At 41.4% G+C, this 57,671-nt stretch carries 49 protein-coding genes, 1 other RNA gene, 1 pseudogene, 1 riboswitch and 1 other annotated feature (2 of these 53 cut by a window edge); of the genes and pseudogenes, 47 read left to right on the top strand and 4 right to left on the bottom strand.

Features of this window, described 5'->3' with window-relative positions:
• Both FXF36_RS14300 and FXF36_RS14295 read left to right on the top strand, forming a co-directional pair.
• Window positions 1-1,654, top strand: partial view of a S8 family serine peptidase gene (locus FXF36_RS14300; RefSeq protein ID WP_151625238.1) — the end only. It extends 2,717 nt beyond the left edge of the window; 1,654 of the gene's 4,371 nt are visible here — the last part of the coding sequence; the start codon falls outside the window, past its left edge; the stop codon is at window positions 1,652-1,654.
• Window positions 1,644-2,447 carry a hypothetical protein gene (locus FXF36_RS14295; RefSeq protein ID WP_151625236.1) on the top strand — a complete coding sequence of 268 codons (804 nt, stop codon included), beginning with the start codon at window positions 1,644-1,646 and terminating at the stop codon, window positions 2,445-2,447. Before FXF36_RS14300 ends, FXF36_RS14295 begins: the two co-directional genes overlap by 11 nt.
• Before the next feature lie 139 nt (window positions 2,448-2,586).
• Here the strand turns inward: FXF36_RS14295 and FXF36_RS14290 are convergent, their stop codons facing one another.
• Window positions 2,587-2,967 (bottom strand): thioesterase family protein, encoded by a 381-nt coding sequence (locus FXF36_RS14290; RefSeq protein WP_151625235.1) that lies wholly within the window; start codon window positions 2,965-2,967, stop codon window positions 2,587-2,589.
• Window positions 2,968-3,091: 124 nt separating this feature from the next.
• Between FXF36_RS14290 and FXF36_RS14285 the strand changes: the two genes are divergently transcribed.
• The 21 genes from FXF36_RS14285 to FXF36_RS14185 all read left to right on the top strand — a co-directional run bounded on the left by FXF36_RS14285 (window position 3,092) and on the right by FXF36_RS14185 (window position 28,963).
• Window positions 3,092-3,469, top strand: a complete 378-nt coding sequence (locus FXF36_RS14285; protein WP_151625233.1) for a hypothetical protein — start codon at window positions 3,092-3,094, stop codon at window positions 3,467-3,469.
• 284 nt (window positions 3,470-3,753) lie between these two features.
• Window positions 3,754-5,514: an arginine--tRNA ligase gene (gene argS, locus FXF36_RS14280; protein ID WP_151625231.1), complete on the top strand. Its 1,761-nt coding sequence runs from the start codon at window positions 3,754-3,756 to the stop codon at window positions 5,512-5,514.
• Entirely contained in the window at window positions 5,515-6,870 is a 1,356-nt protein-coding gene (locus FXF36_RS14275; RefSeq protein WP_151625229.1) for an RsmB/NOP family class I SAM-dependent RNA methyltransferase, read from the top strand. It abuts the gene before it with no gap.
• A gap of 154 nt (window positions 6,871-7,024) precedes the next feature.
• A complete protein-coding gene (locus FXF36_RS14270; RefSeq protein ID WP_243143522.1) occupies window positions 7,025-7,873 on the top strand; it encodes a YitT family protein in 849 nt (282 codons plus the stop codon).
• A 58-nt stretch (window positions 7,874-7,931) separates the two neighbouring features.
• On the top strand, window positions 7,932-10,481 hold the full coding sequence (locus FXF36_RS14265) for a translation factor GTPase family protein (protein WP_151625225.1): 2,550 nt from the start codon (window positions 7,932-7,934) through the stop codon (window positions 10,479-10,481).
• Between the two features lie 156 nt (window positions 10,482-10,637).
• Window positions 10,638-12,797, top strand: coding sequence for an EAL domain-containing protein (locus FXF36_RS14260; RefSeq protein ID WP_151625222.1), 2,160 nt, complete (start codon window positions 10,638-10,640; stop codon window positions 12,795-12,797).
• A gap of 49 nt (window positions 12,798-12,846) precedes the next feature.
• Window positions 12,847-13,041, top strand: a riboswitch (cobalamin riboswitch).
• Window positions 13,042-13,148: 107 nt separating this feature from the next.
• A complete protein-coding gene (locus tag FXF36_RS14255; protein ID WP_151625220.1) occupies window positions 13,149-14,750 on the top strand; it encodes a sirohydrochlorin cobaltochelatase in 1,602 nt (533 codons plus the stop codon).
• Entirely contained in the window at window positions 14,751-16,229 is a 1,479-nt protein-coding gene (locus FXF36_RS14250) for an ABC transporter substrate-binding protein (protein WP_151625218.1), read from the top strand.
• A gap of 42 nt (window positions 16,230-16,271) precedes the next feature.
• The gene (locus tag FXF36_RS14245; RefSeq protein ID WP_151625216.1) at window positions 16,272-17,237 is read left to right on the top strand and encodes a FecCD family ABC transporter permease; all 966 of its coding nucleotides are present in this window, start codon (window positions 16,272-16,274) and stop codon (window positions 17,235-17,237) included.
• Between the two features lie 27 nt (window positions 17,238-17,264).
• Window positions 17,265-18,068 (top strand): ABC transporter ATP-binding protein, encoded by an 804-nt coding sequence (locus FXF36_RS14240; RefSeq protein ID WP_151625214.1) that lies wholly within the window; start codon window positions 17,265-17,267, stop codon window positions 18,066-18,068.
• An 89-nt stretch (window positions 18,069-18,157) separates the two neighbouring features.
• The gene (locus tag FXF36_RS14235) at window positions 18,158-19,666 is read left to right on the top strand and encodes a cobyric acid synthase (protein ID WP_151625212.1); all 1,509 of its coding nucleotides are present in this window, start codon (window positions 18,158-18,160) and stop codon (window positions 19,664-19,666) included.
• Entirely contained in the window at window positions 19,663-20,292 is a 630-nt protein-coding gene (locus FXF36_RS14230; protein ID WP_151625210.1) for a precorrin-8X methylmutase, read from the top strand. Before FXF36_RS14235 ends, FXF36_RS14230 begins: the two co-directional genes overlap by 4 nt.
• Window positions 20,293-20,306: 14 nt before the next feature.
• Window positions 20,307-21,413: a cobalt-precorrin-5B (C(1))-methyltransferase CbiD gene (gene cbiD / locus FXF36_RS14225; protein ID WP_174819754.1), complete on the top strand. Its 1,107-nt coding sequence runs from the start codon at window positions 20,307-20,309 to the stop codon at window positions 21,411-21,413.
• Window positions 21,401-22,180, top strand: coding sequence for a precorrin-4 C(11)-methyltransferase (gene cobM / locus FXF36_RS14220; protein ID WP_151625206.1), 780 nt, complete (start codon window positions 21,401-21,403; stop codon window positions 22,178-22,180). Before cbiD ends, cobM begins: the two co-directional genes overlap by 13 nt.
• Before the next feature lie 24 nt (window positions 22,181-22,204).
• Window positions 22,205-23,116, top strand: coding sequence for a cobalt-precorrin 5A hydrolase (locus tag FXF36_RS14215; RefSeq protein ID WP_167511398.1), 912 nt, complete (start codon window positions 22,205-22,207; stop codon window positions 23,114-23,116).
• An 8-nt stretch (window positions 23,117-23,124) separates the two neighbouring features.
• Window positions 23,125-23,880: a precorrin-3B C(17)-methyltransferase gene (cobJ, locus tag FXF36_RS14210; RefSeq protein ID WP_151625202.1), complete on the top strand. Its 756-nt coding sequence runs from the start codon at window positions 23,125-23,127 to the stop codon at window positions 23,878-23,880.
• Window positions 23,877-25,916 carry a precorrin-6A reductase gene (cobK, locus tag FXF36_RS14205; RefSeq protein WP_151625200.1) on the top strand — a complete coding sequence of 680 codons (2,040 nt, stop codon included), beginning with the start codon at window positions 23,877-23,879 and terminating at the stop codon, window positions 25,914-25,916. The genes cobJ and cobK overlap by 4 nt, the downstream gene beginning before the upstream one ends.
• A 164-nt stretch (window positions 25,917-26,080) precedes the next feature.
• Window positions 26,081-27,226 (top strand): MFS transporter, encoded by a 1,146-nt coding sequence (locus tag FXF36_RS14200; protein WP_151625198.1) that lies wholly within the window; start codon window positions 26,081-26,083, stop codon window positions 27,224-27,226.
• The gene (locus FXF36_RS14195) at window positions 27,223-27,951 is read left to right on the top strand and encodes a hypothetical protein (RefSeq protein ID WP_151625196.1); all 729 of its coding nucleotides are present in this window, start codon (window positions 27,223-27,225) and stop codon (window positions 27,949-27,951) included. Before FXF36_RS14200 ends, FXF36_RS14195 begins: the two co-directional genes overlap by 4 nt.
• Window positions 27,952-28,005: 54 nt before the next feature.
• Window positions 28,006-28,629: a M15 family metallopeptidase gene (locus FXF36_RS14190; protein WP_243143521.1), complete on the top strand. Its 624-nt coding sequence runs from the start codon at window positions 28,006-28,008 to the stop codon at window positions 28,627-28,629.
• A 154-nt stretch (window positions 28,630-28,783) separates the two neighbouring features.
• Complete coding sequence (locus FXF36_RS14185; protein WP_151625194.1) at window positions 28,784-28,963, top strand: hypothetical protein; 180 nt, start codon at window positions 28,784-28,786, stop codon at window positions 28,961-28,963.
• Window positions 28,964-29,628: 665 nt separating this feature from the next.
• Here the strand turns inward: FXF36_RS14185 and FXF36_RS14180 are convergent.
• On the bottom strand, window positions 29,629-31,002 hold the full coding sequence (locus tag FXF36_RS14180) for a citrate/2-methylcitrate synthase (protein ID WP_151625192.1): 1,374 nt from the start codon (window positions 31,000-31,002) through the stop codon (window positions 29,629-29,631).
• Between the two features lie 235 nt (window positions 31,003-31,237).
• On the opposite strand from FXF36_RS14180, the gene pckA reads away from it, so the two are divergent.
• The 23 genes and pseudogenes from pckA (at window position 31,238) to FXF36_RS14070 (ending at window position 56,269) form a co-directional block, all read left to right on the top strand.
• A complete protein-coding gene (gene pckA / locus FXF36_RS14175) occupies window positions 31,238-32,851 on the top strand; it encodes a phosphoenolpyruvate carboxykinase (ATP) (protein ID WP_151625191.1) in 1,614 nt (537 codons plus the stop codon).
• A 298-nt stretch (window positions 32,852-33,149) separates the two neighbouring features.
• A non-coding RNA gene (gene ssrS, locus FXF36_RS14170) (6S RNA) lies at window positions 33,150-33,332 on the top strand.
• A gap of 226 nt (window positions 33,333-33,558) precedes the next feature.
• The gene (locus tag FXF36_RS14165) at window positions 33,559-34,431 is read left to right on the top strand and encodes a YihY/virulence factor BrkB family protein (protein ID WP_151625189.1); all 873 of its coding nucleotides are present in this window, start codon (window positions 33,559-33,561) and stop codon (window positions 34,429-34,431) included.
• Between the two features lie 56 nt (window positions 34,432-34,487).
• A complete protein-coding gene (queA, locus tag FXF36_RS14160; protein WP_151625187.1) occupies window positions 34,488-35,540 on the top strand; it encodes a tRNA preQ1(34) S-adenosylmethionine ribosyltransferase-isomerase QueA in 1,053 nt (350 codons plus the stop codon).
• 197 nt (window positions 35,541-35,737) lie between these two features.
• On the top strand, window positions 35,738-36,793 hold the full coding sequence (gene pheS / locus FXF36_RS14155) for a phenylalanine--tRNA ligase subunit alpha (protein WP_151625185.1): 1,056 nt from the start codon (window positions 35,738-35,740) through the stop codon (window positions 36,791-36,793).
• Between the two features lie 14 nt (window positions 36,794-36,807).
• Window positions 36,808-39,168 carry a phenylalanine--tRNA ligase subunit beta gene (gene pheT / locus FXF36_RS14150; protein ID WP_151625183.1) on the top strand — a complete coding sequence of 787 codons (2,361 nt, stop codon included), beginning with the start codon at window positions 36,808-36,810 and terminating at the stop codon, window positions 39,166-39,168.
• A 38-nt stretch (window positions 39,169-39,206) separates the two neighbouring features.
• A complete protein-coding gene (locus tag FXF36_RS14145; RefSeq protein ID WP_151625181.1) occupies window positions 39,207-39,554 on the top strand; it encodes a PilZ domain-containing protein in 348 nt (115 codons plus the stop codon).
• 22 nt (window positions 39,555-39,576) lie between these two features.
• Window positions 39,577-40,428, top strand: a complete 852-nt coding sequence (gene lgt, locus FXF36_RS14140) for a prolipoprotein diacylglyceryl transferase (protein WP_151625179.1) — start codon at window positions 39,577-39,579, stop codon at window positions 40,426-40,428.
• Between the two features lie 413 nt (window positions 40,429-40,841).
• Entirely contained in the window at window positions 40,842-41,273 is a 432-nt protein-coding gene (mraZ, locus tag FXF36_RS14135; protein ID WP_151625177.1) for a division/cell wall cluster transcriptional repressor MraZ, read from the top strand.
• Window positions 41,274-41,326: 53 nt separating this feature from the next.
• Window positions 41,327-42,271: a 16S rRNA (cytosine(1402)-N(4))-methyltransferase RsmH gene (rsmH, locus tag FXF36_RS14130; protein WP_151625175.1), complete on the top strand. Its 945-nt coding sequence runs from the start codon at window positions 41,327-41,329 to the stop codon at window positions 42,269-42,271.
• A 33-nt stretch (window positions 42,272-42,304) separates the two neighbouring features.
• Window positions 42,305-42,793 (top strand): hypothetical protein, encoded by a 489-nt coding sequence (locus FXF36_RS14125; protein ID WP_151625173.1) that lies wholly within the window; start codon window positions 42,305-42,307, stop codon window positions 42,791-42,793.
• An 89-nt stretch (window positions 42,794-42,882) separates the two neighbouring features.
• Entirely contained in the window at window positions 42,883-44,865 is a 1,983-nt protein-coding gene (locus tag FXF36_RS14120) for a peptidoglycan D,D-transpeptidase FtsI family protein (RefSeq protein ID WP_243143520.1), read from the top strand.
• A 91-nt stretch (window positions 44,866-44,956) separates the two neighbouring features.
• Complete coding sequence (gene mraY / locus FXF36_RS14115; RefSeq protein WP_330583197.1) at window positions 44,957-45,904, top strand: phospho-N-acetylmuramoyl-pentapeptide-transferase; 948 nt, start codon at window positions 44,957-44,959, stop codon at window positions 45,902-45,904.
• A 21-nt stretch (window positions 45,905-45,925) separates the two neighbouring features.
• Entirely contained in the window at window positions 45,926-47,083 is a 1,158-nt protein-coding gene (locus FXF36_RS14110; RefSeq protein WP_151625169.1) for an FtsW/RodA/SpoVE family cell cycle protein, read from the top strand.
• Window positions 47,076-47,837 (top strand): cell division protein FtsQ/DivIB, encoded by a 762-nt coding sequence (locus tag FXF36_RS14105; protein WP_151625167.1) that lies wholly within the window; start codon window positions 47,076-47,078, stop codon window positions 47,835-47,837. The genes FXF36_RS14110 and FXF36_RS14105 overlap by 8 nt, the downstream gene beginning before the upstream one ends.
• Window positions 47,838-47,965: 128 nt before the next feature.
• Complete coding sequence (ftsZ, locus tag FXF36_RS14100; protein WP_151625165.1) at window positions 47,966-49,201, top strand: cell division protein FtsZ; 1,236 nt, start codon at window positions 47,966-47,968, stop codon at window positions 49,199-49,201.
• A gap of 198 nt (window positions 49,202-49,399) precedes the next feature.
• Window positions 49,400-49,642 (top strand) — a binding site (T-box leader).
• Window positions 49,643-49,826: 184 nt separating this feature from the next.
• Window positions 49,827-50,891 carry an anthranilate phosphoribosyltransferase gene (trpD, locus tag FXF36_RS14095; RefSeq protein ID WP_151625163.1) on the top strand — a complete coding sequence of 355 codons (1,065 nt, stop codon included), beginning with the start codon at window positions 49,827-49,829 and terminating at the stop codon, window positions 50,889-50,891.
• A gap of 16 nt (window positions 50,892-50,907) precedes the next feature.
• Complete coding sequence (trpC, locus tag FXF36_RS14090; RefSeq protein WP_151625161.1) at window positions 50,908-51,684, top strand: indole-3-glycerol phosphate synthase TrpC; 777 nt, start codon at window positions 50,908-50,910, stop codon at window positions 51,682-51,684.
• Window positions 51,685-51,708: 24 nt separating this feature from the next.
• A pseudogene (locus tag FXF36_RS16940) lies at window positions 51,709-52,278 on the top strand (phosphoribosylanthranilate isomerase); the annotation flags it as partial.
• Window positions 52,273-53,502 (top strand): tryptophan synthase subunit beta, encoded by a 1,230-nt coding sequence (trpB, locus tag FXF36_RS14085; RefSeq protein ID WP_243143619.1) that lies wholly within the window; start codon window positions 52,273-52,275, stop codon window positions 53,500-53,502. The pseudogene FXF36_RS16940 and the gene trpB, both read left to right, overlap by 6 nt.
• Window positions 53,495-54,271, top strand: a complete 777-nt coding sequence (trpA, locus tag FXF36_RS14080) for a tryptophan synthase subunit alpha (RefSeq protein ID WP_151625157.1) — start codon at window positions 53,495-53,497, stop codon at window positions 54,269-54,271. Before trpB ends, trpA begins: the two co-directional genes overlap by 8 nt.
• A complete protein-coding gene (trpE, locus tag FXF36_RS14075) occupies window positions 54,261-55,706 on the top strand; it encodes an anthranilate synthase component I (protein ID WP_151625155.1) in 1,446 nt (481 codons plus the stop codon). The genes trpA and trpE overlap by 11 nt, the downstream gene beginning before the upstream one ends.
• Window positions 55,703-56,269 carry an anthranilate synthase component II gene (locus FXF36_RS14070; RefSeq protein WP_151625153.1) on the top strand — a complete coding sequence of 189 codons (567 nt, stop codon included), beginning with the start codon at window positions 55,703-55,705 and terminating at the stop codon, window positions 56,267-56,269. The genes trpE and FXF36_RS14070 overlap by 4 nt, the downstream gene beginning before the upstream one ends.
• A gap of 16 nt (window positions 56,270-56,285) precedes the next feature.
• Here FXF36_RS14070 and FXF36_RS14065 read toward each other — a convergent pair whose 3' ends face one another.
• Window positions 56,286-57,023, bottom strand: a complete 738-nt coding sequence (locus FXF36_RS14065) for an ion transporter (protein WP_151625151.1) — start codon at window positions 57,021-57,023, stop codon at window positions 56,286-56,288.
• Window positions 57,024-57,182: a hypothetical protein gene (locus tag FXF36_RS16400; RefSeq protein ID WP_167511397.1), complete on the bottom strand. Its 159-nt coding sequence runs from the start codon at window positions 57,180-57,182 to the stop codon at window positions 57,024-57,026. It abuts the gene before it with no gap.
• A gap of 260 nt (window positions 57,183-57,442) precedes the next feature.
• Between FXF36_RS16400 and FXF36_RS14060 the strand changes: the two genes are divergently transcribed.
• Window positions 57,443-57,671: the beginning of a methyl-accepting chemotaxis protein gene (locus FXF36_RS14060; protein ID WP_151625149.1), read on the top strand. The gene runs 1,817 nt beyond the window's last position; only the first 229 of its 2,046 coding nucleotides appear in the window; the start codon lies at window positions 57,443-57,445; its stop codon lies beyond the right edge, outside the window.

The raw sequence follows: 57,671 nt of genomic DNA, 5'->3' as shown, positions 1-57,671 counted from the left end.
TGTTGATATTGTTGAGACAAACGAGGATTACTTCGATTTCAACAAGGACGGCGTTGTTAACACAAAGGACGTTTACGTATTCTCTAAGGCACTTAAGGGAAATGCTGCAGATGTTGACCTTGGCCTTGAGGTTGTAGAGGTTAAGGACAGCACAAAGATTTCTGTTAACATCAACCTTTCAGAGGATGACAGACAGTATCTTGCTGGATTTGAAAACGGTATGTATGTAGATGGTTTCATCTATGTAAACGGTACTGTAAATCTTTCAGTTCCATTCCTTGCATTCTATGGAAGCTGGGCAGATTCACCAATGTTTGAGGATTTTGATTTCATGCAGTATGTTCATGATGCAGATTACAGAAATAATGCTGTAACATACTCAGGAATTGAAAGAACAAACTTCCTTTCAATCTATCCACTTGGAACTGATAATGAGATGTACTACACACCAAACTACTTCGTAGATGATGACAAGTACATTGCTGACAGAAATGCAATCAGCTCAGAGAACGGTACAAAGCTTGGCGCTCAGTACTATTCATTAATGAGAAATGCAAGCAGACTTATCCTTACAATCAAGGATAGAAATTCAGGCGAGAAGTACTTCGAGACTGTTTCAAATGAAAACTACGCTGAGTTCTACTATGCAGGACAGGGTAAATGGGTAGAGTCACTTGCAGCTCAGGATTTAGATTGGGCAGGTACAGATGCTGATGGAAATCCACTTCCAGACGGCACAGAGGTTGATGTTACACTTCAGGCTATTCCTGCTTACTACGATGATGTTGAGGATGTTTCAACACTTACAGCTCCTGGCATGTATCTGTCAACTCCAATTGCAATCGATAACACAGCTCCTGTTGTTTCTGATGCAGTTAAGGGTGAGGATGGCAAGTACGAGCTTACATTATATGATAATCGTTACGTAGCTTCAGTTCTTTTAATTGGAAGTGATAAGAAGACAGTAATTGGCAAGTATGCTGTAAATCAGGAGCAGCTTGGCGAGGATGTTACACTTTCTATCGATGCTCCAGAGGAAGTATTCTACGTTGACGTTATCGACTATGCTATGAACGAGTCAGTATATCGTTTCAATAATACTGGTCATGCTGATACAAAGTATGTAACAGAGGTTACTGTTGATAAGAGCGAGGTTGAGCTTAAGGTTGGCGAGACAGCACAGGTTACAGCTACAGTTGCTCCAAAGTGGTTAGCTGAGAACTATGACCGTGTTGTATGGATCAGCGACAACAGCAGCATCGCTTCAGTTTCACAGTCAGGTCTTATCACAGCTAAGAAGGCTGGCGAGACAAAGCTTACAGTTTACACAGTTGCTACTGATAAGAGAGGCAAGCATCTTACAGCCGAGGTTAAGGTTAAGGTAGTTGAGAAGGAAGAGGATGACGAAAATTCAGAGACTTCTGACGACAAGACTAAGACTGAGGACGAAAATGTAGAAGATGCCAAGGTAGAAGAGAAGTCTGAGGACAAGGACGCTGCTGAGAAGGTAGAAGAGTCTGAGGAGCAGGCTTCAGATGAGAAGGTTGCTGAGGATGAAAAATCAGAGGAAGAGTCTTCAGAAGACGAGTCAGCTGATGAGAATTCTGAGGATGAAGTAGTAGAGGACCAGTTAGGAGGAGAGAATGATGATTAAGAATTTAAAAAGAGCAGTCGTTCTCGGTATGGCTGCAATTACACTGCTTACTGGAACACCTGCTACAACAGTAAAGGCTGCTGAGGCTAAGCCAGTTCACACAGCAGTTGCTTCTACAGGCAAAGGCGATGCCCAGAAAATCACATACAAGGTTACCTTGGACAAGACAACAGTTACAGATGGTAGAGTAGCAGTTGTTTACGATCCAAAGGTACTTGAGCTCAAGAGCGATTCAGAGGGAATCAAGTTTGCTGATGCAGATGTAAATAAGAAATTTGTTGATGGTGATTCAAAGGGCGTTGCTTACGCATTCGTTTCTGATGCACCAAAGACAGCAAATGGAACTCTTATGACTGTTCAGTTCAATGTTAAGAAGGGACTTAAGAGCCAGAAGACAACAATCAGCACAAAGGTTTTCGGTATCAACAATGAGGATACTGAGGTTGTTGCTGAGACAGTATTAGATGATGCTGTAGAGGTTGGATTAAAGGATCTCAAGAAGCCAACTATTAACAAGCTTAACCAGACAATTCTTGGTGTTTACATGAGCTGGACTAAGGATGCTAATGCTGATGGATATGTAATCTATCGCAGCACATCAAAGAATGGAAACTACACAAAGATTGCTACAGTAAGCGGTCTTAACAGCTACTGGGATGTGCTTGTTGCAAACAACAAGACATACTACTACAAGGTAGTTTCATACCAGGGTAGCGGAAACAGCCGTGTGTACTCACAGGAGTCTGCACCTGTTTCAATTAAAGTCAAGAAATTCTTTGGATTATTCAGCTAATAAAATAACCCCAGTATCTTAGGCCGTCGGTTACGCCTACAAGCCTTAGGTCTCTCTGTTCGACTACATGTCTCACTGAGAGGCCTAAGAGCTTGATGGCTACCGACTCACTTAAGAACTGGGGTCTTTTTATGTACATTTAGTTCGACGATGCTTTATTCATGAACTTCTCATTATCGATAATGAAACGCTCGTGCACGCCACGACCGACAGGTCCATTTTCATCAGAGCAACTCACTTCAAAAGTTAGTTTACGCCCATCGATTTCTTTTAGTGTTGCTTCACAGGTAACTGTCTTGCCGACTGTACTTGGAGCAGTGTGGCTGACGTCGATTTTTGTTCCTACGGAGCCAAAGCCTTCTTCCAATTCAGGTTGAATCATCTTCCAGCAGGTCTCTTCCATAAGTGCAATCATTGCAGGGGTGGCGAACACATCTAAAGCTCCGCTGGTGAAAGCCTTTGCAGTGTTATCTAAGGTCACAAGGGTCTTGCCTGTGCCTTTCATTCCAATTTCTAACATTTTTCGTATGCTCCTTCCATAAAATTCACAAAATCATTATACTATTATTATACTCAAAGTGCTAAAATTATAGATTATAAACCGAGAATAGTAAACACAGCGTTATGTTTGACAGGGGGTAATTATGATTAAGGATGGAAACATTATTGACCTTTCAGATTTTGCAGAACGTGATGTAAAAGAAGAACTCGCGCATATTAAGGAAAGCATTATATCACTGGAGAAGCTGATTGATGCCAAGGAACAGGAGCCTGAGGATTCAACAGGTAATTCTCTTGCAAGAAAACTCAAGGCTACTATTCGTGAAAATATAGAGGAGCTGAACCTTCCAATAGAGGAAAAATGCGATGCTCTTGAAGCAAAGCTTAATGTCATTCAGGAGTCAATTTCTCAGATGAAGGAAAAGCAGGCTGTTAACAGCAAAATACAGATGGTGATTGCAGTGGGCATGCTTGTAGTTACGTTTATCAATTTGTATATTTTCTTTTTCATATACATGTAAACTATGGAAAATGACTAGAAATCCGGTGCTTGCTGCATCGGATTTTTGTTTGTGAAAAGCGGCTAAATATGGTATAATTTGTCACCGTGAGTTTATTTCAGGCTCATATTTATCCACTAATTATTTTAGGTTTTTGATTTTCCTCAGAAAATCAAAAACCGGACATGGACCAATATTTTCTGAAAGAAAATATTGCTTGGCAAAGCCAAGTTCTTGTGGGCTTTTTCCTTAAGTAGCCCACAAGAAGTCATGATTTAAATTTTTATAAATATACGGAGGACAAGATGAAAGAAATTCTTCAGCAGATTAAGGAAGTTGTTACTGCGGGCTTCACTGAATGTGGCTATGATGAGAAGTACGGAATGGTTTCTCTTTCAAACCGACCTGACCTTTGCCAGTTTCAGTGTAACGGAGCTATGGCAGCAGCAAAAGAATACAAGAAGGCACCTATTGCCATTGCAAACGAAGTAGTAGAAAAGCTTGCAGGCAATGCTATGTTTTCAAAGTGCGAGGCTTGCCCTCCAGGTTTCATCAACATGAATCTTTCAGATGATTTCATCGCTGATTTTGTTTCAAAGATGTCAGATGATTCTGAGCGTTTCGGCGTTGACAAGAAATCTTCACCAAAGAAGGTTATGATTGATTACGGCGGACCAAACGTTGCGAAGCCACTTCACGTTGGACATCTTCGTTCAGCAATCATTGGAGAGTCAATCAAGCGTACAGCTCGTTTCATGGGAGATGAGGTTTACGGTGATGTGCATCTTGGTGACTGGGGTCTTCAGATGGGGCTTATCATCACTGAGCTTAAGCTTCGCAAGCCAGAGCTTGTTTACTTCGATGAGAATTATGATGGAGAGTATCCATCAGAGCCACCATTTACAATTTCAGAACTCGAGGAGATTTATCCATGCGCTTCTGGAAAGTCAAAGGAGGATGCAGCATACAAGGAGGCAGCTATGACTGCAACCTTTGAGCTTCAGCACGGAAGAAAGGGCTATCAGGCACTTCTTAAGCACATCCTCAATGTTTCAGTTACAGATCTTAAGAGAAATTATGAGAAGCTCGATGTTACCTTCGATCTTTGGAAGGGAGAAAGTGATGCACAGCCATACATCCCTGATATGGTTCAGAAGATGAAGGATGATGGTTTCGCATATATTTCAGAGGGCGCTCTCGTTGTAGATGTTAAGGAAGAGACAGATACAAAGGAAGTTCCACCATGTATGATTCTTAAGTCAGATGGTGCTTCCCTTTACAATACAACAGACCTTGCTACAATGGTTTGGCGTATGAAGGATTACAATCCTGATTCTATTATCTATGTTGTTGATAAGCGTCAGGAGCTTTACTTCACACAGGTATTCCGTTGCGCAAAGAAGACAGGCATTGTTCCAGCAGAGACAGGCCTTCATTTCGTTGGTTTCGGTACAATGAATGGCAAGGATGGCAAGCCATTCAAGACACGTCAGGGTGGCGTAATGCGTCTTGAATATCTCCTCCAGGAAGTTGAGGACAAGATGCTTGAGAAGATTAAAGAGAATGGTACAATGAATGAAGAGGATGCTGTTAAGACAGCTCAGATTGTTGGTCTTTCAGCAGTTAAGTATGGTGACCTTTCAAACCAGGCATCAAAGGATTACATCTTTGATATCGACCGCTTCACTTCAGCAGAAGGAAACACAGGTCCATACATCCTTTACACAATCGTTAGATGTAAGTCAATCCTTGCGAAGTCAGGTGTTACAAGCTTTGAGGGAAGCATTCTTCCAGCTCATTCAGAGTCTGAGCGTTCACTTCAGCTTGAGCTTACAAAGTTCATGGCAGCTTTGAATTCAGCATACGAAGAGATGGCTCCTCACAAGATTTGTGCATACATCTACGATTTGGCAAATGCATTCAACAGATTTTACCACGATACAAAGATTTTGGCTGAGGAGGACGAGACAGTTAAGGCTAGTTACTTAAAGCTTTTATGGCTCACAAGAGGTGTTCTTGAGAAGTCTATCGACCTTCTTGGTTTCAACGCACCGGAGCGTATGTAAATGTCAGATACTTCTTTTTTACCAATTGATTTTGTTAATCGCATGGAGCAGGACTTAGGTCCTGACTTCCATGCGTTTTTACGTTCTTATGAGGAAAGCAAGATTTCAGCCCTGCGTTTTAATCCAATCAAGGCTGACGAGAATGCTGTTTCAAACATAAAGGAAATGCTCACTGGACAGGTGGAGTGGAGTCCAAACGGCTACTATTACGATGATGAGGCTAGCCGTCCTGGTATTCATCCATATCATCATGCTGGAGTTTATTATATTCAGGATGCTTCGGCACAGCTTCCAGTGGAGATGCTTGCACCAAAGCCTGGCGATTTCTGCCTTGATTTGTGCGCAGCTCCAGGTGGAAAGTCTACACAGATTGCAGGATATCTGAAGGGTGAGGGAATCCTTGTTTCAAATGAGCCTATGAAGAATCGTGCAAAGATTCTCTCGGAAAATGTGGAGAGACTTGGCATCAGAAATGCAATCGTTACCTCAGAGTATCCAGATAAACTGGCCGATACTTTTCCTGAGTATTTTGATAGAATAATGGTGGACGCGCCATGTTCGGGCGAGGGTATGTTCAGAAAGAATCATGATGCCTGTGACGAATGGTCACTTGAGTCGGTAGAAATGTGCGCTGAGAGACAGGCTGGAATTTTGGACTGCGCCTACGAGATGTTAATTCCTGGTGGCCGTTTGTGCTACAGCACCTGCACCTTCGCCAAGTTGGAGGATGAGGAAGCAGTAGCTGCGTTTATTGAACGTCATCCTGATATGAAGCTTATAGAGGAGCGCAGATTATGGCCTCATCAGGTCAAAGGTGAGGGACATTACGCTGCACTTCTTGAGAAGCTGGATTCTGATAACAGAGCAGAAGAGTGTAGAGAATCAAGAGCGGAGATTAAGCTTAAGAAGATAAATAAAAAAGAGATAGCAGAGTACTTGGATTTTATAAAAGGCTTCTCCTTGAGAAGAAGCTGTCAACTTCAGCTGACTGATGAGGTGGAAAAATCAGGCCTTCTATTAAACGACCTCCTTTACCTCCTTCCACCACACTGTCCAGATTTCACTGGTTTGCACGTTCTTCGCGGAGGTCTTTTCCTCGGTACACTAAAGAAGAACCGCTTCGAACCAAGTCATGCACTTGCACTTGCCTTATCCAAGGATGAAGTTACGAATACATTTAATTTGGATAAAGACTCTCCTGAGGTAGAAAACTATCTGAAGGGTCAGTCAATCTACGGAGAGGTGGATGACGGCTGGGTTCTCATTACAGTTGATGGTTATTCCCTTGGTTGGGGCAAAGCCGTTCGTGGCCAGATAAAGAACCACTATCCGAAGGGATTGCGTAACATGGGATAGAATAAATAGGTACTCATTAAGTATCGACAAATATATTGAGCCGGTAGCCATCAAGCTTATGTGTGACTTTAGTGAAACATTTAGTTGAACGGAGTCACATATGGCTTGTAGGCGTAACCGGCGGATTGGGATTCATATGATACATAAAATTTACATGCACAAACAGGATATTTATGAATATGTTATGTTTACTATTGCTTCGATTGCAATGGTAATCGGAATATATTTCTTTAAGTTCCCAAACCACTTTTCTTTTGGTGGAATCAGTGGTCTTTCTATCGTTTTGGCTGCACTCATTCCACACACACCAGGTTACATAAATTTCATTATCAATATGTGTCTGCTTTTGCTGGGATTTATTGTATTTGGCAAGGAATTTGGCGTTAAGACAACCTACATCACTATGTTGGTTTCTGTTGGCCCATCTCTCTGTGAAAAGTTTTGGCCAGTTGATGCACCACTGACAAACCAGCCAGTTCTTGAGCTGATGTTTGCAATAGCACTTCCTGCATTTGCTTCTGCAGTCTTCTTCAATCTTGGCGCATCTTCAGGTGGAACTGATATTGTGGCAATGATTTTGAAAAAATATACCAAGGTAGATATTGGAACAGCTCTTTTCATGTCGGATGTTTTGATCGTAATTTCTGCCTGCCTGGTATTTAATGTTGAGACAGGTTTGTTTTCGTTGGTTGGACTTCTTGCAAAGTCACTTGTTGTTGATGAGACTATTGAAAATATTAATCTTGCAAAGTACTTTACTATTATTTGCAGTGATCCTGAGCCTATCGTGAATTTTATTATGAAGGATTTAGGCAAGGGTGCCACTGTTTACAAGGCAGAGGGAGCTTATGGTCATCAGGAGAAGACTGTAATTCTTACCATTCTTAAGAGACAGCAGGCAGTGGAATTGAAGAATTTCATCAGAAAGAATCAGCCATCGGCTTTTATCGCAATTACGAATTCCAGTGAAATTATCGGTAAGGGATTTCGCGGGTACAATTAATAAATATGCCTTCCCCTTGAGGGGAAGGTGTCAGCTTTAGCTGACGGATGAGGTGTATATGAAAACAGTATGGGGAATAATGGCCCATGTAGATGCTGGCAAGACCACTCTATCTGAGGCGATTTTATATAATGCGGGACAATTAGCATCCATTGGTCGAGTAGACCATGGGGATGCTTTTTTAGATACAGATTCTCAGGAGAAAAACAGGGGTATTACTATTTTTTCAAAGCCAGCTGTTTTTCAGTATGAGGGGGAAAGCTTTACACTTCTTGATACTCCAGGACACGTGGATTTTGCCACTGAGGCGGAGCGTGCAATCTTTGCATTGGACTACGCAATTCTTTTGATTTCTGGAACTGATGGCGTTCAGCCTCACACCAGAACAATTTTTAGACTTCTTGAGGAGAATAATATCCCAATACTTATCTTTGTAAATAAGATGGATATGGCTACTGCAGATTTGAAGCAGTGTATGTCAGAGCTTAAAGCTGAGCTATCAGACAAGTGTGTACTCTCGTCTGATTATGAATCCATGGCTTTGGCAGACGAAGAGGTTATGGAGGAGTTTCTTGAGAATGACAGCTTATCACAGCAGACGGTAATTCAGCTCATAAATGCGAGAAAGGTGTTTCCTGTATTTTCAGGTGCTGCCCTTAAGAATCAAGGGGTGGAAGAACTTATGCAGATGATGGCAAGCCTCTCAAAGTCTGTAGAACGGCAGTCAGAGTTTGGCGGTCGAATCTACAAAATCGAAAGTCTCGGAAGAGATACAAGACTTACCTTTATGAAGGTAACTGGCGGCTCACTTGCAGTAAAAGCAATTCTTTCAAACGGTGAAAAGGTAAATGAACTTCGCATATATTCAGGTCTAAAGTATCAGCAGGTTGATGAGGTATCAGCTGGTGATGTGGTTGCCTTGGTTGGCCCAAGGGAGACCTTTGCAGGGCAGGGAATTGGCTTTGAAGAGAATAGACCTGAACTTAGCCTGACACCGGTACTTTCGTATCAGGTGAAACTTGGAGAGGAGATAGAACCAAGACTCGCATACCCTAAGCTTCTTGCACTCAACGAGGAGGATCCAAGTCTTCAGGTTAGCATGGATTCTGAGAATCAGATTACCATGCATCTTATGGGAGAGGTTCAGACTGAAATCCTTATAAACAAGATTAAAAATGAACTGGGTTATGAGGTTTCTTTTGAAGAAATCGGAGTCCTTTACAAAGAGACAATCAATGGACTCGTGGAAGGCGTAGGGCATTTTGAACCCCTTCGTCATTACGCTGAAGCCCATATTCTGATGGAGCCGCTAGACCCAGGTAGTGGAATTCAGGTGGTTAAGGACGTATCTACAGACGATTTGGCTCTTAACTGGCAACGTCTTATAGAGACTCATATTCTTGAAAGACAGCATCTTGGAACAGCAATCGGTGCACCACTTTCTGATGTGAGATTTACTATCATTGGTGGTAGAGCTCATATCAAACATACTGAAGGTGGTGATTTCAGAGAGGCTACTTATAGAGCTATCAGACAGGGATTGATGGAGGCTGGTACCACGATTCTTGAGCCATATTTCAGATTCGAGATGATACTTGATAATGATTTTGTTGGTCGAGCAATGACGGATGTTGAATCAATGGGTGGAACCTTCGAAGCTCCAACTGATATGAATGGACAGTCCAAGCTGGTGGGAGTTGCTCCAGCAGTCAATATTAGAAATTATGCTTCAAAGCTTACTGCCTACACCAAGGGGGAGGGACGTATCTCCTTGGTGCTTGATGGTTATCGCCCATGTCACAATCCTGATGAGGTTATGGAGCAGTACGGATATAATCCTGATGCAGACATAGATAATCCTGCATCAAGTGTTTTCTGTTCTCACGGTGCGGCAACAATTGTGCCTTGGGATGAGGTGAAGGATAATTGTCATGTGCCATGCCGTACGAACAGGGATACAGCTTCCGATTTTCAGGATGAACCAATCAATTCAAAGCGAATGAATCATGGTGTGGATGAATGGTTGGACCCAGATGAAATAGATAAAATTCTATCAATGGCTACTCATAGCAATCAGGGAAAGAATCCTAAAAAGGGATGGCACTATGGTGAGGGTTCCCGTCCAAGACGAGTGGATTCGGATTATGTATATACTGCGCCAAAGGCGGTAAAGCCAAGGGATAAATATCTTTTGGTGGATGGCTACAATCTGATTTATGCCTGGCCAGAGCTGAAAGAGGTTCTTGATGTAAATCTGGATGGTGCCCGTGGGAAGCTTCTTGATATTTTAAGTAATTACAAGGGGATGACCGACTACAACGTCATAGCAGTTTTTGATGCTTATCGTGTAAAGGGGCATGCAGTGACTGCTTCAGATTATTTGAATATACATCAGGTTTTCACAGCGGAGGCTCAGACTGCCGATGCCTATATCGAGCGTTTTACTCACGAGCATGGCAAAAAATATGACATAACTGTTGTGACATCAGATGGATTGGAACAGGTTATTATCCGCGGCGCCGGAGCGAAGCTTATGTCCTCGAGAGAATTTATTGAAGAGGTGGAGCGAAAGGCCAACGAATTAAGGGAAACTTTTGGGATAAAATAAGTTATTATCTACAAAAATAAATAGTTTATAAAAAATGGTGAATTGAATGTTTTTTTAACAATTAATTCACCATTCTTTTTTATACTGTGATTACTTGCTTGAGTAATGCGCTATATCGATTTTTATTAAAAATCTATTTAGGGGAGAGGCTTTGCTATGGCCAAGTACGAGTTTGATCCAATTGAAAGAGAAGCGCTTGAAAGGCTGAATATAGCTATGGCTATTTATCAGTTTCTGGATAAGAGAGTAACCACTCTCCTTGTTACGGATGGCTTGTGCCAGATGATGGCCATGCCTAGGGAGGATGTAATTACTCTCCTCAATGAGGATATGTATCGTGATACTCACCCAGATGATAAAGCCAGAGTTGCAGATGCGGCCTTAAAATTTGCCTCAGGTGGGGAGTCTTTTGATTGTGTTTATCGAACCATGTCACATCTTCTCAATGATTATGTGATTCTTCATTCTCATGGTGCCCATTTCTTTACAAAGGACGGAACGATGCTTTCATCCACAATTTATATGGTTGAGGGCTTGGGCTCAAATTCAAAAAATCCATTGACGGAGCATCTAGCTTCGAATTTCAGAGACATAATGAAAAAAGAAAGCCTGATTCGAGACAATTTCTACGATACGCTCACAGGCTTACCTAATATGTCTTACTTTTTGCAGTTGGCCGATGCTGGAAAGAAAAACATTCTGAGCGAAGGATTTACACCAGGTATTATTTTCATTGATTTAACTGGAATGAAGTTTTTCAATGAAAAATACGGCCTTAGGGAAGGGGATAACCTCCTTGTAGCTTGTGCTCAAATTTTGAAGAAATATTTTTCAAATGAAAACTGTGGACGAATGGGTTCAGACCATTTTGCAGTGTTTACAAAAATGGAGGGCGTTGAGGAAGTACTGGCAAAAATATTCGAGGAAATGAAATATGCTAATGAGGGACGTTCACTTCCGGTTCACGCCGGGATATACTCTATAGCATTCGAGGATGTTTCTGCATCCAGTGCTTTTGATCGTGCAAAAATTGCAAGCGATAAGGAAAAGGGCGCTTACATTTCAAAATATGCGTATTACGATGTTAACACTCATGCTGCAGCTTCCAATCATCAGTATGTTATTAACAACTTTGATAAGGCAATGGAGGAACGTTGGATAAAGCCTTATTATCAGCAAATCATACGTGCGGTAAATGGATATGTGTGTGATGAAGAGGCTTTGGCGCGATGGATTGATCCCGTTCGTGGAATAATACCACCTGATCATTTTATTTATGTTCTAGAGGATGTTAAGCTGATTCACAAGCTTGATTTGTATATCTTGGAACGGGTTATCGAGGATTTGGAGGATGTTTACGCGAAGGAACATCCTGTTGTACCTGTAAGTATAAATCTGTCCAAGTATGATTTTCAGCTATGCGATATTGTTGAGGAAATTGATAAGAGAGTCAAGGCGTCCAAGACGGTTACCGCTGAGGATATTACAATAGAGATAACGGAGAGCGTATCTAGTCTGGATCCTGATTTTGTAAAGGAACAAATCCGTCGTTTCCATAGTCTGGGTTATAGCGTTTGGATGGATGATTTTGGTAGCGGATATTCCTCTTTGAATATGCTTCAGACGTTTGAATTTGATGTTATCAAGTTTGACATGAGATTTATGCGTGAGTTTAATCTTTCACGTAAGAATCATATCATTTTACACCAGCTGATTCAGATGGCAAAAAAGCTTGGAATCGATACTGTTATCGAGGGCGTTGAAACTATTGAACAGGTTAAATTCTTAAGAGAAATTGGGGCTTCAAAGTTGCAGGGATATCATTTTGCCAAGCCAATTGATTTGGACGAATGGTATGCAATTTGCGGTGCAAATGTTGGAAACAGGATAGAAGATAAGCATGAGACAGAATACTTCGATAAAATTTCCAAGGTGAATGTTGTTGAGCCTGATGTTAATACTGATTATAACTGGAGGGCTAATGAGTTCTTTGGTCAGCTGCCGACGGGAATCCTAGAATTTAGAGAGGATAGCATTTATATTCTAAGGTACAATAGAACCTTTGCCGATTTCCTGCTGAAGACGGATTTTGTTGATGAGATGGACTTGGGACAGGTTATGATTCGCCAGAAGAGATTACCAGAGAATGAATTTCTTGATACCATTGCAAAGTGTGTGGATTCTGGAAAATGGGAGCTGGTGGAAGGCTTGAAGGAACAGGGGCTTACCATGGATTTGTTTATTAAATTCATTGGTCGAAATCCTGTGAATCAATATGTGGCATTTGAGGTAGTTATAATTGCAATTACATCCTAATGGCATTTGACAGACCTTTACAAGTGTGGTAAGTTCTTTACGAATTTAATATGTTTCATAAGGATTAGGTGTCCATACAATTCGTAATTACGAATTGGTATGGGTGAAAAGGGAATCTGGTGCGAATCCAGAACGAAGCCGTCACTGTGTTAGGGAGTCTGCAGTTATGTCACTGAGCATCGCTTGGGAAGAGATTGTAGATGATGATCGAAGTCAGGAGACCTGCCTACTCTTAGATTAACGATTTGCGGACCTTCAAATCTTAGTTCATGATTTTTGATTGAATTAGGGTCGCTTTAGGCGACCCTATTAAGTTTGTGGTCCGCACCAGAAAATGGAGGATTACATAATATGAAAAGAAAAGCGTTATGTGGACTTGCTCTTATTATGAGCTTATCAGTTTCTTTTGCAGCATGTGGAAACACAGCAGCTGAGACTGAGCCAGCAGAGGAGACCGCTGTAGAGGCAACACAGGAGGTATCTGATCAGGAAATGGCAGATAAATGTGCAGAGTTAATCGATGCAATTTATGTTCAGGAATGGACAGAGCAGACTGATGAGCAGTGTGCAGCAGCTAAGGCCGCATGGGATGCACTTACAGATGCACAGAAGGAGCTTGTTGAGGGCGAGGAAGCTGATCCAGATTATTTCGGAAGAGATACAGGTGACGCCAGCAAGGATGATCCTTTGAATCAGGATGATATTGGTGAGAACGAAATCCTTGTTGTAAGCTTTGGTACTTCTTTCAATGATAGCCGTGTTCAGGATATTGCTGGTGTTGAGAAAGCAATTGCTGAGGCTAATCCGGACTGGTCTGTAAGACGTGCATTTACAGCACAGATTATCATCAATCACATTCAGGCTCGTGATAATGAGAAGATTGATAATGTAAAGCAGGCACTTGATAGAGCAGTTGCAAATGGTGTTAAGAACTTAGTTGTTCAGCCTACACATCTTATGCACGGCGCTGAGTACGATGAGCTTATGGAAGATGTTAACGCATATTCAGATAAGTTTGATTCGATAGCAGTTGCTGAGCCACTTCTTGGTGAGGTTGGTGCTGATGCTACAGTAATCAATGCTGATAAGAAGGCAGTTGCTGAGGCAGTTGTTGCAGAGGCAGTTTCATGGTCTACAGATTATGACAGCCTTGAAGCAGCTGAGAAGGACGGCGTGGCATACGTATTCATGGGACATGGAACTAGCCACACAGCAAAGGTTACATATTCTCAGATGCAAACACAGATGAACAAGCTTGGTTACAAGAACGTATTCATCGGTACTGTTGAGGGTGAGCCTGAGGAGACAGCTTGCGAGAACGTTATCGAGGCTGTTAAGGAAGCTGGTTACACAAAGGTAGTTCTTCGTCCACTTATGGTTGTTGCTGGTGACCATGCAAACAACGATATGGCTGGTGATGACGAGGATTCTTGGAAGTCAATGTTTGAGGCTTCTGGAAACTTTACTTCTATTGAGTGTCAGATTGCTGGTCTTGGTGAAATAGCAGATGTTCAGAAGCTTTATGTTGCTCATACAGCAGAGGCTGTTAAGTCTTTAGGCGATGTAACAAAAACAGCAGAGGCTTCAACTGACGAGATTAAGGATGGTCAGGAGTACGAGGTAAACTTTGATACTGACAGCTCAATGTTCCATGTAAATGAAGCAATGAACGGTAAGGGAACTCTTACATCGAAGAATGGTAAGATGTCAGTTCATATTTCACTTGTTTCAAAGAAGATTGTAAACCTTTATGTTGGTACAGCAGCAGATGCTGAGAAGAACGAAGCAAACTGGCTTCAGCCAACAGAGGATGAGATTAAGTATGCAGATGGAACTACAGATGTAGTTTACGGATTTGATGTTCCTGTTGAGAAGCTTGGCAGCGAGTTTGACCTTGCTATTCTTGGCGAAAAAGGAACCTGGTATGATCATAAGGTGAGTGTATCATTCTAAATGAAGCGAATAACAATAATTGCTGCAGTGCTGGCTCTGAGCTTAACAGCCTGCAGCTTTTTTAATAACAACAGAATAGAAGAGACCGCTGCAGATATAGAGGACGGAAACTATTCCTGCCATGTGACCCTTACAGGCGGAAGTGGCAAAGCCACTGTGGAATCTCCAGCAGAGGTAGTTGTAAGTGATGAGGGAAATACGGTAAAGCTCGTCTGGTCAAGCTCACACTATGACTATATGAAGGTTGAGGATATCCGCTACGACAACGAGGCAGCTGAGGGAGAGAATTCCGTATTTACGATACCATTCTCAGAGTTTGATGAAGAGTTTACTGTCATAGGCGACACCACCGCCATGAGTGTGCCCCATGAGATAGAATACGGGCTGACGGTATATGCACCGGGCTCAAAACTTCACCCTGCGGTAAAACTGTCTCCGAAGGAGTCCGACGAGGAGATAATACTTGAGGATTTAACCTATGTAGGCTCTTTAAAATTAGACTATGCCACCCAATTTACAGTTGATTACTATAAGGATGCAGTTGGTAACATCGAAACCTTCATCAACATCGGTGAAGGAGAAAACCTTGAGCAGTATCTGTTTATGGATGAAGATAAACTTGATAAAACCTATCTGGTTTCTACTTCAGTAATGGATTTGATTAGCAAAATTGATGCGTTAGACAATATTCGTTTCTCTGGCACTGATTCCAAGGATTGGTACATCAAGGCAGCCAAAGAGAAAATGTCTTCAGGAGACATTCTTTATGCCGGAAAATATTCAGCGCCAGATTACGAACTTCTCCTTAGTGAGGGGTGTAATTTTGCCATAGAAAACACCATGATTTACCACAATCCAGAGGTTAAGGAAAAGCTGGAAGAACTAGGTATTACTGTTCTCGTGGAGCGCTCAAGCTATGAGCAAAATCCACTGGGCAGATTAGAGTGGATTAAACTTTACGGTGTTTTGTTTGACAAACTTGATGAGGCTACAGCTTTTTTCGAGGATCAGGAGAGCAGAATTAAAGAAATTTCCAAATCGGCTAATACCAAAAAGACGGTTGCTTTCTTTTCAATCTCTTCAAATGGTCAGGTGGTTGTTAGAAAACCGGGTGACTATATTACTTCCATGATTTCAATGGCGGGGGGTAATTATGTTCCTGCAGAGCTGGAGGCAGCAGAAGACAATGCCTTATCTACCCAGAAGATAACCATGGAGGATTTTTATCTTCAGGCAAAGGATGCAGACATTCTGATTTACAATAGCACTATCGAGGGCGAGCTTTCAGATGTAACTGAGCTTTTATCCAAGGCTGAAATCCTTGAAGGTTTCAAAGCAGTAAAGTCTGATAATGTTTATTGTTTAGGGAAAGACTATTTCCAAAAAAGCGCAGATGTGGCAGAATTTATAGAAGATATATACAATATTCTTAAGGGAAACGATAGCGGGCTCAAATATATTTACAAGCTTAAGGAGTAGAAATTGCGAAACAGTAGAAAATACTTATTAGATTTTTTAGGGATGGCAGTTTTACTTATAGTGGTTTTCTTTATCAGTCTTGGGCTGGGGAGCGCCCATATTTCCGTCAGGGAGATATGGCAGTCTCTCCTTGCGCCTAATGATATTTATCTGGGCAAAATTATCTTTTCAATACGACTTCCAAGGATTCTTTCGGCGATTATTCTTGGAGGAGCATTAGCCGTGTCCGGCTTCTTACTTCAAATCTTTTTTGGTAATCCAATTGCGGGTCCTTATGTACTTGGAATTTCATCGGGAGCAAAGCTTTTTGTTGCCATTGCAATGGTGCTGCTTTTAGGTCAGGGTAGATTAATCAGCGCTTTTGGAATGGTAATATGTGCCTTCGCAGGCTCACTTTTATCTATGGGATTGGTCATGCTTCTTGCAAACAAGGTGCGGAACATGTCTCTGCTGGTAGTTTGCGGTGTCATGATTGGGTACATCTGCTCCGCAATTACGGAATTCATTATCGCATTTGCGGATGACTCAAATATCGTAAATCTTCACAACTGGTCCTTGGGAAGCTTCTCTGGAACTAACTGGGATAATGTGGCTATTTCATTGATAATTGTGTTAGTCACCATCGTTTTTAGTTTTTTGATGTCAAAGCCGATAGGGGCCTATCAGCTTGGCGAAGCATATGCCAGAAACATGGGCGTGAATATCAGACAGCTTAGGATTATTTTGATTTTACTTTCCAGTATTTTATCCGCAACGGTTACAGCCTTTGCAGGTCCGATTTCTTTTGTAGGAATTGCAGTTCCACATATTATGAGAATGATTATGAAAACAGCAAAGCCAATCATTATGATTCCTGCTTGCTTCTTTGGTGGTGCCATCATTACTCTTGTCTGTGATTGTATTGCAAGAACAGCCTTCGCTCCGACGGAGCTTAGCATTAGTGCGGTAACTGCAGTGCTTTTGGCTCCGGTTGTGATAGTTCTATTAGTAAAAAAGAAGGCTTCCTAGAGCTGACTGATGAGGTGTAAAAAATAAATGAATAGACAAAGTATATCATTAGATAATCTAACAGTCGGCTACAACGTTCCCGTCATTTCCGACATCTCCCTTGCCGTCAATTCTGGCGAAGTGACAGCAATTATCGGTCCAAATGGTGCGGGTAAATCCACTGTGTTAAAGACAATCACAAGACAATTGAAGAAGTTGTCTGGTAAGGTTTACATCGGTGATGAGGATGAGATGACCCTTTCCGAGGAGGACCTTTCGAAAAAGCTTTCCATGGTAATGACTGAGCGCATCCATCCAGAGCTGATGACCTGCTTTGAGATGGTTTCAACAGGTAGATATCCTTATACAGGACGGCTTGGCATATTGTCTGATGATGACATTAAAAAGGTGAACGCGGCAATTGAACTAGTTGGAGCGACAGATGTTGCTGACCTTGATTTTATGAAAATCAGTGATGGACAACGACAGCGAGTAATGCTTGCCAGGGCAATCTGTCAGGAGCCAGAGATAATGATATTAGACGAGCCTACATCCTTTTTAGATGTGCAGTTCAAGATAGATATTCTTTCGGTTATAAAGAGGCTTGCGGTGGAGAAAAACATCGCGGTTCTTATGTCAATTCATGAGCTTGAATTCGTTCCAGCTGTGGCGGATAAGGTTATAGCAGTTGAGGGTGGTGAGGTTGCCTACGTGGGCACACCATCAGAGATTCTTACTGGTGAAAGGATAGAGAAGCTTTATCACATGCCAGGGGGCAGCGGAATAATATTCACTACAGGCTTGTTAGATTATGCAAATAGTTTAAAGAAACTGATAAAGGCTTCCCCTTGAGGGGAAGTATTATGTAAGCCTTGCTTACTAGGGCACCAAAGTTGATTACTAAAGTAATCATCCTTTGGACCCATATGATGAGGTGTATCATGTCAAAAGTAATAATGATCCAAGGCACGATGTCCAATGTGGGCAAGTCCCTTTTAGTGGGAGGGCTGTGCCGAATTTTCAAACAGGATGGCTACAAGGTAGCACCTTTTAAATCGCAGAATATGGCATTGAATTCCTTTGTTACAGTTGATGGTCTTGAGCTTGGAAGAGCTCAGGCTATGCAGGCGGAGTGCGCAGGAGTGATGCCATCGGTATATATGAATCCGATTCTTTTAAAGCCTACAAATGATGTTGGCTCCCAGGTCATTGTAAATGGTGAAGTGGTGGGGAATATGTCTGCGGTAGACTATTTTGCTTACAAGAAAAAGCTTATTCCAGATATTTTGGAGGCATATCACAAGCTTGAAGAGTGGGCTGACATCATCGTGATTGAGGGAGCGGGCTCCCCTGCGGAAATTAATCTTAAAGCAGACGATATTGTAAATATGGGAATGGCAAAGCTTGTGGATGCACCGGTTTTATTAGTCGGTGATATAGATCGAGGTGGAGTCTTTGCACAGCTTTTAGGTACTCTTGAGCTTTTGGAAGAAGATGAAAGAGCAAGAGTGAAGGGACTTATTATCAATAAGTTCAGAGGGGATAAGTCTCTTTTAGATTCAGGAATAGAGATGATAGAGGACATGGGAGGAGTGCCTGTTATTGGTACAGTTCCTTATGTTCAATTGATGATAGATGATGAGGATAGTCTGAGTGAAAGATTATCAAATGTTCACGGTGATGCCGCAGGTGAATCCGTAAATACGGTAGAGATTGCGGTAGTCAGATTGCCCCGAATTTCTAATTTTACAGATATTGCACCATTTGAAAGTCTTGCTGGCGTGAAGGTGAATTTTACTTCTAACCCAAGAGAATTAGAGAAAGCTGATTTGGTCATTATTCCTGGAAGTAAGAATACCATTGGTGATCTTCGCTGGATGCGAGAGTCAGGAATGGAAGCTGCTGTGAAAAAGTTTGCGGTGAATAAACCAGTGGTTGGAATCTGCGGCGGCTTCCAGATGATGGGAAACCTAGTATCAGACCCTGAAGCGGTGGAAGAAGGAGGCTCTATCAGAGGCCTTTCACTTTTGCCATTGAATACTATTCTTAGTGGCGAAAAATATCGCAGCCAGACTGAGGATTGCTTCGATGATTTGACTGGTATTTTCTCTAGCCTTGCAGGAGAAGAGTTTGTGGGTTATGAAATCCACAATGGAGTGTCAAATATTGAAGGAGATGCTCCGGAGCTTGATATTGTTGAGCGTGATGACGAGGGAAATATTATTCTTGTGCAAGACAAAAACATACTTGGCACCTATGTCCATGGGATTTTTGATAATGAGGATTTGGCTTATCGCCTTGTAGCTGCTGTTGCAGAGCAAAAGGGTGTGGAGCTTTCCATTGAATCAGCTGTAGATTATCAGTCCTTCAAGGATAGGGAATATGACAGGCTGGCTCAGGTGCTGAGAGAAAATTTGGACATGGATTATATATATAGGTTAATAAAATGAAAAACATAGAATATGTATTACCAAGTGAAATAGAAAAGCGAAGCTTTGAAATTATTGGCCAGGAGCTTAAGACCCTTGGCATCACTCTTGATCCAATCCAGGAGCCAGTGACAAAGCGGGTTATTCACACAAGTGCAGACTTCGAATACGCAAATACCATGTGTTATTCAGAAAATGCAATAGAGATTGCCCATAATCTAATAAAGGGCGGTGCTGATATTGTCACCGACACCAATATGGCAAAGGCTGGAATCAATAAGACAAAGCTTGCGTCCTTCGGAGGTGAGGTTCACTGCTTTATGGCAGATGATGATGTGGCTGCAGAGGCAAAGCAGCGTCAGGTTACAAGAGCAACTGTCTCAATGGAGAGGGCAGCAAAGCTTGGCAAGCCTGTTATCTTTGCAATAGGAAATGCGCCGACTGCGCTTATTTCACTTTATGAGCTTATGGAGGCAGGCTCCTTTACGCCGGAATTTGTCATCGGAGTTCCTGTTGGATTTGTAAATGTAGTTCCCGCCAAGGAGCTGTTTTTGGAGTCAAATGTGCCTTACATTATCAATAAAGGCAGAAAAGGTGGCAGTAATATTGCGGCTGCCATAGTCAATGCACTTCTGTATACACTGTGAAAAGGATGATTTCGTTGAGAAAAGGCTTTACAACTGGGAGCTGTGCTGCGGCTGCTGCGAAGGCAGCGGCGTACATGTTGCTCAGTGGGAAAGAGAAAAACAGAATAGAAATAGAGACGCCGGCAGGGGTGATGTTTGATGCTGAGATTGTGGATGTTGTGCGAGGCGTGAGTCAGGTGAGTTGTGCTGTCATAAAGGATGGGGGAGATGACCCAGATGTGACAACAGGTGCTCATGTGGTTGCTGTCGTTTCAGTGGCAAGTCAGTCAAGTGAGGCTCTTGCGGCGGAGCCTGCGGTAGAAATCGATGGAGGCTTTGGAGTTGGACGAGTTACATTGCCTGGGCTGGATCAGCCTGTGGGTAATGCTGCGATAAACAGTGTTCCAAGGTTTATGATTGAAAAGGAAGTGCTGGAGGTCTGCAGACTTTTGGACTTCAACGGAGTCTTAAAGGTAGAAATATCTGTTCCAGAGGGAGAAGAGCTGGCAGGTCACACCTTCAATCCCAGACTTGGAATCACAGGTGGTATTTCCATTCTTGGAACCACAGGGATTGTGGAGCCAATGAGCGCCAAGGCATTGATTGATACGATTTATGTGGAACTGAAGCAGAAGAAGGAGCTTGGTTATACCATAGCCATTGTTACTCCTGGAAACTATGGACTCAAGTTCATGAAGGAGACCTACGACTATGATTTGGATAAGAGTGTAAAGTGCTCCAATTTCATAGGAGAAACTGTTGATATGGCATGTCTCCTTGGCTTTGAAAAGCTTCTCATCACAGGTCATGTGGGAAAGCTTATCAAGGTTGCTGGCGGTATTATGAATACCCATAGCCATGAGGCAGACAGCCGAATGGAAATACTTGCAGCCTGTGCCTTAAAGGCTGGGGCAGATGCTAAGCTAGCCTTAAAGATTTTGGACTGCCTGAATACAGAAGAAGCTATGAAGCTTGTTGAAGAAGCAGGTTTGCTTGAGTCTACAATGAAAATTGCCCTGGAAAAGATATTGTTTTATTTGGACTTTAGAGCTCAGGGCAGAATAAAGGTTGAATGTGTACTGTATTCCAATGAGTTTGGAATATTGGCTGAATCGGAAGGAGTAAAGGAATGTCTAAAGTGACATCTCGCAATAAAGTATATTTCGTAGGGGCAGGCTGCGGAGCAGCAGACCTGATAACAGTGAGAGGAGCAAAGCTTTTAGGGCTGGCGGATGTGATAATTTATGCAGGCTCGTTGGTAAATCCTGAATTGCTTGAATATGCAAAAAAGGATTGCGAAATATATAATAGCGCAACCATGACTTTAGAAGAGGTTATGGAAATTATCGTAAATGCGAATCAGGAAGGAAAGATGGTTGTACGTCTTCATACTGGTGAACCTAGTATTTACGGAGCTGTTCAGGAACAGATGCATATTCTGGATGAAAAGGGCATAGACTATGAAAGCTGTCCTGGAGTAAGCGCTTGCTTTGGAGCGGCAGCAAGTCTTAACTTGGAGTATACTCTCCCGGATGTGAGTCAGTCATTGATTATTACAAGAATGGAAGGCAGGACTGCTGTACCTGAAGGGGAGAGCATTGAAAGCTTTGCAGCCCATGGAGCGACCATGGCAATCTATCTTTCAACTGGTATGCTTGAGGAACTTCAGGAGCGTCTGCTCAAGGGAGGCTATGATAAGAATACGCCAGCAGCGATTGTCTATAAGGCAAGCTGGCCGGAAGAGGAAAAATATATTTGCACAGTTGGAACCCTGGCAAACACTGCGAAGGCCAAGAATATCAAAAATCTGGCAGTGATTTTGGTTGGGGATGTGATAGCAAAGTCTAATTATTCTTTGAGCAAGCTGTATGATAAGGATTTTGAGACTGGATTTCGAACACCACATTAATAAATGTCCCTCTTTGGAGTAGATATGATTATATTAAGAGTAGTTTATTTTACAGATAATGGAAAAAAGGTGGCGGAAAAACTAAAAGGCCCTTTTTATATTGAAACAAAGCCAGAAGATATATCGCTTTCCGATTGGACCAGGGACTGCTTTGATATGCATTTGCCAGTAGTTTTCATTAGTTCTGTTGGGATCGCGGTGAGAACGATTGCACCTTTTATTACAAGCAAACTGAAGGACAGCCCTGTCATTGTTATAGATGAGCTTGGGAAAAATGTTATTCCAATTCTATCTGGCCATTTTGGAGGTGCAAATGAATTGGCGCGTGTTATCGCAAAAGAAATTGCTGCGACTCCAGTGATTACCACTGCCACGGATTTGAATAACGTATTTGCGGTTGATGTTTTTGCAAAGAAAAATGGACTTCGTATATGCGATAAAAGCAAAATAAAAGAAGTCTCAGGAAAGGCCCTTCGGGGAGAAGAACTAGAAATTATCCAAAAGGATGAGGAGATAATCATCGAAGGTCTAAAGCTGATTCCAAAGAGGCTTATCCTTGGTATTGGCTGCAAAAAGGGAAAGACCTTTGAAGACATAAAAGCATTCGTAAATATGTATTATTCAGATGAAGAGCTGGAGGAAAACTTATATGGGATAGCCTCTATTGATGTGAAATCAGAGGAGGTAGGACTGGTGAAGCTGGCAGAATTTTATGGTGTTCCTTTTGTAACTTTTTCTTCGGATGAATTGGAGGCAGTGGAAGGGGATTTTAATGAATCATCCTTTGTAAAAGAACAGGTTGGCGTTGGAAATGTGTGTGAGCGCTCGGCGCTTCTTTTAGCCGGAGAGGGCGGGAATTTAGCTATGAATAAAACTGCCTCAGATGGAATAACACTTGCGGCAGCAGTTAGATTTAACATTGTTTTAGTATGGTAGGAGCAGATATGGCAGGACATATTTATATAATCGGAATGGGACCAGGCGAGAAATCAGCAATGTCTGAGGAAGCATACGCCTGCATGGAAAAGTCGGATGTTATTGTGGGTTACACTGTCTACATTGATTTGGTGAAGGATTATTTCAAAGAGAAGGAATTTTTCACCACACCTATGAAGCAGGAGATTGAACGATGCAGGGCATGCTTTGAGTTTGCTCTTTCAGGCAAGGATGTTGCTTTTATTTGTAGTGGCGATGCAGGTGTTTATGGCATGGCGGCACCAATGTTTGAGCTTTTGCCAGAATACGTAAATACGAATTCGGATTTCACAGAGGATAATATTTCGGTAATCCCAGGTGTTACAGCAGCAATATCTGGCGCAGCTGTTTTAGGTGCGCCTATCAATCATGATTTTTGTGTAATTAGTTTGAGCGATTTGCTGACACCTTGGGAGGCAATTGAAAGACGTATTCGCTGCGCAATTGAGGGGGATTTTGCCATTGCTCTTTATAATCCAAGCAGTCATAAGCGGCACGATTATTTGCAGAAGGCCTGCGACATTATGCTTTCCTCAGGTGCAAAGGAAAACAGAGCCTGTGGATATGTTGAGAACATTGGTCGTGAGGGAGAGAGGGCTGTCACATGCACCCTTTTGGAACTTAGGACAACAAGTGTTAATATGTTTACAACAGTATTTATTGGAAATTCCAACACGAAGATTATCAATAACAGATTGGTTACGCCTAGAGGGTATAAACTATGAAAAAGGTTATCATTTTCGGTGGAACAACAGAGGGTAGACGACTGGCTGAGATGCTGGTTAACGCCAAGGTTTCCTGCGTGTATTGTGTGGCAACTGAGTACGGCAAGCAGCCTGTGATGGAGTCTGACTATCTCCATGTGCATCAGGGGCGAATGGATGCAGCTCAGATGGCAGATCTTTATCGTCAGCAGGAACCGGATGCAATTGTAGATGCGACCCATCCTTTTGCAGAAATAGTAAAACAGGAAATATTAGAAAGTGTCTTTGCTTACAAGGAGGTACCTTTCTTCAGGCTCGCTCGCGACGAAGAGGAGGGCTTGGATTTAAGCAATTGCTTCTTTTTTGATAATAATGAAGAATGCATTCGAGCTCTGAAAAATACTACTGGCAAAGTTTTTCTTACAACAGGTAGCAAAGAGTTAAAGGCATTTTGTAACGATGAAGAACTTAGAGAGCGCCTTGTTGCCAGGGTGATTCCTAGTGAGGAAAGCTTGAAAATCTGCTATGACAATGGATTGAAGGGCAGCCAGATTATTGCTATGCAGGGACCGTTTACTGCAGGAATGAATTTGGCCTTTTTAAAGGAATGTGATGCCAAGGTCCTGGTGATGAAAGAGGGCGGTAAGTCCAGCGGGCAGCGGGAGAGAATTGTTGCAGCTAATAGGCTTGGCGTGAAGGTCTTTCTTTTAAAACGACCAGAAGAAAATATGCAGGCCCTGGATTTCAATCAGGTGAAGTCTGCACTTTTTGATTTGTTTGATATTAAGGAAGATGGTCAGAAGATTACCCCAGATAAAAAGCTGCTTGTTACTCTGGCAGGCTTTGGAATGGGATTTGGTACAATTACCAGCGAGGTTCAGGTGGCAATCAATGAAGCGGACTATATCTTTGGAGCTTCGAGAATGCTGGTTGGAATTGACAGAGATTGCAAGAAATATCCATATTATCTTGCGAAGGATATTGTGCCTGTTTTGGAGCAGCTTGCCAGTGAGATAAAGTATGGTGTAAAGAAAGCAGTCATATTATTCTCGGGAGATACAGGCTTTTATAGCGGCTCAAAGAAGCTGATTGCGGCGGTTGAAAAGTTGGATTACTGCACTACCAAGGTGCTTCCAGGAATATCTTCTATTAGTGCACTGGCTTCAAAGCTCAATGAAAGCTGGCAGGATGCTGTAATCCTCAGCACTCACGGAGTGGAGGATTCCTATTGGAAGCCTCGTCTTGTGGAGGCTGTGACCTACAATGAGAAGGTGTTTGCCCTTACCTCTGGAAATACAGATATTAGAACCATAGGAGAGATGCTTATAAACTTGACTGAAAGTACTGGGGCAAAATTCCATATTTTTGCAGGCACAAATCTATATTCAAATGAAAAAATAGTAAGCCTCACCCCTGAAAAATGCTCTGTTTTCAATGAGGATGGACTGTGTACAATTCTCATTAAAAATACAAATGCTATATCAAAGCCATGCGCCCCAGGTTTGACTGATGACAGCTTCATTAGGGAGCAGGTCCCAATGTCAAAGGAGGAAATCAGAGAGCTTTCTATCTGTAAACTCAGACCAGGAAAGAACGCTGTGATTTACGATGTGGGCAGTGGAACAGGTTCTGTTGCGGTGGAGCTTGGTCTTTTGGATTCAAGCATATCCGTATATGCGATAGAACTTAAGCCTGAGGCTTGCACATTAATTCGTAAAAACGTATCAAAGTTTAATCTTAACAATGTTTCAGTAATCGAAGGCGCGGCACCTGATGCACTTGAAGGATTGCCTATACCGTCACATGTATTTATCGGAGGCAGTGGAGGCCGGCTTGATGAAATAATTGCAACGTTAAAAGCATTGAATTCTCCAATCCGAGTGGTTATCAACTCAGTAACTATGGAGACCAGTGCTGAGATATACAATGTTACCAAGAAACATCAGATTAAGGGTGCAGACATAGTTCAGGTTTGCGTAAGCAAGGGTAAGAAAGCTGGAGACTATACTGTGATGCAAGGACTTAATCCGGTTTATATTGCCACATTTGAATTGTAGGCTTTCTCGAAATTATTGCTTTTTGTAGCCTGTTATTGAAAAAGTTTGGAAAAAATATAAATATTTTTTCTCAGCCATTATTTCATATAACTTTCATATATGTGTGATATAAGTATAAAGAGTTTCTGAAGAGTTCAGAAGCTCTTTATTTTGGAGGTTGAGCTATGGAAAAGACTAAACGAGAGTATTTGTGGCTGGTATTTTTCTTAATCGTTTTTATTAATGGCTTTGAGGCGGGAGGATATCAGGCGAGCCTTCTGAATATTGGACAGACATATGAGCTCTCCACTGCGTCGAAAGGCATATTTGCTTCGGTGGAGTTGTTTGCTACAATGCTTGCGCCGATTTTGCTTGGAGCCTGGGCTGATAGAAACAGCAAGGTGAAATGTCTTAGGACTTTGTTATGTATTCAGCTTGGGGCTGCTCTTTTGATTTTGTTGTTTACATCTCAGGTGATGTTTGTTGGCGGTGTTTTCTTCTTAGGACTGACTACCAGTGCATTGCAGTTCATAGCAATAGCAGCACTTGCTGATTCATATCCATTGACCTGCAAAAAGAAGATTGGCTTTCTTACATCAATGTATGCACTTGGCGCATTTGTGGCGCCACTAGTTGTATCTACTTATTTGAAGCTTGGCTTTAGCTGGAGGACCTTGTTTTTGTTCCTGACAGTCACCAGTGCCATTGCAATGGCAGGATTGTTTAATGCGGGAGATGGTAAGCGTGAGCAGCTTGAAGACACTGATGAAGCAAATAGCGGGTCTGGAAAATTTATACTCGCGGCAATTCTTTTACTTTGTGTCATAATGTGTATCTATGTTGGTTATGAAAATGGTTTTGCCTTCTTCGTAGACACATTATTTGCAGAGGAACTGCAATCTGCTATAGGAAAATACGCCCTGAGCATTTTCTGGATTGTAATGATTCCATCAAGAGTTTTGGTGGGATATTTCGCAAAGTATGCTCATAAGATTTTACTTGCTGCGGTAATAGCAATTCCTGTTATTACAGTGATAATTGCTCAGCTAAACTCAGATATACCGGTACTTTTATTGTGCATCCCACTTGGCTTTGCCTGCGGAGCAATTTACCCAAGTGTTTTAAATATTGCTATGCCACTTGCTGGTGAGCACAAGGCAACTGCAACAGGAATGATTACAACTGCAACAGGAATCGGTGGAGTTGCATTCACTGCGCTTACAGGTATTTTGGGTGAGCAGTTTGGCCTTAGAAATGCAGTGATGTCGTTGGGAGCATTTTTTATAATTTCAATAATATCAGTGATTATTTTAATGAGGAGAGAAAAATGAAAAACAGAATTGTGAAAAAAATGGTAGCTATTTCATTAGTTGGAGTGATGGCACTTGGCATGGTTGCTTGTGGCAACAATGCTGATGAAGCCGTAGAGTCAGAGACAGCAGTTGAAGAGTCAGTGGAGCAGGAAGCTTCTGAGACGGAGCCAACAGAAGCCGAAACCGAGACAGAGGCTGAAAGCCAGAGCGCAAATCTTCCTGCCTACGAGTACCCAGGACCTGAGTACTTTTACACGGTTGTTTATCAGTACTTGATCGATGAGTTTGGAGCTAATTATGAGCAGGCAGATGTGTGCATCCCATGTCCAATTATTATTGCTGAGGATTATGATGACAAAGAGGATATAAAGCTTTGGGGTAATTTCTGGATTTATAATTATGAATTAAATGGTGATACTCTAGAGGCAGTTTCCGGTGGTTCTTACCCAGGTTGTCTGCACATTAAGATGGATAATGAGGCTAACTATGTAGTTTCAGAGTTTGAGGCTGTTGGTGATGGTGCAGACTATGAGCCTACTGCTAAGAAGATTTTCGGAAAGTACTATGAAGACCTTGTTAAGTCAGGAGAAAATACTGAAGAAAATGAGGCTCTTAGAGCTCAGATAATTTCCAACTACGTATTTGCGAATAATCTTTCTATCAAGGCATATAAGGACTATGGATGGGACCCAGTTTCACTTCCTGAGCAGAACATTGACAGCTTTTACAGTCAATTGGATTGAATGCACGGAGTCCCGGACTCTAAAACAGAAACAGCTATAGAAAGTAAGGGGAGTTTGGAAAAGAAAAATATGGATTTTTATTCACTTGAATTTGATAAGGACAGCGAGATTTTTGCTAGAATAAATGGCTTGTCCTATAAGGATAATTGCACGGTCCCAGTATCGGATTTACGATATTTGCATGTGCTACATTTTGGATTTGATGGCAAAAGCCATGAGGGAGAAATTATTTGCAACAAGTACATTGCAGATGATTTACTTGATATTTTTCAGAAGTTATACGAGGCCAAATATCCTATCGAAAAGATAAAACTTGTGGATGAATACGGCGCTGACGATGAAAAGTCAATGGCAGATAATAATTCCTCTAGCTTCAACTTCAGATTCATCAGCTACACCACGAAGATTTCCAAGCATGGCTACGGTCTGGCTATGGATATCAATACCCTATATAATCCATACGTGAAAACAGTGGACGGAAGGCTTTCCGTTGAGCCTGCCAACGCCACAGACTACGTTGATCGAACCAAAGACTTCCCGTACAAGATTGATGATGAAGACCTGGCGTACAAGCTATTCATTGAACATGGATTTGAGTGGGGTGGTGCATGGAAGAATAGCAAGGATTATCAGCACTTTGAAGTGCCAGATTCTGTTGTGAAGAAATTATATAACTAGATGAAAAATGTGTCACAGGGGGGACTCATTTTTTGTGAATTAGAATAAGGAATATTCTGATTTATAGCTTTTCATTTGAGCTTTAGTTATTGTATCTCAGAAAAAGCTACTATCAATGGTAAAGGTGCTAGCGCACCTGCCTCAGTAGGCACCATTGACAGTAGCTTTTTTTGAGATACATGGTAAACAAGCTCAATTGAAAATTGGGCTGTGGCAAGCCACAATCTTGATTTATCAATTGATTAACAAGGAATGGGCATTTGATGGATTACTATTGATAGATTTTTCTTGTGAAATGCTTATTTTATCAATGGGAGTGGCAGCAATCCTGTAATCACGTTGAGGTGTTTATAAATTTTGTCCAAATCAAAAGATTTTTATCAATTAGAAACGAAGAGAAGCGGCTTTACAGAAGTTCTTGTGATAAAACATTGCAAATTTAAAAACTTTTTATCAATTAGGAACTCAGGAACGCTGAATTTACGATGAGACTATGATAAAACTAGGTTCATACTTTTAGAACAGTACCTCAAGAAAATGATAAAAAGGCAAATTGGGGTATTAATTAGCTTAAATGGTACCTCAAGGAAATGGAAGTTTTTGCAGGCTTGGGGTATGATAATACACCAATATAAAAAATTGTAAGATTTGTTGTGGTACCTTAAGGAATATTTGTACCTCAATAGTAGATGGATATGTAAATATTGAGGTATTGCTATACCCCAAATCCTAATAAAAGCATATATCTTGGGGTTCACTTTATTGGAAATAATACCCCATAATAAGAAAAACTATTATTCCTGTGGCTTGCCACAGTCCCATTTTCAAGCCTGCTTGATTACCACATACCCGCCCAAAGACTGCGAGTCAATGACGCGAAGCGCCGAAGGGCATCATTGATGCGCAAGTCTGGGAGGGTATCATGTAACAAGCAGGCTGAAAATGAAAAAAGGATTCTAGCCAAGAACTAGAATCCCTTGAACATATTTATAATAATATTTAATCTACAACACGATCTTCAATTGGAATGTACTTCTTGTGCTGACATACTGTCATGTAAGCAGGACGCATAATCTTGCCCTTGTGGCAGATTTCCTCCATGCGATGAGCGCTCCAGCCAGCGATACGTGCAATGGCAAATATTGGGGTGAAGAGCTCGCCTGGAATGCCAAGCATCTGATAAACAAAGCCAGAGTAGAAATCCACGTTTGGTGAAACACCTTTGTAGATTTTGCGCTCCTCTGCGATAATCTTTGGTGCAAGCTTAGCAACCAATTCGTAAAGGTTGTATTCTTTTTCCATTCCTTTTTCAATGGCAAGATCCTGCACGAATGAATGGAAGGTGATGGCACGAGGATCTGAAACAGAGTAAATAGCGTGTCCCATACCATAGATGAGTCCCTGTCTGTCGAAAGCTTCTCCATGAAGAAGTGCGCGAAGATAATTTCCAACTTCTTCTTCATCTTCCCAGTCCTTCAAAACTGATTTCATTTCATCGAACATTTTTACAACCTTAATATTGGCGCCACCGTGCTTAGGACCCTTGAGAGAACCTAACGCTGCGGCAATAGCTGCGTATGTGTCAGTACCTGATGATGATACAAGGTGAGTAGTGAAGGTGGAGTTGTTACCACCACCATGTTCCATATGAAGGATTAGTGCAACGTCCAAAAGTTTTGCCTCAAGTGGAGTGAACTTGCTGTCTGGTCTCAGACAGTGAAGAATATTTTCAGCTGTCGAGTACTCAGGCTTTGGCTGATGGATGATAAGTGAATTTTCATTATAGTAATAATCGTAGGCAGCGTAGCTGTAAACTGAGAGCAATGGGAAATTAGCAATCAGCTGAAGACACTGTCTAAGCACGTTTGCCTCCGAAGTATCGTCTGCATAATCATCATAGGAATAAAGGGCAAGGACGGAGCGGGCAAGCGAGTTCATCATGTCCTTTGATGGGCTTTTCATAATCATATCTCTAACAAAGTTAGGTGGAAGAGAACGATAGTGGGCAAGAAGCTTCTTGAACTCTTCTAACTGCTCTTTGGTAGGAAGTGATCCAAATAATAGGAGATAAGCACATTCCTCGAAGCCAAAATGCTGTTCCTGTGGAAGATTCTTAACCAGGTCGCGTACATTGTAGCCTCTGTAGAAAAGCTGACCGTCACAAGGAACCTCCTTGCCGTCAACAAATTTCTTCGAATTAACTTCTGAAATTTCAGTGATTCCTACGAGCACACCTTTACCATTAAGGTCACGAAGACCTCTTTTTACATCGTAGGTGGTGTAAAGCTCAGGATCTATATATGAGGATTTTTTAGACAGCTCCGCAAGCTTTTCAACCTCTGGAGTCATCTCGCAGTAATTTTCAATTAGCATTAAAATCTTGTCCTCCTTTTGTACTTTAGCGTACTAAATTATTTAATGTATGTTACCACAATTTTACCAAAAAATTCAAGGAAAATTGTACAAATCAAAAAACAATTTTTTTGTGAAATAATTGACAATAATAATGCTGTTGGATAAAATGATAGTTAGCGAAAATTAGTTTATAATCCCAGGAAAATGGGGTTAGCTAAAAAGTTAATTAATTAGAAAAGTGAGGTAAGACAAGATGGCTAATGTTGATTTAACAAAGTATGGCATCACAGGAACTACTAGCATTGTTCACAATCCTTCTTATGAGGATCTCTACAAGGCAGAGCTCGCAGATTCAAATGAGGGATATGAAGTCGGCAAGGAAACAGAGCTTGGCGCTGTTAACGTTATGACAGGTATCTACACTGGACGTTCTCCTAAGGATAAGTACATCGTTATGGATGAGAATTCTAAGGATACTGTTTGGTGGACATCAGAAGGATATCCAAATGATAACCATCCTATGTCTGAAGAGGTTTGGGCTAAGGTAAAGGAGCTTGCAAAGAAGGAGCTTTCTAACAAGGATCTTTATGTTGTAGATCTTTTCTGCGGCGCTAACAAAGATACACGTATGGCAGTTCGTTTCATCGTTGAGGTTGCATGGCAGGCTCACTTTGTTGAGAATATGTTCATTAAGCCAACAGCTGAGGAGCTTGAGAACTTCGAGCCAGATTTCGTAGTTTACAATGCATCAAAGGCTAAGGTTGAAAATTACAAGGAGCTCGGTCTTAATTCGGAGACTTGCGTAGCTTTCAATATCACATCTAAGGAGCAGGTTATCATCAACACATGGTACGGCGGAGAGATGAAGAAGGGTATGTTCTCTATGATGAACTACTTCCTTCCACTTAAGGGTATTGCTTCAATGCACTGCTCAGCTAACTGCGATATGGATGGAAAGCACACAGCAATCTTCTTTGGTCTTTCTGGAACAGGTAAGACTACACTTTCTACAGATCCAAAGCGTCGTCTTATCGGTGATGATGAGCACGGTTGGGATGACAACGGCGTATTCAACTTCGAAGGTGGTTGCTACGCAAAGGTTATTGGTCTTGATAAGGAATCTGAGCCAGATATCTACAATGCAATCAGAAGAGATGCTCTTCTTGAGAACGTAACAGTTGATGACGCTGGTAAGATTGATTTTGATGACAAGAGCGTTACAGAGAACACTCGTGTATCTTATCCAATCGACCACATCAACAATATTGCAGCTGAGGTAAACAAGGTTTCTGCTGGTCCTGATGCTGATAACGTAATCTTCCTTTCAGCTGATGCATTTGGAGTACTTCCTCCAGTATCAATCCTTACACCAGAGCAGACAAAGTACTACTTCCTTTCAGGATTCACAGCTAAGCTTGCTGGTACTGAGAGAGGTATCACAGAGCCTACACCTACATTCTCTGCTTGCTTCGGTCAGGCATTCCTTGAGCTTCACCCAACAAAGTATGCTGAGGAGCTTGTTAAGAAGATGGAGAAGTCTGGAGCAAAGGCTTACCTTGTTAACACAGGTTGGAACGGAACAGGAAAGAGAATCACAATTAAGGATACAAGAGGTATCATCGATGCTATCCTTAATGGCGACATCAAGAATGCTCCTACAAAGACAATTCCAATGTTCAACTTCGAAGTTCCTACAGAGCTTCCAGGTGTAGATTCTAAGATTCTTGATCCTAGAGATACATACGCTAACGCTTCTGAGTGGGAAGAGAAGGCTAAGGATCTTGCTGCAAGATTCAACAAGAACTTTGTTAAGTACACATCTAACGAGGCTGGTAAGGCACTTGTTTCTGCAGGTCCACAGCTTTAAAACAATTCAGAGCCAAGTAAGTTTTATATAGAAAATGAGTGCTTGCATTCATTTTTCTATTAAAACTTATTTGGTGAGAACACCCTAATGAGCAAAAGGAAAGCTCTGAAAGAGCGGTTTTGCGAATGAGGGTCTGAATTGTTTTTATAAAGTGATATTACTCACCCCGAGACAAAAGTTTCGGAGTGAGTTTTTCTTTGTATTATTAGACTTTTATATAACTTGTGTCCAAAATTTGTTCTTTATTTTGACACAAATTTGGTGTACTATAATTGCAGGTAGTAAATACCGACTTTTACCTAACCTGGGATGTACGATTTAACTTATCCTTTTTGAACCTACATTTACTTTAAACGGAATGCCTATATTTCTAATTGGCTGTCAGGCCTCCGATTGCAGTGGAAGACAAAAAATTAGTTGCGGCGATCCACCTAGCTAGAGCTAGGAGTCAATTGATAGGCCCGGCACCTCCGGGTTAGGTTTTGTTATTATTCAGAGCAAAGTAAAAGAAGAGAAGAAAAAGAATGCTTGCATTTAGTTTCTTCTCTTCTTTTATTTTGTGAGATACCCCACATGAGCAAAAGGAAAGCTCTGAAAGAGCGATTTTGCGAATGGGGGCTGAATAATAACTATTTGTTTGTAAAAACCTAACCCTTTAAGTTGCTATACGAATTTGGTAGAATCTTGTACTGAAGGAGAATATAAATATGTGGACATTTTTAGGCTACGGTAAAACCTACTTAGATAAATGTGGGCGTGATAATATTGGCGCCTATGCTGCTCAAACCGCGTATTTTATGATTATGACAGCTATTCCTGTTATGATGCTTCTGGTTTGGATTGCAGGTTTGATTCCATCTATCAGTCAGTATCTTGGCAAAATGATTTTTGAGGTATTTCCTCAGGAATTTTCACCCTATGTTGCAAGAGTTGTAAGAATGGTTACCAAAGGTTCTGTTGGTGCTATTTCGATTTCTGCGTTGATGGCTATATGGTCATCAGGAAAGGCATTCCAGAATCTAATGGTTGGCCTCAATCAGGTAAACAAAATCGAGGAAACACGTAACTGGGTAGCAAGACGCCTCAGAGCAGTCTTTTACACGATGATATTGCTTTTGGTTATTGTTGTGATTATGTTGATGCTGGTCTTTACCAATAAGCTTCAGTATTATGCTCAGAATTATTATGGTTTTTTACCATACATGGTTGGTATCAGACCTTTGTTTAGAGGGCTGTTTTTATTCGTTTTTTTGGTTATCGTATTTACGTTTTTGTTCGCGGTATTGCCAAACAAACATCTTTCATTTATGAGTCAGCTTCCAGGAGGAATCATCTGTGCAGCCAGCTGGTATCTGTTCAGCTTGGGACTATCAATCTGGGTTCGTATTTTTAATAATTTTTCAATGTACGGTGCGTTTGCAACGATGATGATTTTTATGTTCTGGCTTTACTTTTGTATGTACTTTATGTTGATGGCAGCAGAGGCAAATGTATTTTTTGCAGAGGCTTTTGGTCTGGCTTGGGAAAAATGGAAGGCAGGTTTTAAAGAGAGACACTTTGGCCGATGGACTGAAAAGTAATTCTGTGCTAAACTATAACGAATGGTTTTTAGAGTTTTAAATTAGAAAGAAGTAATATGTTAGTTAAAGATTTTGATTATTATCTTCCTGAGGAGCTTATCGCTCAGGATCCGCTTGAAAAGAGAAGTAATTCAAGACTCATGGTCTTGGACAAGAATACGGGAGATATTTTTCACCGTCATTTTTACGATATCAAGGAATATCTTAAGCCAGGAGATTGTCTGGTTATCAATAACACTCGAGTTATACCAGCAAGATTGTATGGCGCCCGAGTTGGTTCCGGTGGAAAGGTTGAGATTCTTCTTTTAAAGAGACTTAGCGACAATCAGTGGGAATGCTTGGTTAAGCCTGGCAAGAAAGCTCGTCCTGGAATGGAGATTTCCTTCGGCGATGGGCTTTTAATCGGAAAGATTGTTGATATAGTTGATGAAGGAAATCGTATTATAGAGTTTTCTTATGAGGGAATCTTTGAGGAGATTCTTGATAAGCTTGGTGAGATGCCACTTCCACCATATATCACTCATAAGCTTCAGGACAGAGATAGATATCAGACTGTTTATGCAAAGTTTGATGGCTCTGCAGCTGCTCCAACAGCAGGTTTGCATTTTACTCCTGAGCTTCTTGAAGAAGTGAAGGCAATGGGAGTGAAGATAGCAGAGGTTACACTTCATGTTGGTCTTGGAACCTTCCGCCCAGTTAAGGAGGAAGAGGTTTTAGATCATCACATGCATTCAGAGTATTACGAGCTCAATCAGGAGGCTTGCGATATTATAAATGAAACAAAGGCTAATGGCGGCAGAGTCATTTCTGTTGGTACAACCAGCACACGTACCCTTGAGTCGGCTGCAGAAGCTGGCAAGCCACTTGTTCCAAAGAGTGGTTGGACACAGATTTTCATTTATCCAGGCTATGAGTTCAAGGTAATAGATGGACTTATTACTAATTTCCATTTACCACAGTCCACACTCATCATGCTGGTTTCGGCTTTAGCAGGAAGAGAGCATGTGCTTGCAGCTTATGAAAAGGCTGTTGAGGAGAAGTACAGGTTCTTCTCATTTGGAGATGCAATGATGATTACTGACACCTCATCATTTGGACAAAAAGGATGATTACTTTGAGTAATCAACTTTTGAGTCCTAGTAAGCAAGGCTTACATGACAGCATTTCTCAGCTCCCGCCTCGGTCGGTGCTGAACAGATGCCACTGGCATCTAGCACCCCTCAAGGGGAAGTCTTTGGTGTTGAATTTACATTATCTAACTGTTAAAATTTTAACTTAATGAGATATTTTTTTAGGGAGGCCATCAATGGTAGATATTATTTCGGAATTGAGTGCCAAGTTTGAAGCTGAGCTTCAGAACATTAAGAATTCTGAAGAGCTTGAGAACATTCGAGTTTCATACCTTGGTAAAAAGGGTAGTGTTACAGCTGCCATGAAAGAAATGGGCAAACTCTCAGCGGAAGAGAAGAAGGAGTTTGGTCAGAAGGTTAACGTGCTTAAGAACACTGTAGCTGACAAGATTGCAGAGAAGAAGGAAGAGATTGCAGCCTTAGAGCTTCAGCGTGAAATAGATAAAGTACCTGAGTTTGATATTTCCCTTCCAGAGCATTTTGATCAGGGAAGCTATCATCCAATCACACTTGTTCAGAGACAGTGTGAGACAATCTTTAAGTCAATGGGCTTTACAGTAGAGGACTACAGCGAGGTTGTTACAGATTACGAGTGCTTCGAGTCTGTTAACATCCCTAAATATCATCCTGCCCGTGATATGCAGGATACATATTACCTTGAGAATGGTCAGCTTTTGAAGTCTCAGACTACAGCTGCACAGAATGCTATCTATAAGAAGTATCGCAAGCAGCTTCTTGAAAATGGTACACCTATCAAGGCAATTTTCCCAGGTCGTTGCTTTAGAAATGAGGCAACAGATGCCTGCCACGAGAACACATTCTTCCAGATGGAAGGTGTCATGGTTGGTAAGGATATTTCAATTTCAAATCTTATCTACTTCATGAAGACTATGCTTTCTGAGGTATTTAGACGTGACATCAAGGTTCGTCTTCGTCCAGGTTTCTTCCCATTCGTGGAGCCAGGTTTCGAGCTTGATATCAACTGTCTTAACTGTGGTGGAAAGGGCTGCCCTTCATGCAAGCACTCTGGATGGCTTGAGCTTTGCCCATGTGGTATGGTTCATCCAAAGGTTCTTGAGGAAGGTGGAATCGACCCTGAGAAGTACACAGGCTTTGCTTTCGGTCTTGGCCTTACAAGACTTGCAATGATGAAATACGGAATTAAAGACATTCGTGATCTGAACAGCGGAAATCTTAACAGCTTAGCTCAGTTCACTGATGATGAGCAGTAAGGGAGGACTGAAGGATGTTTATTTCAATGAATTGGATCTCTGATTTTGTTGACCTTTCAGGTTTAGACAAGATGGAGCTTATCGCAAAGTTCTCTCTTGCAACAGCAGAGGTTGAAAATGATATTTTCCATAAGGGTGAGGATTTATCAGGTGTTGTAGTTGCTGAGATTAAATCAGTAGAGGAGCACCCTGAGTCAAAGAAGCTTCACCTATTAAAGGTAGATGCAGGTGATGGCAAGCTTACAGATGTTGTCTGCGGCGCACCAAATGTTCGCGTTGGTATGAAGACAGCTTTTGCAAAGGTTGGAGCACAGCTTGGAGATATTACTATTGCACCAAGACCACTTGCAGGTTTTGATTCTTTCGGAATGTGTTGTTCTGAAAAGGAAATCGGAATTTCTGATAATAATGATGGTATTATGGATATCCTTGAGGATGTAGCAAACGGTACAGATATTAAGGATTTATATGAGATTGATGATATTATTTTTGAGGTAGATAATAAGTCTCTTACAAACCGTCCTGATCTTTGGGGTCACTATGGAATCGCTAGAGAGTTTGCTACAATTGCAAAGCGTCCACTTAAGGAGCTTCCTACAATCGACCTTAGCAAGTACGACAATCTTGAAAAGATTGATATGAAGATTGAGGATGAGCTTTGCCAGAGATATTCATCTATTAAGGTGGAGAACGTTGAGAAGAACGTTGCACCTATGAATATGAGAATTCGTCTCTACTACTGTGGTATGAGAGGAATCAATCTTCTTACTGATCTTACAAACTATCTTATGCTTGAGATGGGACAGCCTATGCACGCATTTGATTCTCGTAAGGTTGGCAAGATTCGTATCAAGAGATTTGACAAGCCATTTACTTTTACAACTCTTGATGGAGTAGAGCGTAATATTGATGAGAACACTCTTATGATTTGCAACGACAACTCACCAGTTGCTATTGCAGGTATCATGGGTGGTCTTGATTCAGAAATCGTAGAGGATACAACACAGCTTACACTTGAGTCTGCTACATTTAATGCTGCTTCAATCAGAAAGAGTGCAGTTCGTCTTGCTCATAGAACAGATGCATCTGCACGTTATGAGAAGAGCCTTGATCCAGAGATGACTACAGTTGCCATTGCTCGTTTCATGAAGCTTCTTCTTGATATTGATCCAGGCGTAAAGGTAGTTTCTGCACTTACTGACGAGTATGCATTCCACTATCCACAGGTTTCACTTGATTTCGATAAGAATTTTGTGGATAAGTACACTGGAATTGAGATTACAAATGAGCATATTGTGGATACACTTACAGCTCTCGGCTTTGGCGTGACACAGAATGGGGATAACTTCCATGTTGAAGTTCCTTCATATCGTGCAACAAAGGATATCAGCCTTAAGGCAGATATCATCGAAGAAATCACACGTATCTATGGATACGATAACTTCGAGCTTTCTACTACAAAGGCGCCTCTTTATCCAGTTCGCATGGATGAGACAAAGAACGTAGAAGATAGAATTAAGGACATTCTTGTTAAGAGATTTACTCTTCACGAGGTACATTCTTATGTTTGGCAGTACGCTGATGAATACAAGAAGCTTGGAATGGAAGTAGAAGAGAATGTTAAGCTTGCTAATTCTACAAACCCTAACATTGAGACACTTAGACGTTCAATCATTCCTACACAGCTTTGTCAGGTTAATTACAACACTGGTTATGCTACTGATTTTGGCATCTTCGAGGTTGGTCGTGTTGTAGAAGGTCTCAAGGCTGATGGCCTTTGCGATGAGAAGAAAAAGCTTTGCATCACATTGTTCTCAAAGACAAAGTCACTTGAAAAGCTTTACTTTGAGCTTCGTGATATGATTGCTGAAATGGTAGAAGATGTTAGACACAAGCCATTTACATACAAGAAGCTTGAGGCTACACATTCTTACGAGCATCCAAAGAATTTAAATGCTTTAGTTTTAGATGGTGAAGAAATCGGAAGAATTGGAGTTGCACATCCACTTGTTTCTAAGAAAATCGATAAGAAGGCAGCTATTGTTTTTGCTGAAATCGATGTTGAAATGCTCGCAGAAATCAAGCAGCAGTCTATTTCTTACGTAGAGCCATCAAAATATCCTGCAATTGAAGTAGATTTATCGTTTGTAGCAGAGAAATTTTCTGAAATAAATGATACAATAAAAGAAACAGCTGAATCTATTCTTAAAAAGGTCGGAGTTGCCGATGTTTATAATGATGGAAACAGCAAATCAATTACTGTAAGACTTCTCTTTGGTGATGATGAGCGTACACTTACACACGAAGAGGTTCAGAAGGTAGTTGATGACATTGTTGAAAAGCTTAAGAATAAGGGTATTAATCTTAAAGCTTAATTGTAATTACAAATTCATTTGTATGGGGGGCAAAGAGCATGGAAGAGAAGAGAAAAAACAAACGACTGGACATTAATGTAAAGGTTGAAATCGAACGAATCGATGAGGCCAATGTAACTACTGTCAAATACATGGACGTAGAGGTGACCAATATTTCGAAGACTGGTTTAGCCTTTAGAATGCAGGACGTTGAGTTTGAAATCGGAGCATGCTTCGATGCCAAGATACAGATTTGGACAAAGGAGACCATCGATACAGTATTCAAGGTTGTCAGAATGAACAAGCTTGATAATAATGTTTATGAATATGGTTGTATCTTTGTTGGAATGACAGATACAGATGCACTAAAGATTGAGATTTATCAGTTGTTTAGCGACGCTGAGTAATCTTCAGATAGGAGAGCTTGAATTGGATACTAGCATTATTTTTCCTAATCTGCATATCACTTTAGACAATGTTGAAAAAGGATTCTATATAGGATCCTTTTTCATTGCTTTTTATGGAGTAATTATTGCTATTGGTATGCTGGTGGGAGTCAGCTTTATACTCAGGGAAGCAAAGAGAGTGGGCTTTGATGAAGATAAGTTCCTGGATCTTTGTATTACCACGATTATTGTAGGTGTTATCGGGGCAAGACTTTACTATGTTATCTTTGCCTGGGACTATTACAAGGATAACTTGCTTAGCATTTTTAATATCAGACAGGGCGGACTTGCTATTTATGGCGGAGTTCTTGCTGGAATTGCATGTGTGGCGGTGATTTGTAAGCGTAAGGGCTATAAATTCCTGAAGGTAATGGATGTTTGTATGTTTGGCGTCGTCATCGGTCAGATTTTTGGACGATGGGGTAACTTCTTTAACAGAGAGGTTTTTGGACAGTATACAGATGGCATTTTTGCAATGCTTCTTCCGGTGAATTCAGTGCGAAGCCAGCAGGATATTACAGCAGAAATGCTACAGAATCTTGTTACGATAAATGGTGTGGATTACGTTTCTGTGCATCCTACCTTCTTATATGAATCTCTCTGGAATGTGGGAGTGCTTATTATCATGCTTCTGATGAGAAAAAGAAAGAAGTTTGATGGCCAGATTTTCTTCACATACCTGATAGGCTATGGCGCTGGACGCTTCTGGATTGAGGGCATTCGCACGGACCAGTTGCTTCTTTGGGGCACAAACGTTCCAGTATCTCAGGCTGTGGCTGCGGTTCTGGTGGTGATAGGAATTGCGCTGTCGCTCTATAATTATAAGAAAAAGTAACTATTCAGCACCCATTCGCAAAATCACTTTTTCAAAGCTTTACTTTTGCTCATGTGTGGTTCTCACCAAATAAATTTTAATAGAAAAGAGAATGCAAGCATTCTTTTTCTATATAAAATTTACTTGGCTCTGAATAGTTACAGATTGTATTTTTTTAAAGACATTGGATATTCCAATGTCTTTTTTTATGAACTTTTTTACATATCTTGTGCCAATTTTGGGCATAGCCACCACTTTACACCACATATGGGGATTATCGAAAAACATTGATTTTTCAAGGTTTCTGGGTTGCATGGAGAGTATATATGGTATAAAATGGTATCAAAGTGGAGGAAAGTGGTAGATATGTGTCACAAAGTGGTGGATTCTATACCCTTTTTCCCTTTAGACTATCGAGTGGGAGGAAAGCTGACATGTTCATGGGCGAATACAGTCACAATATAGACGCGAAGAACCGTCTTATTATGCCTGCTAAGTTTCGTGAGCAGCTTGGTGAGCACTTTGTAGCTACCAAGGGTTTGGACGGCTGCCTCTTTGTTTATCCACTTACCGAGTGGCAGACGATTGAAGAGAAGTTTAGAGAGATTCCACTTACAACAAAGGACGCAAGAAAGTTCTCCAGATTCTTCTTTGCAGGCGCAGCAGAATGCGATATCGACAAGCAGGGAAGAGTATTAATTCCAGCTAATCTGAAGGAGTACGCAGGAATTGATAAAGAAGTAGTTTCTGTTGGCGTTTTAAATCGAATTGAAATCTGGTCTAAGGAACGCTGGGATACAGAGGGTTCTTATGACGATATGGACGAGATTGCTGAGCACATGGCAGAGCTTGGCCTTGGTATTTAAGGGAGTGAACATACAAAGGGAGTTTGAATATATAAGGGAGTACAGATAAATTAATGGAATTCAATCATTATTCGGTTCTCTTACACGAGACAGTAGACAATCTGAATATCAAACCTGATGGCATTTATGTTGATGGCACTCTAGGCGGTGGTGGTCATTCCTTTGAAATTGCAAGCCATCTGACCACTGGTCATCTTTATGGATTCGATCAGGATACTGATGCCCTGAAAGCCGCAGGCGAGAGACTTGCTTGTTATGGAGACAAGGTCACCAGAATTCACAGCAATTATGAGTTCATGAAGGATCGTCTTGCAGAGCTTGGGGTGGCAAAGGTTGATGGAATCATGCTTGACCTTGGTGTTTCCAGCTTCCAGCTTGATGAGGCAGACAGAGGCTTTACCTATCGTGTGGACGATGCACCACTTGATATGCGAATGGACAAGGATAATCCTATGACGGCTGCAGATATTGTTAATACATATTCTGCAGAGGATTTGACCAGAGTCCTTTATACATATGGCGAGGAGAAATTCTCCAAGCAGATTGTTAAAAACATCATTAAGGAGCGAGAAAAAGCTCCAATACTTACAGCGGGGCAGCTCAACAAAATTATCGCTGAAAGTATTCCAAAGAAGGCTCAGATAGGGCAGGGACATCCCTCTAAGAGAACCTACCAGGCACTTCGAATTGAGCTGAACAGGGAGTTAACAGTATTAGAAGACCACATTGACGACATGATTGATTTACTTAATCCAGGCGGAAGATTATGTATTATCACCTTCCATTCTTTGGAAGACAGAATCACAAAGGTGGCCTTCAAAAGAAATGAAGATCCTTGTACCTGCCCAAAGAACTTCCCGGTTTGCGTTTGTGGAAAGAAGTCAAAGGGCAAGGTTATCACTAGAAAGCCAATCCTTCCTAGTGAGGAGGAGTTAGAAAATAATTCAAGATCAAAGAGCGCAAAGCTTAGAGTATTTGAGAAAGAGGAGAAAAGCTAGCTTTAATTAGCACAAGTAGTTAGGAGTTTTAGTATGCAGGAACTTAGAACATATTATTATAATGAGGGAAATGCAGTCAGAAAAACTGAAGAAGTATATGTTCGTCCTGCTAGAAGTCTGCCTACACGTGAGCAGCGTGAGCGCGAGAAGGAGGAGGCTAGACGTATACATCTAAAGAATATGGATAGACGTCGTGCCGCAGCTCTTAGAAAAAACAGATTGCTTACTGGTTACATGATTATTGCTGTAGCTCTTACTTGCATGATGCTTGTAGGTTACGTTGCTTTGCAGACAAATGTTACTACCAGAATGAGTCACATTGCCCAGCTTGAAAATGAGCTTTCAACAGTTAATGCTGATAATAAGGCGGCAGAGAGCCGTATTGCTACCACAACCAATCTTACGGATATCAAAGACAAGGCTATAAATGAGCTTGGAATGGTGTATGCAACCAGCAACCAAATAGTGTATTATAGTGTAGATGGCTCAGATTACATGAGTCAATATCACGATATTCCATAGGAAGTTCAGCGATGGCTAGCAATAAAAAACGTAAAAGATTAAAACCTAATAGGAAAATTTTCAAAAGAATGCAATTGAAACTCTGGTTTGTGTTTGGAGCAATTTGTATTCTTTTTGTATTTCTAATCGGTCGCGTAATGTACATTCAGTACACAAGTGGGGATAAGTACGAGAAAATCGTCCTGTCCCAGCAGAAATACGATAGTACAATCATCCCATTTCAGCGAGGCAATATTGTTGACACCAGAGGAACGGTGTTGGCTACCAGTGTGGATGTTTACAATGTAATCCTTGACTGCAAGGTTCTTAATGAAAAGGATGAGAAGATAAATGGGAGCATTTCTTCAACTATAAGTCTTGTAACGGAGTGCTTCGAGGAAATCGATAAAGAGAAGATTACAACCCAGCTTGAGAGTCATCCGAAGTCTCAGTATTATGTGTTGGCGAAAAAGGTTTCCTACGAGGAAATGTCGGCATTTGAAGAAAAGAAGGCATCTGAGGAGTACAAGGATAAAATTTACGGAATTTGGTTTGAAAAGGAATATATTCGTCAGTATCCTTACGGAAGCCTGGCAGCAGCTACAATCGGTTATGCCAGCGGTGGTAATGTGGGTGTTATCGGCCTTGAGAATAAATATTCAAGCGTACTTAACGGCGTGAATGGCCGTACTTATGGTTATCTGAATTCTGACAGCAACCTGGAAAAGACTACAATCGATGCGACAAACGGAAATAATATCGTACTTTCATTGGATGTGAACATTCAGACTATTGTTGAAAAGGCAATAGCTGATTGGAACACCAAGACAATGAATGAGTGGAATGCCGAGCATCCTGATGAGCCGGAGGCGCAGGGCTCGCTTCATACGGCAGCACTTGTTATGAATCCAAACACTGGTGAGATTCTTGCCATGGCCCAGTATCCTTCCTTTGATTTGAACAATCCAAGGGATTTGTCGGCATATTATTCAGAAGAGCAGCTGGCTGAGATGTCAACTGATGAAAAGATGGATCAGCTGAACAAAATCTGGCAGAATTTCCAAATTACTTATACTTACGAGCCAGGTTCAACTTTTAAGCCATTTACAGTTGCAATGGGACTTGAGACTGGAATCCTAAACGGAGATGAGACCTATTTTTGCGATGGTGGCGAAATGATTGCAGGCTATCCAAAGCTTGTTAAGTGCGTTGCCCATAGAAAGGGTGGACACGGAGTTCAGACTATTGCCGATGCTCTTTCCAATTCCTGCAATGACGCTTTGATGCAGATGGTTAGAGTGATTGGTCCAGATACTTTCTCAGATTATCAGTCAGTTTTTGGCTTTGGCCAGAAGACCGGGATAGATCTTACAGGTGAGGCAAGCACAGCTGGACTTATTTATAGTAAGGATGATTTACACTCTGCAATCAACCTTGCGACTAATTCCTTCGGACAGAACTTTAATACCACAATGATTCAGCTTGGCTCGGCTTTTTGTTCACTTGTAAATGGTGGAACTCTCTATGAGCCGCATCTTGTTACCAAAATCACTGATTCAAAGGGAAACACTGTCAGTGAGATTGAGCCAACTGTTTTGAAAAAGACAGTTTCAAGCGAAGTTAGTGAAATGCTTCGCGGATACTTGCACTATGTAGTTTCTGATGGAACTGGAAAGACAGCTGGAGTTAATGGATATACAATCGGTGGAAAGACTGGTACTGCCGAAAAGTTACCGCGAGGAAATCATAAATATTTGGTTTCTTTCATTGGATTTGCACCAGTGGACAATCCTCAGCTTGTGGTTTATGTAATTGTAGATGAGCCTGGAGTTGGTGCAGTAGGAGATAATCAGGCACACAGTAGCTTTGCTCAGGAAATCGTTCATAGCATTTTTGAACAGGCATTGCCTTATATGGGTGTTGAATCCTCACTTACAGAGGATGAGGAGGCGGAGGCTGCCGCAGCCCTCACAGAAGCTGCACAGCAGACTGAACCAGATGAAGGCGTTGCTGAAGATACACCAGAGGGTGAGGCTTCTACAGCAGATCCTTCCGCAACCCCAGATACACCAGAGGGTGCTGAAGGTAACTAAATTTGTGAAACTTTTCGTTTACAATTAGCATATAATGCTTTTAGATATATTCAAGGAGACCGAAGGATTTATAGAGAATTGGAGTTTTATTATGTTTGAAATACTTTTACCTATGTTGGTAGCATTTTTTATTGTCTTGGCTTTGGGCCCAGTGTGCATCCCACTTTTGAGAAGACTCAAGATGGGAAACACAGAGCGCGAATACATCAAGGAACACAAGGTAAAGAATGGTACTCCTTCAATGGGCGGTATCATGATTCTTATTGCCTTTGCAGTAGTTTCTCTGTTCTATGCGAAGAATGCACCACATATTTACCCAATAGTTTTCCTTACATTGGGATTTGGTGTGCTTGGTTTTATTGATGATTTGCTCAAGGCTCTTAAAAAAAGCTCAGATGGCCTTAAGGCTTGGCAGAAAATGCTTGGACAGATCGCATTGACCACAGGCTTTGCTGTATATATGGTGAAGTTTTCGGACGTTTCATTAGAGCTTAGAATTCCTGCAACAGGAGCGCTTGTTGATGTTAGCTGGCTTGCAGTCGTAGTGCTTTTCCTTGCAGTGCTTGGAACAGTAAATGGTTCAAACTTTACTGATGGCCTTGATGGTCTTGCAACTTCAGTTACACTTGCTATCGCAGGCTTTTGGGGAGTTGTAGCTATGCATCTTTATTCAGATATCACTCCAGCTGTTGCTGCCATGGTTGGCGCACTGTTTGGATTTTTAATGTACAATGTTCACCCTGCAAAGATTTTCATGGGTGATACAGGCTCACTTGCACTTGGAGCGTTTGTAGTTTCAACTGCTTATATGCTTCAGATGCCTATCTTCATCATCATTGTTGCACTTATCTATTTGGTAGAAGTGCTTTCAGTTATTCTTCAGGTTGGCTATTTCAAGATGACTGGCGGTAAGAGGATATTCAGAATGGCTCCAATCCATCATCACTATGAGCTTGGTGGCTGGTCTGAGGTAAAGGTTGTGGCTGTATTTACAACTGTTACAATCTTCTTATGCATTTTTGCATACTACTTAGTCTAAAAACAATAATGGGGAGAATTTATGGCGAAAAATAAGGAGCTTGCAGCTTCCAGAAAGGAGGCTAGAAAGCGAAAAAAGATAAAAAGACTTCTGAACTTCGATTATACGCTGTTGTTGCTGATTATATTTATTCTGGCCTTTGGTCTGGTTATGCTCTACAGCACCTCGGCCTATGCAGCATCACTAAAAAAAGGCGATTCTATTTATTATCTCAGAAAACAATTGCAGGCGGCCCTGTTGGGCTTCGGTGGTATGTTTTTTTCAACCAAAATTGATTATAGAAGATGGTCACCATTTGTGGTGCCATTTTATTTGGTTTCAGTAGCGTTGTGTTTTTTTGTAAACTTTTTTGGCGTTACAATAAATGAGTCATCACGATGGTTTGCAATTGGTCCTGTAATGTTCCAACCTTCAGAACTTGCAAAAGTATCTGTTATATTACTAATAGCTCAAATAGTTGACAGATCTCCAAAGACATTAAAATCCTTTAGTAAGATATTACTTGTTGGCGCACTTATTTCGCCTATCTTTGGAGTTATAGTTGTAAATAACCTTTCAACTGCCGTTATTATTTTGGGTATAGCTTTTGTGATGCTGTTTATATCATATCCTAAATGGAAAGAGTTTATTCTTGCGGCAGTTGGTGTGTTTGCCGTAGGAGTTATATCAATTAATATGGCTTCATACCGAGCTACTCGTATCGATGCATGGCTTCATCCTGAAAATCATATGGAAGATAAAGGTTATCAGACCCTTCAAGGCCTTTACGCCATCGGTAGTGGCGGCCTTTTTGGTAAGGGGCTTGGCGGAAGTATGCAGAAGTATATCGTTCCAGAAGCACAGAATGATATGATTTTCTCTATTATCTGTGAGGAGCTTGGCGTTTTTGGTGTTGTTTGTATTATCCTTCTTTATATTCTATTGCTCTACAGACTTTTATTTATTGCAAATCATGCCAAGGATATGTTCGGTTCCTATATCTGCATCGGAATCATGGCTCACATTGCAATTCAGGTAATCCTTAACATTGCCGTTGTTACAAATACAATTCCAAATACTGGTGTTACATTGCCGTTGATTAGTTATGGTGGTACATCGGTGGCGATACTTTTAACGGAGCTGGGGTTAGCTCTTAGCGTGTCGAAGAATATGGAATTCGAGGGGGATGACGATGTCTAGGAAGAAAAAGAAGAAGAGGAGAGGGAATTTCATTCTCGCACTAATTGAATTCATTCTGGGCCTTGTAATCCTTGTTGTACTTCTAGGAGTTGGAGCGTATTTTTTATGCCCGGTTAAAAGTGTTTCAGTTGAGGGCACGGATTTGTATTCTGCGGAGGAAATACAAAATTACATTCTGGATGACGAGTATTCGCACAATGCAGTTTATGCTTTTATAAAGAATAAGCTATTCCCGAAGGGAGATGCAGAGTTCATTGATTCCTTCGATGTGAAGATGAATGGATTGAACGCAATTACAATTGTCTGCAATGAGAAAAAGATATTAGGATATCTGCCACAGGAGGATGGAAGCTACGTCTACTTCAATTACAGTGGAAAAGTAGTAGAAATCAGCCAGACTTTTGTTGATAGAGGATATATGAAGGTGGAGGGCGTTTCCTGCGATGAGCCGGAAATTGGTTCAAAGCTTTCAATTGGAGAGGAACAGATTGGTTATCTAACATCACTTATTAAGATTTTGCACAAGAATGATTTGATGCCAAATGTGGTTTCCTACGACGAAAATGGGCGTATTACATTGATCTATGATACCTATAATATTGCACTTGGAAGTAGCGTTTATCTGGAGGAGAAAATCGACCGTGCACTGCGTATTTTGCCACAGCTTGATGGACTCCATGGAACACTACATCTTGAAAATTATTCTAACGCCAGCACAGATATTGTATTTGAAAAGGATTCTGAAGCTGAATAAAAAATCTGATTTTTTGATAAAAAATGGTTGATAAAAAGAGTGAAAAAATATAATATTATATATAGTATTTTGGTATTAGAGAATTTTTTCGACCTCCCTTAGAGGTTTAATAAAAGGAGGATAAAGTTTTGATTAACATTACGACTGACGAGACAGGAGCTCCTGTCAGAATCATTGTTGTTGGTGTAGGCGGCGCCGGCAATAATGCAGTAAAGCGTATGGTTGAAGAGGGTATTGGGGGAGTTGAGTTTATTGGCATCAACACTGACAAGCAGGCGCTTGATTTATGTAAAGCACCTACTCTTTTAGCTATAGGTGAGAAAACTACAGGTGGAAAGGGCGCAGGCGCAAATCCAGAGGTTGGTATGAAGTCAGCCGAGGAAAGCGCAGAGGACATTTCAGCAGCTATCAAGGGCGCTGATATGGTATTCATCACATGTGGTATGGGTGGTGGTACTGGTACAGGTGCTGCTCCTGTTGTAGCTCGTATCGCCAAGGAACAGGGCATCCTTACAGTAGGTATCGTTACAAAGCCTTTCCAGTTTGAAGGAAAGCCACGTATGAACAATGCCCTTAATGGTATTGAAAGATTAAAGGAGAGCGTTGATACTCTTATCGTTATTCCTAATCAGAAGCTTGTTGAAATCTGCAACAAGAGCATGGGAATCGGCGAGAGCTTCCGTATGGCAGATCAGGTGCTTCACCAGTCTGTACAGGGTATCACAGATCTCATTACTAAGAATTCACTTATTAACCTTGACTTCGCTGATGTTACTACAGTTATGAAGGACAAGGGCTTAGCACACGTAGGTATCGGTTCTGCTAAGGGTGATGAGAAGGCACTTGAGGCTGTTAAGGCTGCTGTTGCTTCTCCACTCCTTGAGACAAGCATCCAGGGCGCTACAGATGTTATTGTTAATATCTGCGGTGATGTTGGACTTAACGATGCTAACGAGGCTACATCTTATGTTCAGGATATGACTGGTGCAGATGCAAATATCATCCTTGGTATCACAGTTGATGAGAACATGGACGACGAAGTATCTGTTACTGTTATTGCTACAGGTCTTGGTGAGCCAGTTAGCACTCCAGTTGGAGCATTCAGAAATGCATCTGGTATGGTTTACAACACACAGCCTAGAACATCAAGCGCTGATTTACTTGGCGGTATGCGTGGAACAGCAGCTCCAGCAGGTCAGTCTGGTGTTACAAATCCACCTCCAGTGGTTAATCGTCCTGTTACTCCAACACCATCGATTACATCACCACTTCAGAAGCCTGTTACAGTAGCAGCTCCTACAGAGAGCTCAGTACCAGAGCTTAACATCAAAATGCCTGATTTCATGAGCTCAATCAAGAAATAATAAAGGCTTTATAGAGTTTATCCATAAGCACCACATTTGTGGTGCTTATTTTTTGCCCTTATTTCCTGCATTTTTGGAAAAATCAAGAAGGAGTAAACCGCTATTTTTATAAATCACGATTTAATCTTGAAAATTTTCCGACAGAAGTGGTTGACACTGACTAATTGTAATGCTATAGTTACTTCAACTTAATAAAGTGTTAAACCGATGAGGGAGAGGAGTACCTCTTCATGATGCTTTATAGAGAGCTGCGATGGTGGGATGCAGTAAGATAGTGATTTGGGAATGGACTCCTGAGGGCGTGAGGAAATAATGAATTATCATTAGAGTATTGCACGACGTAGGGCATACGTTAGTTGTCATGGATATGTTGGTATCCTGTAAGCGCATGAGCAATCATGAATCAAGGTGGCACCGCGGAAAAGAATTTTCGTCCTTGGTAGAAACTATAATTTATAGGTTTCTATCAAGGGCTTTTTTATTTGGGGCGTCAAGCGTACAGGAAGTTTTTTGATGAGCCAGTAGCTGACAAGCTCTTGGTATTACTCAAGGGAAACATTCTAAGATGACCGGAGTAATACCAAGGCTTGTAAGTGTAACTGGCGGAGTGAAAAGGAGAGAAAAGATGATTAAGGAAGCTATTGTAAAGATTGTAAACAAAGAGGACCTCACATATGATGAGGCTTACGCAGTAATGAATGAGATTATGGGAGGGGAAACTTCTCCAACTCAGAACGCAGCCTTTCTGGCAGCGTTATCTACAAAGAGTGCCAAGGCTGAGACTATAGATGAAATCGCAGGCTGCGCGGCAGCAATGAGAGAGTATGCATTGAAGGTCGAGACAGGAATGGATGTGTTTGAAATAGTTGGAACTGGTGGAGACAATGCCCACAGCTTTAACATTTCAACAACCTCAGCACTTGTAGCTGCAGCTGCTGGTATGAAGGTTGCAAAGCATGGTAACAGAGCAGCTTCTTCACTTTGTGGAACAGCTGATTGTCTTGAGGCACTTGGCGTAAACATAGCACAGGATCCAGAAAAATGTGTTGAGCTTTTGGATAAAGTAGGCATGTGCTTCTTCTTCGCTCAGAAGTATCACACATCAATGAAGTATGTAGGAGCTATTAGAAAAGAGCTTGGATTCAGAACAGTTTTCAATATTTTAGGACCACTTACAAATCCAGCAACACCATCAATGCAGCTTCTTGGAGTATATGACGAATATTTGGTGGAGCCGCTTGCAAGAGTTCTCACAAGCCTTGGAGTTAAGCGTGGAATGGTTGTATATGGAATGGACAAGCTTGATGAGATTTCAATGAGCGCACCAACAAAGATTTGCGAGTTTGAAAATGGTGAGTATAAGACATACACAGTTGAGCCTGAACTTTTCGGATTTGAAAAGTGCACCAAGGATGATTTAAAAGGTGGAACACCTGAGGAGAATGCTAGAATCACAAGAGAGATTCTTGGTGGAGCACAGGGACCAAAGAGAAATGCAGTTCTGATGAACGCAGGTGCAGCCCTTTACATTGGAAGGAAGGTTGACAGCTTTGCTGATGGTATTAAGCTTGCTGCTGAGATTATTGATTCAGGAAAAGCGCTTGAAACCTTAGAAACATTCATTTTAGTAAGCAATGAGATAAAGGAAGATGAGGTTAACCCAGCGGATTCAAAGGCAGGAGCTTGCTAGAGACAGGAGATAAGAAATGACTATCCTAGATGAAATTGCAGAATACACAAAGGAACGAGTAGCCAGAGCAAAGGAGGAAAAATCCCTTGAGCAGATAAAAAAGGAAGCCTACAAGCTTCCAAAGGGAAATTTATCCTTCGAAAAGGCTCTGGTAAAGGGAGATATAGCTTTTATTTGCGAATGTAAAAAGGCATCTCCGTCAAAGGGAATTATAGCTGAAGAATTTGATTACCTTCAAATAGCAAAGGATTATGAGACAGCTGGGGCGGATTGCATTTCAGTTCTCACAGAGCCAAAGTGGTTTTTAGGAAGTGACGAGTATTTAAAGAATATCGTAAATACGGTACACGTTCCAGTTATCAGAAAGGACTTTGTGGTAGATGAATATATGATTTATGAGGCAAAGCTTCTTGGAGCATCAGCAGTACTTTTGATTTGTTCAATCCTCTCAGAGGAGCAACTGGCACATTATATTCGTATATGCGATATGCTGGGCTTAAGCGCACTGGTGGAAGCCCATGACGAGGTAGAAATAGGAATTGCTATTAGAGTAGGGGCTAGATTAATCGGCGTAAACAACCGCAATCTCAAGGATTTTTCTGTAGATACGGAAAACAGTAAGAGGCTTAGAAATCTTATTCCTGGTGACGTTATTTTTGTATCAGAAAGTGGAATAAAGAATGCAGAAGATGTGAATGAGCTTCGAAAAGTAGGAATAGATGCAGTTCTCATAGGCGAGACACTGATGAGGGCTGAAAATAAGACAGAAAAGCTGAAAGAACTTAAAGGCTAGGATAGTTTTAGAAAGGATAATGATATGACAACAATTAAGCTTTGTGGTCTCACAAGAGAGGCAGATATCAAAAAGGCAAATGAGCTGAAGCCAGAATATGTTGGATTCGTTTTTTATGATAAAAGCAGAAGAAAGGTAAGCCGTAATCAGGCGAAGAAGCTTAAGAGCATGCTGAACCCTGAGATTAAGGCTGTTGGAGTTTTCGTGGATGCTCCAGCCAAGGAGGTTGAGGAACTTTTTCAGGAGAACATTATCGATGTGGCTCAGCTTCATGGTAACGAGGATGAGGATTACATTAAGGAACTGATGGATAACAACATTCCTGTAATTAAGACCTTCAAGGCAAATTCTCCAGAGGAATTAATCAAGGCTGAAAAGTCCAGCGCGGACATGATTATGTTTGATGCAGGAAATGGAGATGGAAAAACTCTTGAGGATTGGAAGTTACTTACCTATATTGAGAGACCTTTTATTTTGGCTGGTGGCCTCAATCAGGAGAATGTGGCAAAGGCAATCGAGGTGACAAAGCCATACGGTGTGGATGTCAGCTCTGGCATCGAGACCGACAAGCTTAAGGATGGACAGAAGATGAAGGAATTCGTAAAGGCGGTAAGAGAGGAAAGCAAGGTGGTAAAGAGCAAAGGCAGATTTGGAATTCATGGTGGTCAGTATATTCCTGAAACTCTTATGAATGCAGTAAATGAGCTTGAGGAGGCCTATAATCACTATAAGGATGACCCTGAATTTAATCGTGAGCTGAAGGAGCTTCTTGATGATTATGCAGGCAGACCAAGCCTTTTATATTATGCAAAGAAGATGACTGAGGACTTAGGTGGCGCAAAGATTTATCTCAAGCGTGAGGATTTAAATCATACTGGTTCCCACAAGATTAACAATGTGCTTGGCCAGGCACTTCTTGCAAAGAAGATGGGCAAAACAAGACTTATCGCAGAGACAGGTGCAGGACAGCATGGTGTGGCAACAGCAACAGCGGCAGCACTCCTTGATATGGAATGTGTAATTTTCATGGGCAAGGAGGATACAGAGCGTCAGGCACTTAACGTATATCGAATGAAGCTTCTTGGCGCAGATGTTATTCCCGTTACAAGCGGCACGGCAACACTTAAGGATGCCGTGTCTGAGTGCATGAGAGAGTGGACAACAAGAATCGATGACACACATTATTGCCTTGGTTCGGTTATGGGACCACATCCATTCCCAACAATCGTGCGAGATTTCCAGGCAGTGATTTCAAGAGAGTCACGTCAGCAGATACTTGAAAAGGAGGGCAGACTTCCTGATGCTGTAATCGCCTGCGTTGGCGGTGGCAGCAATGCAATGGGTTCCTTCTATCATTATATAGGTGATGAGGGGGTTCGACTTATAGGTTGCGAGGCAGCAGGTCGAGGAATTGATACATTTGAGACAGCGGCAACTGTAAATACTGGAAAGGTTGGTATTTTCCACGGCATGAAGTCATATTTCTGTCAGGATGAATACGGTCAGATTGCTCCGGTTTATTCTATTTCAGCAGGACTTGATTATCCGGGAGTTGGACCAGAGCACGCATATCTTCACGATATTGGAAGAGCAGAGTATGTGCCTGTAACAGATGTTGAGGCTGTTGAGGCATTTGAATATATCGCAAGAACTGAGGGAATCATCGCAGCAATCGAAAGCAGTCATGCTATTGCTTACGCCAGAAAGCTTGCTCCAACAATGAAAAAGGATCAGATTATTATAGTTACTGTATCAGGAAGAGGCGACAAGGATTGCGCAGCAATTGCCAGATACAGAGGGGAGGACATCCATGAGTAAGATTACAAAAGCATTCGAGAACAAAAAGGCATTTGTGCCATTCATAACCTGTGGAGATCCTGACCTTGATACCACAAAAAAGATAATCAAGGAGCTTGCTGACAATGGAGCTGATTTGATTGAGCTTGGTATTCCATTTTCTGATCCTACAGCAGAGGGACCAGTAATTATGGAGGCTAATATCAGAGCCCTTGCCAATAAAATCACTACTGACGATGTGTTTGAAATGGTAGGTGAGGTTAGCGGTCAGGTGGATGTTCCTCTTGTTTTCATGACCTATGCAAATGTTGTTTATTCCTATGGAAGCGAGAGATTTTTCAAGAGATGCAAGGAAACTGGAATCTGCGGAATTATTTTGCCGGATGTACCTTTTGAGGAAAAGGCTGAATTTGAAGATGTTGCTGAAGAATACGATGTAGAATTCATTTCAATGATTGCCCCTACCTCTGAGGATAGAATTGACACCATCACAGCTGATGCCAAGGGCTTCATCTATATTGTCTCAAGCCTTGGGGTTACAGGCACAAGAGCAGAGCTTAATGGAAATATCAAGAGTCTCGTGGAGAGAGTTCGAAAGAACACTGATGTGCCATGTGCTGTTGGCTTTGGAATATCAACACCGGAGCAGGCTGCTGAGATGGCAAGCATTTCTGATGGAGCGATTGTAGGTTCGGCAATTGTACGTGTGATTGCAGAGCATGGCAAAGAGGCACCAGAGCATGTAGGGAAATTTGTTAGACATATGAAAGAGGCATACTATGTTTCCTAGTTTAGAAGAAGTAAAGAAATATGCAGCAAGCGGAGAGTATAAACGAGTTCCTGTAGCAATTGAGATGCTTTCTGACTGTCTTACAACCATAGAGGCTGTCAGAATTTTAAGGAATGCAAGTCATCAGTGTTTTTTACTTGAGAGCGCCAGCCAGAGCGAGACCTGGGGAAGATATTCCTTCCTTGGATTTGAGCCGACAGAGGAGATTACGGCTGTTGATGCAGATGAACACCCAGGGGAGATTCTTCGAAAGGTGATAGCTGCCCACAAATCACCAACAATTCCCCAGCTTCCAACCTTTACAGGTGGGCTGGTGGGATATTTTTCCTATGACTACATCAAGTACAGCGAGCCAAAGCTTAAGCTTGAGAATCATGGTGATGATGACTTCAAGGATATGGACTTGATGCTCTTTAACGATGTCATCGCCTTTGATAATTACAAGCAAAAGATTTATCTGATTACAGGAATCATGCTGAAAGATGGCGCGGATTCAACAATTGAAAAGGCATACGAGGATGCGAAGAAGCGTTTAGAGGAGATTAAGGATCTTTTAAAGACAGGCGAAAAGAAGAATTTCGAGCCATTAAAGCTGGAATCAGAGATTAAGCCTAAATTTACGAATGAAGAGTATGGCCAGATGGTGGTGAAGGCAAAGCAGTACATAAAGGAAGGTGATATCTTCCAGGTGGTGCTCTCAAATCCCCTTAGTGCAAAGGCAAAGGGAAGTCTGTTTGACACCTATCGATTACTTAGAGCTACAAATCCTTCGCCATATATGTTTTATTTTACAAGTGAAGATATTGAGATTGCTGGCGCTTCGCCAGAGACTCTTGTGAAGGTGGAGCAGAAGAAGGTAAGTACATTTCCTCTTGCAGGAACCAGGCCAAGAGGCAAGACGCAGGCAGAGGATGAGGCTCTTGAAAATGAGCTGCTCGCAGATGAAAAGGAAAGGGCAGAGCATAATATGCTGGTGGACCTTGGCAGGAACGATATTGGCAAAATCAGCAGGCTTGGTTCAGTAAAAGTTGAAAAGTATATGGGAATAGAGCGCTACTCCCATGTAATGCATATAGGCTCTACGGTGGTTGGAGAACTGGCTGATGATAAGGATGTAATAGATGCTGTGGATGCGATTCTTCCAGCTGGAACCTTGTCGGGGGCGCCAAAGTTCAGAGCCTGCCAGATTATTGAGGAGCTTGAGCAAAGTAAGAGAGGCATCTATGGCGGAGCTTTGGGTTATATTGATTTCACAGGAAATCTTGATGTTTGCATTGCCATTCGTCTTGTGTACAAAAAGAAGGACAGTATCTGCATACGCTCTGGTGCTGGAATTGTTTTTGATTCGGTTCCTGAAAAAGAGGCTGAGGAGTGCATAAATAAAGCAAAGGCTGTTGTAAATGCAGTGAAGGCAGCAGAGGGAGGCTTGGAATGATATTACTGATTGATAATTACGATAGCTTTTCCTACAATCTGTATCAGCTGATAGGTGAGATTAATTCTGATATCAAGGTGGTTCGTAATGACGAATTACGCATTTGCGATATTGAAAAGCTTGCACCAAGTCACATTATTATTTCTCCAGGGCCTGGAAGGCCAATAGAGGCTGGAATCTGTGAGGATGTGATTGCGCATTTTGCGGGAAAGATTCCAATTCTTGGCGTATGTCTTGGACATCAGGCAATTTGCGAGACCTTCGGTGCAACAATTACCTATGCAAAGGAGCTTATGCACGGCAAACAGTCAGAGGTGCAGATAGATGAGAACTGCAAGATATTCAAAGATTTGCCAAAATATATCAAGGTGGCGCGCTATCATTCTCTAGCTGCAGAAGGGCAGACGCTTCCAAGCAAGCTAAAGCCAGTTGCTGTTACAGAGGATGGGGAGATAATGGCTGTAAAGCATGAAGACTACGAAATCTACGGTTTACAGTTCCATCCAGAGTCAATTCTTACACCTGATGGCAAAGTTATGCTTAAGAACTTTTTCTTGGCGTAGTTTTTACAATATATAATTAAAGCTCGTACTTGGATTTCTTTTTTGTGATTTCCTGCATATAGGCTGCGGTGATGATACCAGTAGGCAAGGCGATTACAGCCATGCCAACCAGAGCAGATATCATTGTGATGAATCTGCCCACAGGTGTAACTGGGAAAATATCCCCGTAGCCTATTGTTGTTATTGAGATTGTTGCCCAATATAGGGCATCAAAGAAGCTGGAGAAAAGATTTGGCTCCAACTGGAAAATCAGCATAGCGGCAACGAAAATATATACAATAATCAGTATTAGTACTGCGAGAAGCTGTTTTTTTACCTTTCGAATTACATTCGAGATGATAACCATCGTTTTTGAATATCTTACCAGCTTCAGAACACGAAAGATTCTAAAGAGACGCAGCAATCCAATGATTGATGACACTGGCAGAAAGATATAAATCACAGGAATAATCGAAAGCAGATCAAAGATTGCCAGTGGAGTGAAGATATAGGCAATGTATGCTTTATAATTTTCGTAGCCCATTTTGTAATCGGCAGTGTAAACCCTGGCAATGTAGTCCACTAGAAACAATGCACTTGTGAAAATATCAATAAGAATTGTATATCTGCTGTTTCCCTTTAGAGTCAAAGGAACCAGACCAACAATTATAGCGGTGGTCATCAAAACATCATAGGCGCGGCTGGAGAGGTCGCCCATCCTGGATACTTCTATTACTTCATAAACTCTTTTTTTGAAATTATAGTCTGATTTCATCTAAAAATTTCCCTTTATAAATGCGATTATCCCTAGTATGGCCAGTAATAATGATAGAGTATGGCACAGGCCAACGAAAAAGCGTGCCTGCTTTGTTGTATCGTCTTCGATGAAACCTGTATCACTGATATAGGTTTCAGTTCCATGCTTATGCTCCATTTTGCTACCTCGCCACTATAATTTTCACCATCAAGTAAGCTCATAATAGCATCCAGCTGTGAATTAAATAAGAATATACAGAAAAAAAATACAAAATCTTAACAATTGTTACACAATATGAGCTGGCCTTTGTTATAAAATTCAGTATAGGACTATGTACAGCAATGTATTGTCCAATATCATCTAAGTTTTTCAGGAGGTTGATTAGAGGTAATTTCATTCTTTAAGGATGATAATTGATAGATATTAAGGAGGACGCTATGGGAAAAAAGCCAAAAGACCAAGCATCAGATTCAATTAGTTTTATGGACAGTATCAAGACTAAGCTTATTTTGTTGATGGGCTTGTTAGTTGCTGTACCTTTGATTATCGCTATTCTTGTTAGCTACCGAAATTCAACTAACAAGGATAAAGAGGACGCTCTGAAGATTTTGTCATCTAATGCAAGATTGATTGAAACAGAGTTTTCTGAGACAGTAGGTGAAAACC

Source organism: Pseudobutyrivibrio xylanivorans (genome assembly GCF_008935055.1).
GTDB classification, from domain to species: Bacteria; Bacillota; Clostridia; order Lachnospirales; family Lachnospiraceae; genus Pseudobutyrivibrio; species Pseudobutyrivibrio xylanivorans_A.
The sequence above is the reverse complement of the archived record's forward strand: the minus strand, read 5'-3'. Positions and strand labels throughout refer to the sequence as shown.

Excerpts from the sequence above, each read along its gene's own strand:
- FXF36_RS14275 (WP_151625229.1), top strand. The coding sequence starts at position 5,515 with ATGTCAGATACTTCTTTTTTACCAATTGATTTTGTTAATCGCATGGAG.
- FXF36_RS16400 (WP_167511397.1), bottom strand. The coding sequence starts at position 57,182 with ATGGAGCATAAGCATGGAACTGAAACCTATATCAGTGATACAGGTTTC.
- FXF36_RS14200 (WP_151625198.1), top strand. The coding sequence starts at position 26,081 with ATGGAAAAGACTAAACGAGAGTATTTGTGGCTGGTATTTTTCTTAATC.
- FXF36_RS14070 (WP_151625153.1), top strand. The coding sequence starts at position 55,703 with ATGATATTACTGATTGATAATTACGATAGCTTTTCCTACAATCTGTAT.
- FXF36_RS14245 (WP_151625216.1), top strand. The coding sequence starts at position 16,272 with ATGGCAGTTTTACTTATAGTGGTTTTCTTTATCAGTCTTGGGCTGGGG.
- FXF36_RS14180 (WP_151625192.1), bottom strand. The coding sequence starts at position 31,002 with ATGCTAATTGAAAATTACTGCGAGATGACTCCAGAGGTTGAAAAGCTT.
- pckA (WP_151625191.1), top strand. The coding sequence starts at position 31,238 with ATGGCTAATGTTGATTTAACAAAGTATGGCATCACAGGAACTACTAGC.
- argS (WP_151625231.1), top strand. The coding sequence starts at position 3,754 with ATGAAAGAAATTCTTCAGCAGATTAAGGAAGTTGTTACTGCGGGCTTC.
- FXF36_RS14110 (WP_151625169.1), top strand. The coding sequence starts at position 45,926 with ATGGCGAAAAATAAGGAGCTTGCAGCTTCCAGAAAGGAGGCTAGAAAG.
- FXF36_RS14215 (WP_167511398.1), top strand. The coding sequence starts at position 22,205 with ATGATTATATTAAGAGTAGTTTATTTTACAGATAATGGAAAAAAGGTG.
- pheS (WP_151625185.1), top strand. The coding sequence starts at position 35,738 with ATGGTAGATATTATTTCGGAATTGAGTGCCAAGTTTGAAGCTGAGCTT.
- trpB (WP_243143619.1), top strand. The coding sequence starts at position 52,273 with ATGAAGGAATTCGTAAAGGCGGTAAGAGAGGAAAGCAAGGTGGTAAAG.
- cobJ (WP_151625202.1), top strand. The coding sequence starts at position 23,125 with ATGGCAGGACATATTTATATAATCGGAATGGGACCAGGCGAGAAATCA.
- cobK (WP_151625200.1), top strand. The coding sequence starts at position 23,877 with ATGAAAAAGGTTATCATTTTCGGTGGAACAACAGAGGGTAGACGACTG.
- mraZ (WP_151625177.1), top strand. The coding sequence starts at position 40,842 with ATGTTCATGGGCGAATACAGTCACAATATAGACGCGAAGAACCGTCTT.
- FXF36_RS14065 (WP_151625151.1), bottom strand. The coding sequence starts at position 57,023 with ATGAAATCAGACTATAATTTCAAAAAAAGAGTTTATGAAGTAATAGAA.
- FXF36_RS14125 (WP_151625173.1), top strand. The coding sequence starts at position 42,305 with ATGCAGGAACTTAGAACATATTATTATAATGAGGGAAATGCAGTCAGA.
- FXF36_RS14250 (WP_151625218.1), top strand. The coding sequence starts at position 14,751 with ATGAAGCGAATAACAATAATTGCTGCAGTGCTGGCTCTGAGCTTAACA.
- FXF36_RS14165 (WP_151625189.1), top strand. The coding sequence starts at position 33,559 with ATGTGGACATTTTTAGGCTACGGTAAAACCTACTTAGATAAATGTGGG.
- FXF36_RS14145 (WP_151625181.1), top strand. The coding sequence starts at position 39,207 with ATGGAAGAGAAGAGAAAAAACAAACGACTGGACATTAATGTAAAGGTT.
- FXF36_RS14295 (WP_151625236.1), top strand. The coding sequence starts at position 1,644 with ATGATGATTAAGAATTTAAAAAGAGCAGTCGTTCTCGGTATGGCTGCA.
- pheT (WP_151625183.1), top strand. The coding sequence starts at position 36,808 with ATGTTTATTTCAATGAATTGGATCTCTGATTTTGTTGACCTTTCAGGT.
- mraY (WP_330583197.1), top strand. The coding sequence starts at position 44,957 with ATGTTTGAAATACTTTTACCTATGTTGGTAGCATTTTTTATTGTCTTG.
- trpA (WP_151625157.1), top strand. The coding sequence starts at position 53,495 with ATGAGTAAGATTACAAAAGCATTCGAGAACAAAAAGGCATTTGTGCCA.
- trpD (WP_151625163.1), top strand. The coding sequence starts at position 49,827 with ATGATTAAGGAAGCTATTGTAAAGATTGTAAACAAAGAGGACCTCACA.
- FXF36_RS14255 (WP_151625220.1), top strand. The coding sequence starts at position 13,149 with ATGAAAAGAAAAGCGTTATGTGGACTTGCTCTTATTATGAGCTTATCA.
- trpE (WP_151625155.1), top strand. The coding sequence starts at position 54,261 with ATGTTTCCTAGTTTAGAAGAAGTAAAGAAATATGCAGCAAGCGGAGAG.
- queA (WP_151625187.1), top strand. The coding sequence starts at position 34,488 with ATGTTAGTTAAAGATTTTGATTATTATCTTCCTGAGGAGCTTATCGCT.
- FXF36_RS14195 (WP_151625196.1), top strand. The coding sequence starts at position 27,223 with ATGAAAAACAGAATTGTGAAAAAAATGGTAGCTATTTCATTAGTTGGA.
- trpC (WP_151625161.1), top strand. The coding sequence starts at position 50,908 with ATGACTATCCTAGATGAAATTGCAGAATACACAAAGGAACGAGTAGCC.
- FXF36_RS14105 (WP_151625167.1), top strand. The coding sequence starts at position 47,076 with ATGTCTAGGAAGAAAAAGAAGAAGAGGAGAGGGAATTTCATTCTCGCA.
- FXF36_RS14290 (WP_151625235.1), bottom strand. The coding sequence starts at position 2,967 with ATGTTAGAAATTGGAATGAAAGGCACAGGCAAGACCCTTGTGACCTTA.
- FXF36_RS14265 (WP_151625225.1), top strand. The coding sequence starts at position 7,932 with ATGAAAACAGTATGGGGAATAATGGCCCATGTAGATGCTGGCAAGACC.
- cobM (WP_151625206.1), top strand. The coding sequence starts at position 21,401 with ATGTCTAAAGTGACATCTCGCAATAAAGTATATTTCGTAGGGGCAGGC.
- FXF36_RS14285 (WP_151625233.1), top strand. The coding sequence starts at position 3,092 with ATGATTAAGGATGGAAACATTATTGACCTTTCAGATTTTGCAGAACGT.
- FXF36_RS14260 (WP_151625222.1), top strand. The coding sequence starts at position 10,638 with ATGGCCAAGTACGAGTTTGATCCAATTGAAAGAGAAGCGCTTGAAAGG.
- FXF36_RS14230 (WP_151625210.1), top strand. The coding sequence starts at position 19,663 with ATGAAAAACATAGAATATGTATTACCAAGTGAAATAGAAAAGCGAAGC.
- FXF36_RS14240 (WP_151625214.1), top strand. The coding sequence starts at position 17,265 with ATGAATAGACAAAGTATATCATTAGATAATCTAACAGTCGGCTACAAC.
- FXF36_RS14235 (WP_151625212.1), top strand. The coding sequence starts at position 18,158 with ATGTCAAAAGTAATAATGATCCAAGGCACGATGTCCAATGTGGGCAAG.
- rsmH (WP_151625175.1), top strand. The coding sequence starts at position 41,327 with ATGGAATTCAATCATTATTCGGTTCTCTTACACGAGACAGTAGACAAT.
- FXF36_RS14270 (WP_243143522.1), top strand. The coding sequence starts at position 7,025 with ATGCACAAACAGGATATTTATGAATATGTTATGTTTACTATTGCTTCG.